The 47,629-nt window shown below is 38.3% G+C and carries 45 protein-coding genes, 2 pseudogenes and 1 riboswitch; of the genes and pseudogenes, 43 read left to right on the top strand and 4 right to left on the bottom strand.

Going from position 1 to position 47,629, the window contains the following annotated elements; translation table 11 throughout:
- Nucleotides 1–323 precede the first annotated feature (323 nt).
- The 19 genes from HMPREF2933_RS08960 (at nucleotide 324) to HMPREF2933_RS08870 (ending at nucleotide 22,139) form a co-directional block, all read left to right on the top strand.
- Nucleotides 324–2,453 carry an ATP-dependent Clp protease ATP-binding subunit gene (locus HMPREF2933_RS08960; RefSeq protein ID WP_024052583.1) on the top strand — a complete coding sequence of 710 codons (2,130 nt, stop codon included), beginning with the start codon at nucleotides 324–326 and terminating at the stop codon, nucleotides 2,451–2,453.
- Between the two features lie 168 nt (nucleotides 2,454–2,621).
- Nucleotides 2,622–4,082 (top strand): PTS ascorbate transporter subunit IIC, encoded by a 1,461-nt coding sequence (locus HMPREF2933_RS08955; protein ID WP_024052584.1) that lies wholly within the window; start codon nucleotides 2,622–2,624, stop codon nucleotides 4,080–4,082.
- 30 nt (nucleotides 4,083–4,112) lie between these two features.
- Entirely contained in the window at nucleotides 4,113–4,394 is a 282-nt protein-coding gene (locus HMPREF2933_RS08950) for a PTS sugar transporter subunit IIB (protein WP_003032305.1), read from the top strand.
- A 202-nt stretch (nucleotides 4,395–4,596) separates the two neighbouring features.
- Nucleotides 4,597–5,082, top strand: a complete 486-nt coding sequence (locus HMPREF2933_RS08945) for a PTS sugar transporter subunit IIA (protein WP_020999451.1) — start codon at nucleotides 4,597–4,599, stop codon at nucleotides 5,080–5,082.
- Nucleotides 5,083–5,132: 50 nt separating this feature from the next.
- On the top strand, nucleotides 5,133–5,798 hold the full coding sequence (locus tag HMPREF2933_RS08940) for a 3-keto-L-gulonate-6-phosphate decarboxylase UlaD (RefSeq protein WP_024052585.1): 666 nt from the start codon (nucleotides 5,133–5,135) through the stop codon (nucleotides 5,796–5,798).
- 3 nt (nucleotides 5,799–5,801) lie between these two features.
- Complete coding sequence (locus HMPREF2933_RS08935) at nucleotides 5,802–6,662, top strand: L-ribulose-5-phosphate 3-epimerase (RefSeq protein WP_024052586.1); 861 nt, start codon at nucleotides 5,802–5,804, stop codon at nucleotides 6,660–6,662.
- A gap of 2 nt (nucleotides 6,663–6,664) precedes the next feature.
- Nucleotides 6,665–7,366 carry an L-ribulose-5-phosphate 4-epimerase gene (locus tag HMPREF2933_RS08930; protein WP_042754115.1) on the top strand — a complete coding sequence of 234 codons (702 nt, stop codon included), beginning with the start codon at nucleotides 6,665–6,667 and terminating at the stop codon, nucleotides 7,364–7,366.
- Nucleotides 7,367–7,573: 207 nt separating this feature from the next.
- Nucleotides 7,574–9,244: a BglG family transcription antiterminator gene (locus HMPREF2933_RS08925; protein WP_070672818.1), complete on the top strand. Its 1,671-nt coding sequence runs from the start codon at nucleotides 7,574–7,576 to the stop codon at nucleotides 9,242–9,244.
- A 161-nt stretch (nucleotides 9,245–9,405) separates the two neighbouring features.
- A complete protein-coding gene (gene ulaG / locus HMPREF2933_RS08920; RefSeq protein ID WP_024052589.1) occupies nucleotides 9,406–10,497 on the top strand; it encodes an L-ascorbate 6-phosphate lactonase in 1,092 nt (363 codons plus the stop codon).
- A gap of 110 nt (nucleotides 10,498–10,607) precedes the next feature.
- Complete coding sequence (gene tkt / locus HMPREF2933_RS08915; RefSeq protein ID WP_024052590.1) at nucleotides 10,608–12,584, top strand: transketolase; 1,977 nt, start codon at nucleotides 10,608–10,610, stop codon at nucleotides 12,582–12,584.
- A 95-nt stretch (nucleotides 12,585–12,679) separates the two neighbouring features.
- The gene (locus tag HMPREF2933_RS08910) at nucleotides 12,680–13,168 is read left to right on the top strand and encodes a prolyl-tRNA synthetase associated domain-containing protein (RefSeq protein WP_024052591.1); all 489 of its coding nucleotides are present in this window, start codon (nucleotides 12,680–12,682) and stop codon (nucleotides 13,166–13,168) included.
- Nucleotides 13,169–13,276: 108 nt separating this feature from the next.
- Entirely contained in the window at nucleotides 13,277–13,615 is a 339-nt protein-coding gene (gene yajC / locus HMPREF2933_RS08905; RefSeq protein WP_003026971.1) for a preprotein translocase subunit YajC, read from the top strand.
- Between the two features lie 342 nt (nucleotides 13,616–13,957).
- Nucleotides 13,958–14,707: an isoprenyl transferase gene (locus tag HMPREF2933_RS08900; RefSeq protein WP_024052593.1), complete on the top strand. Its 750-nt coding sequence runs from the start codon at nucleotides 13,958–13,960 to the stop codon at nucleotides 14,705–14,707.
- Nucleotides 14,708–14,715: 8 nt separating this feature from the next.
- The gene (locus HMPREF2933_RS08895) at nucleotides 14,716–15,519 is read left to right on the top strand and encodes a phosphatidate cytidylyltransferase (protein WP_024052594.1); all 804 of its coding nucleotides are present in this window, start codon (nucleotides 14,716–14,718) and stop codon (nucleotides 15,517–15,519) included.
- Nucleotides 15,520–15,957: 438 nt separating this feature from the next.
- Nucleotides 15,958–17,229 carry a M50 family metallopeptidase gene (locus tag HMPREF2933_RS08890; RefSeq protein ID WP_070241512.1) on the top strand — a complete coding sequence of 424 codons (1,272 nt, stop codon included), beginning with the start codon at nucleotides 15,958–15,960 and terminating at the stop codon, nucleotides 17,227–17,229.
- A gap of 37 nt (nucleotides 17,230–17,266) precedes the next feature.
- A complete protein-coding gene (locus HMPREF2933_RS08885) occupies nucleotides 17,267–19,126 on the top strand; it encodes a proline--tRNA ligase (RefSeq protein ID WP_024052596.1) in 1,860 nt (619 codons plus the stop codon).
- Between the two features lie 265 nt (nucleotides 19,127–19,391).
- Nucleotides 19,392–20,030 carry a hypothetical protein gene (locus HMPREF2933_RS08880; RefSeq protein WP_024052597.1) on the top strand — a complete coding sequence of 213 codons (639 nt, stop codon included), beginning with the start codon at nucleotides 19,392–19,394 and terminating at the stop codon, nucleotides 20,028–20,030.
- Between the two features lie 66 nt (nucleotides 20,031–20,096).
- Nucleotides 20,097–21,401, top strand: coding sequence for a bifunctional folylpolyglutamate synthase/dihydrofolate synthase (locus HMPREF2933_RS08875; RefSeq protein WP_024052598.1), 1,305 nt, complete (start codon nucleotides 20,097–20,099; stop codon nucleotides 21,399–21,401).
- Between the two features lie 54 nt (nucleotides 21,402–21,455).
- Nucleotides 21,456–21,545, top strand: a riboswitch (THF riboswitch).
- 33 nt (nucleotides 21,546–21,578) lie between these two features.
- Entirely contained in the window at nucleotides 21,579–22,139 is a 561-nt protein-coding gene (locus tag HMPREF2933_RS08870) for a folate family ECF transporter S component (protein WP_024052599.1), read from the top strand.
- Nucleotides 22,140–22,201: 62 nt separating this feature from the next.
- Here HMPREF2933_RS08870 and pepA read toward each other — a convergent pair whose 3' ends face one another.
- Nucleotides 22,202–23,266, bottom strand: coding sequence for a glutamyl aminopeptidase (pepA, locus tag HMPREF2933_RS08865; protein ID WP_042754108.1), 1,065 nt, complete (start codon nucleotides 23,264–23,266; stop codon nucleotides 22,202–22,204).
- A gap of 119 nt (nucleotides 23,267–23,385) precedes the next feature.
- Here pepA and HMPREF2933_RS08860 point away from each other — a divergent pair, with 119 nt between their 5' ends.
- The 5 genes from HMPREF2933_RS08860 to HMPREF2933_RS08840 all read left to right on the top strand — a co-directional run bounded on the left by HMPREF2933_RS08860 (nucleotide 23,386) and on the right by HMPREF2933_RS08840 (nucleotide 26,293).
- A complete protein-coding gene (locus HMPREF2933_RS08860) occupies nucleotides 23,386–23,673 on the top strand; it encodes a DUF4651 domain-containing protein (protein ID WP_024052601.1) in 288 nt (95 codons plus the stop codon).
- Complete coding sequence (locus HMPREF2933_RS08855; RefSeq protein WP_070672816.1) at nucleotides 23,670–23,987, top strand: thioredoxin family protein; 318 nt, start codon at nucleotides 23,670–23,672, stop codon at nucleotides 23,985–23,987. The genes HMPREF2933_RS08860 and HMPREF2933_RS08855 overlap by 4 nt, the downstream gene beginning before the upstream one ends.
- Before the next feature lie 16 nt (nucleotides 23,988–24,003).
- On the top strand, nucleotides 24,004–24,630 hold the full coding sequence (ytpR, locus tag HMPREF2933_RS08850) for a YtpR family tRNA-binding protein (protein ID WP_024052603.1): 627 nt from the start codon (nucleotides 24,004–24,006) through the stop codon (nucleotides 24,628–24,630).
- A gap of 71 nt (nucleotides 24,631–24,701) precedes the next feature.
- A complete protein-coding gene (locus HMPREF2933_RS08845; protein ID WP_003070740.1) occupies nucleotides 24,702–25,097 on the top strand; it encodes a single-stranded DNA-binding protein in 396 nt (131 codons plus the stop codon).
- Between the two features lie 416 nt (nucleotides 25,098–25,513).
- Nucleotides 25,514–26,293: an InlB B-repeat-containing protein gene (locus HMPREF2933_RS08840; RefSeq protein WP_024052604.1), complete on the top strand. Its 780-nt coding sequence runs from the start codon at nucleotides 25,514–25,516 to the stop codon at nucleotides 26,291–26,293.
- A gap of 37 nt (nucleotides 26,294–26,330) precedes the next feature.
- Here HMPREF2933_RS08840 and HMPREF2933_RS08835 read toward each other — a convergent pair whose 3' ends face one another.
- On the bottom strand, nucleotides 26,331–27,131 hold the full coding sequence (locus tag HMPREF2933_RS08835; protein WP_024052605.1) for a LacI family DNA-binding transcriptional regulator: 801 nt from the start codon (nucleotides 27,129–27,131) through the stop codon (nucleotides 26,331–26,333).
- Between the two features lie 61 nt (nucleotides 27,132–27,192).
- Here HMPREF2933_RS08835 and HMPREF2933_RS08830 point away from each other — a divergent pair, with 61 nt between their 5' ends.
- From HMPREF2933_RS08830 to groL, 16 genes are all read left to right on the top strand, one after another.
- Entirely contained in the window at nucleotides 27,193–28,896 is a 1,704-nt protein-coding gene (locus HMPREF2933_RS08830) for a glycoside hydrolase family 13 protein (protein ID WP_024052606.1), read from the top strand.
- 9 nt (nucleotides 28,897–28,905) lie between these two features.
- Nucleotides 28,906–30,351, top strand: a complete 1,446-nt coding sequence (locus HMPREF2933_RS08825; protein WP_070672814.1) for a sugar ABC transporter substrate-binding protein — start codon at nucleotides 28,906–28,908, stop codon at nucleotides 30,349–30,351.
- Nucleotides 30,352–30,360: 9 nt separating this feature from the next.
- Entirely contained in the window at nucleotides 30,361–31,671 is a 1,311-nt protein-coding gene (locus tag HMPREF2933_RS08820) for a carbohydrate ABC transporter permease (protein ID WP_070672811.1), read from the top strand.
- The gene (locus HMPREF2933_RS08815; protein ID WP_024052609.1) at nucleotides 31,668–32,495 is read left to right on the top strand and encodes a sugar ABC transporter permease; all 828 of its coding nucleotides are present in this window, start codon (nucleotides 31,668–31,670) and stop codon (nucleotides 32,493–32,495) included. Before HMPREF2933_RS08820 ends, HMPREF2933_RS08815 begins: the two co-directional genes overlap by 4 nt.
- A gap of 68 nt (nucleotides 32,496–32,563) precedes the next feature.
- Nucleotides 32,564–33,790, top strand: coding sequence for a carbohydrate-binding module family 20 domain-containing protein (locus HMPREF2933_RS10620; RefSeq protein ID WP_024052610.1), 1,227 nt, complete (start codon nucleotides 32,564–32,566; stop codon nucleotides 33,788–33,790).
- A 474-nt stretch (nucleotides 33,791–34,264) separates the two neighbouring features.
- Entirely contained in the window at nucleotides 34,265–35,251 is a 987-nt protein-coding gene (locus HMPREF2933_RS08805; protein ID WP_024052611.1) for a sugar ABC transporter substrate-binding protein, read from the top strand.
- On the top strand, nucleotides 35,251–36,564 hold the full coding sequence (locus tag HMPREF2933_RS08800; protein WP_024052612.1) for a sensor histidine kinase: 1,314 nt from the start codon (nucleotides 35,251–35,253) through the stop codon (nucleotides 36,562–36,564). The genes HMPREF2933_RS08805 and HMPREF2933_RS08800 overlap by 1 nt, the downstream gene beginning before the upstream one ends.
- Entirely contained in the window at nucleotides 36,557–37,240 is a 684-nt protein-coding gene (locus HMPREF2933_RS08795) for a response regulator transcription factor (protein ID WP_024052613.1), read from the top strand. The genes HMPREF2933_RS08800 and HMPREF2933_RS08795 overlap by 8 nt, the downstream gene beginning before the upstream one ends.
- Nucleotides 37,237–38,523: an ABC transporter substrate-binding protein gene (locus HMPREF2933_RS08790; protein WP_024052614.1), complete on the top strand. Its 1,287-nt coding sequence runs from the start codon at nucleotides 37,237–37,239 to the stop codon at nucleotides 38,521–38,523. The genes HMPREF2933_RS08795 and HMPREF2933_RS08790 overlap by 4 nt, the downstream gene beginning before the upstream one ends.
- A 200-nt stretch (nucleotides 38,524–38,723) precedes the next feature.
- Nucleotides 38,724–39,158 (top strand): PTS sugar transporter subunit IIA, encoded by a 435-nt coding sequence (locus tag HMPREF2933_RS08785; RefSeq protein WP_042754111.1) that lies wholly within the window; start codon nucleotides 38,724–38,726, stop codon nucleotides 39,156–39,158.
- A gap of 25 nt (nucleotides 39,159–39,183) precedes the next feature.
- The gene (locus HMPREF2933_RS08780; protein WP_070241519.1) at nucleotides 39,184–39,678 is read left to right on the top strand and encodes a PTS sugar transporter subunit IIB; all 495 of its coding nucleotides are present in this window, start codon (nucleotides 39,184–39,186) and stop codon (nucleotides 39,676–39,678) included.
- Between the two features lie 32 nt (nucleotides 39,679–39,710).
- Nucleotides 39,711–40,559: a PTS mannose/fructose/sorbose/N-acetylgalactosamine transporter subunit IIC gene (locus HMPREF2933_RS08775; protein WP_024052617.1), complete on the top strand. Its 849-nt coding sequence runs from the start codon at nucleotides 39,711–39,713 to the stop codon at nucleotides 40,557–40,559.
- Nucleotide 40,560: 1 nt separating this feature from the next.
- Entirely contained in the window at nucleotides 40,561–41,391 is an 831-nt protein-coding gene (locus HMPREF2933_RS08770) for a PTS system mannose/fructose/sorbose family transporter subunit IID (protein WP_022525277.1), read from the top strand.
- 13 nt (nucleotides 41,392–41,404) lie between these two features.
- Entirely contained in the window at nucleotides 41,405–41,695 is a 291-nt protein-coding gene (locus tag HMPREF2933_RS08765) for a hypothetical protein (protein WP_024052618.1), read from the top strand.
- A gap of 144 nt (nucleotides 41,696–41,839) precedes the next feature.
- The gene (gene groES, locus HMPREF2933_RS08760; RefSeq protein WP_024052619.1) at nucleotides 41,840–42,121 is read left to right on the top strand and encodes a co-chaperone GroES; all 282 of its coding nucleotides are present in this window, start codon (nucleotides 41,840–41,842) and stop codon (nucleotides 42,119–42,121) included.
- Between the two features lie 31 nt (nucleotides 42,122–42,152).
- Nucleotides 42,153–43,775, top strand: a complete 1,623-nt coding sequence (gene groL / locus HMPREF2933_RS08755) for a chaperonin GroEL (RefSeq protein WP_024052620.1) — start codon at nucleotides 42,153–42,155, stop codon at nucleotides 43,773–43,775.
- Between the two features lie 89 nt (nucleotides 43,776–43,864).
- Here groL and HMPREF2933_RS10450 read toward each other — a convergent pair.
- Nucleotides 43,865–44,034 (bottom strand): annotated as a pseudogene (locus HMPREF2933_RS10450) (site-specific integrase); the annotation flags it as partial.
- 462 nt (nucleotides 44,035–44,496) lie between these two features.
- Here HMPREF2933_RS10450 and HMPREF2933_RS08745 point away from each other — a divergent pair.
- The 3 genes from HMPREF2933_RS08745 to HMPREF2933_RS08735 all read left to right on the top strand — a co-directional run bounded on the left by HMPREF2933_RS08745 (nucleotide 44,497) and on the right by HMPREF2933_RS08735 (nucleotide 46,811).
- The gene (locus HMPREF2933_RS08745) at nucleotides 44,497–45,264 is read left to right on the top strand and encodes an epoxyqueuosine reductase QueH (protein WP_024052623.1); all 768 of its coding nucleotides are present in this window, start codon (nucleotides 44,497–44,499) and stop codon (nucleotides 45,262–45,264) included.
- Nucleotides 45,265–45,448: 184 nt separating this feature from the next.
- Nucleotides 45,449–46,087 (top strand): deoxynucleoside kinase, encoded by a 639-nt coding sequence (locus HMPREF2933_RS08740; RefSeq protein WP_024052624.1) that lies wholly within the window; start codon nucleotides 45,449–45,451, stop codon nucleotides 46,085–46,087.
- Nucleotides 46,088–46,151: 64 nt separating this feature from the next.
- On the top strand, nucleotides 46,152–46,811 hold the full coding sequence (locus HMPREF2933_RS08735; protein WP_070672806.1) for an HD domain-containing protein: 660 nt from the start codon (nucleotides 46,152–46,154) through the stop codon (nucleotides 46,809–46,811).
- A gap of 71 nt (nucleotides 46,812–46,882) precedes the next feature.
- On the opposite strand, the pseudogene HMPREF2933_RS10445 reads toward HMPREF2933_RS08735, so the two are convergent.
- Nucleotides 46,883–47,391 (bottom strand): annotated as a pseudogene (locus HMPREF2933_RS10445) (DUF308 domain-containing protein).
- Between the last annotated feature and the right edge of the window lie 238 nt (nucleotides 47,392–47,629).

The raw sequence follows: 47,629 nt of genomic DNA, 5'->3' as shown, positions 1-47,629 counted from the left end.
ACGTTGCACTTTTTATTGCAATTTATCATAGATTAAAAAATTATGTAACTTTTTACAAAAATCTATTGACTTTTTGTTTGGAACACTGTATAATTACAATTGTAAACGGAAAGGAATAAAATCCGTTACATTCGCTCAAACAAGATGAAATTCTTAGCTACGCTCAGTTAAAGTGATTTCATCTCTATTTTGGGAGAGGTTTAAAATTATGTAAAATATTGGCTGCCTTTTATAAATATAAATCCAAAAGATAGAGTTGCTCACTTTGTCTTATATTTTAAGCAGTTGCAAAAATTATGTAAAATAACAAATGAGGTACAGATATGAATAACAACTACAACAACTTTGATAATATGGATAATCTTTTCAATCAATTGATGGGAAGAATGGGCGGTTTTAATAGTGAAAATCGGCGTTATCTCATCAATGGACGTGAAGTAACACCAGAAGAATTTGCACAATACCGAGCAACGGGGAAACTGCCGAAACAAGCGGTAGAAAATCAAAATCCGCAAATGCAGGGACAAACAGGTGCTCCAAAACAAGATGGCATTTTAGCAAAATTGGGTCGCAATTTGACAGAAGAAGCGCGGCAAGATATGTTAGATCCCGTTATTGGGCGCAATAAGGAAATTCAAGAAACAGCTGAAATTCTGTCTCGTCGGACGAAGAATAATCCAGTGCTAGTCGGAGATGCTGGGGTTGGTAAGACCGCAGTTGTCGAAGGTTTGGCGCAAGCGATTGTCAACGGCGATGTCCCTGCTGCTATTAAAAATAAGGAAATTATTTCTGTAGATATTTCTGGATTAGAAGCAGGTACGCAATATCGAGGTAGCTTTGAAGAAAATATTCAAAATTTGGTGTCTGAAGTGAAAGAAGCCGGCAATGTCATTCTCTTCTTTGATGAAATTCATCAAATCCTTGGTGCTGGAAGCACAGGTGGAGACAGCGGCTCTAAAGGTTTGGCAGACATTTTGAAACCAGCTCTTTCTCGTGGGGATTTAACTGTGATTGGTGCGACGACGCAAGATGAATACCGCAATACCATTTTGAAAAATGCGGCTTTGGCTCGCCGTTTCAATGAAGTAAAAGTAAATGCTCCGTCTGCAGAGGATACTTATAAGATTTTGCAAGGAATTCTTGATTTGTACGAAAAACACCACAATGTTATCTTGCCAGATGAAGTGTTAAAAGCGGCTGTGGATTATTCGATTCAATATATTCCGCAACGCAGTTTGCCAGATAAAGCAATTGACCTAGTAGATGTGACAGCGGCTCACTTAGCAGCTCAACACCCCGTTACAGATGTGCATGCAGTAGAACGTGAAATCGCAGAGCAAAAGGCCAAACAAGAAGCTGCTGTTGAAAAAGAAGATTTTGAAACGGCTTTGAATGCCAAGATGCGCATTGAAGAGCTGGAAAAGAAAATTGAAAATCATACGGAAGATATGAAAGTGACAGCGACTGTCAATGATGTGGCAGAGTCTGTAGAACGCATGACGGGTATTCCTGTTTCTCAAATGGGCAGCAGCGATATTGAGCGCTTGAAAGAGATGAATGCGCGCTTAAAGACCAAAGTCATTGGACAAAATGAAGCGGTTGAAGCGGTGGCACGTGCTATTCGGAGAAATCGTGCAGGTTTTGATGAAGGCAATCGTCCAATTGGTAGCTTCCTCTTTGTCGGACCAACTGGGGTCGGAAAAACAGAGCTAGCAAAACAATTAGCGCTTGATATGTTCGGTACAAAAGACGCGATTATTCGTTTGGATATGTCTGAATACTCTGACCGCACGGCTGTGTCGAAGTTGATTGGTACAACAGCTGGCTATGTGGGCTACGACGACAATAGCAATACATTGACAGAACGTGTTCGTCGCAATCCATACTCGATCATTTTGCTGGACGAAATCGAAAAAGCTGATCCGCAAGTCATCACGCTGTTATTGCAAGTCTTGGACGATGGACGTTTGACAGACGGTCAAGGAAATACTGTCAACTTTAAGAATACAGTTATTATCGCTACTTCTAACGCAGGATTTGGCTATGAAAGCTTTACGGGCGATGAAGAAAAGGATATGAAAATTATGGATCGGTTGAAACCATACTTCCGTCCAGAATTCTTGAACCGTTTCAATGCAGTCATTGAATTCTCTCATCTTGGTAAAGAAGATTTAGCTGAAATCGTCGACTTGATGTTGGATGAAGTCAACCAAACGCTTGCTAAGAAAGACATCACGTTAACAGTAACAGATGCAGCCAAACATTATCTAGCAGAAGAGGGGTATGATGAAGTCATGGGTGTTCGTCCGCTTCGCCGTGTGATTGAACAACAAATCCGTGACAAAGTAACAGATTATCATCTGGATCATCTGGATGTGAAACATCTTTTGGCAGATCTTAAAGATGATGAATTAGTCATTGAGGAAACAACAGATAGTCAAGTTGAAAAATAAATTTCATTATTCAAACGCTGAGAAATTTCTCGGCGTTTTTGGCTCCCATATTTTTCGCAGTCCAAGAGTGAACAGTTGCTTGTGTAATTCTTGGTCTTTTTGTTACCGCTTACATGGTTTATAATAGGCCTATAAAGAACAAATAAAATAGAAAAAAGGAGAGTTAAAATGAACATCATTTTAAACATTCTGAACTGGTTCTCGCAAAATATTTTGCAGAATCCGGCCTTCTTTGTAGGTCTCTTGGTTCTCATTGGCTATGCGTTATTGAAAAAACCAGCGCATGATGTCTATGCTGGTTTCATCAAAGCGACAGTTGGTTATATGCTGTTGAACGTTGGTGCTGGAGGTTTGGTAACAACTTTCCGTCCGATTTTGGCGGCTTTGAACTTTAAGTTTAAGATTGGTGCGGCGGTTATTGACCCATACTTTGGATTAACAGCGGCAAATACAAAGATTGCAGAAGAATTTCCAAACTTTGTCGGAGCAGCAACAACAGCACTTTTGATTGGTTTTGGTGTCAATATCCTGCTCGTTGCTCTTCGGAAAATTACGAAAGTGCGGACGCTGTTCATTACAGGTCATATCATGGTGCAACAAGCAGCAACCGTTTCATTGATGGTTCTTCTCCTTGTTCCTCAATTGCGTAATAGCTGGGGCGTGCTGGCAATCGGTGTCATCTGTGGACTTTACTGGGCAGTCAGCTCCAATATGACAGTAGAAGCAACACAGCGTTTAACTGGTGGCGGTGGTTTTGCGATTGGTCACCAACAACAATTTGCGATTTGGTTTGTGGATAAAGTTGCAGACAAATTTGGCAAGAAAGAAGAAAATCTTGACAATTTGAAGTTGCCAAAATTATTGTCTATTTTCCATGATACAGTGGTTGCTTCGGCGACGTTGATGTTGGTTTTCTTTGGAGCTATTCTCTTAATCTTGGGTCCAGATATCATGTCAAATGCAAAAGTCATTACATCAGGTACAGTTTACAACCCTGCTAAGCAAGATTTTTACATGTATATCATTCAAACAGCCTTTACTTTCTCAGTTTATCTCTTTGTCTTGATGCAAGGGGTGCGGATGTTTGTAGCAGAATTGACCAATGCCTTCCAAGGTATCTCTAACAAATTGCTTCCTGGTTCATTCCCAGCTGTGGACGTTGCAGCTTCTTACGGTTTTGGTTCACCAAATGCAGTGCTTTCAGGCTTTGCTTTCGGTTTGATTGGACAATTGATTACCATTATGCTCTTGATTGTCTTTAAGAATCCAATTCTGATTATTACCGGTTTCGTTCCAGTATTCTTTGACAATGCAGCGATTGCAGTTTATGCGGATAAGCGTGGTGGCTGGAAAGCTGCGGTTATCTTGTCCTTTATCTCAGGTGTGCTGCAAGTAGCGCTCGGTGCTCTCTGTGTGGCACTGCTCGGTCTTGCTTCTTACGGCGGTTACCATGGAAATATTGACTTTGAATTCCCATGGCTTGGATTTGGCTATCTTTTCAAATACCTTGGTATTGCTGGTTACATTCTTGTCTGTGTGTTCTTGCTGGCTATTCCGCAACTTCAATTTGCCAAAGCAAAAGACAAGGAAGCATACTACCGTGGTGATGTTCAAGCAGAAGAAGAATAAAAATAGATTTAAATATTGGAGGAAAATAATATGGTTAAGGTATTAACAGCGTGCGGAAATGGCATGGGTTCATCTATGGTGATTAAGATGAAAGTAGAAAATGCTCTACGTAAACTTGGGCAAACAGATTTCACGGTCAATTCTTGCAGTGTGGGCGAAGCTAAAAGTTTAGCTTCTGGTTATGATATCGTCATTGCCTCTCTTCATTTGATTCATGAATTGGACGGACGGACAAATGGCAAATTGATTGGTCTAGATAATCTGATGGACGACAAAGAAATTACTGAAAAACTATCACAGGTATTGGAATGATGCGGCTAGAGGTTTGTCTCAGCCTCGTCGCTTAAGAAATTGATATAGAGGCTTTGGACGCTTGTCCAAGCCTCATTCGCTTAAAAGGATAGGTGAAACTGAAAGCATAGGAAAATTGAAGTCTGTTGTACTTTTAAAGTAGCAGAGGATTTCTCTTTGCCAATCCGTTTTGAGTTTCCATTTCCTACGAAAGGAAGAAGCCATGAATTTAAAGCAAGCATTGATTGAAAACAAATCTATTCGTTTAGGGCTTTCTGCTTCAACTTGGCAAGAAGCGGTCAAACTTTCTGTTGACCCTTTGATTGAAAGCGGAGCTGTTAAGCCTGAATATTATGATGCAATCATCGAATCCACAGAAGGATATGGTCCTTATTATATTTTGATGCCGGGTATGGCGATGCCACATGCTCGTCCAGAGGCTGGTGTACAAAAAGATGCCTTCTCTTTGGTGACTTTGAAAGAACCTGTAACTTTCTCAGACGGGAAAGGTGTGAGTGTCTTGTTGGCTCTTGCGGCAACGAGTTCAAAAATTCATACGAGTGTCGCCATTCCGCAGATTATTGCCCTCTTCGAATTGGAAAATTCTATTGATCGTTTGTTAGCTTGTCAAACAGAAGCAGAAGTTCTAGCTTTGATTGATGAGTCAAAAAATAGTCCTTATTTAGAAGGATTGGATTTAGATAGTTAGTAAATGGTTGTGTTTCAATCCATTAGAAAAGAATAGAAGGAGAGAAAATTATGTCAAAACGTCTTCCAAATTTACAAGTTGCACTAGATCATTCAGACTTGCAAGGAGCTATTAAAGCAGCTGTGTCGGTCGGTCATGAAGTGGATGTCATTGAAGCAGGAACGGTTTGTCTCTTGCAAGTCGGTAGTGAGCTGGTAGAAGTGCTGCGCAGTTTATTTCCTGATAAAATCATCGTAGCTGACACTAAATGTGCTGACGCTGGCGGGACAGTTGCTAAAAATAATGCCGTACGCGGTGCGGATTGGATGACTTGCATTTGTTGTGCGACGATTCCAACCATGAAAGCAGCCCTGAAAGCTATACAAGAAGAACGCGGTGAACGCGGTGAAATTCAGATTGAACTCTACGGTGATTGGACTTATGAGCAAGCTCAGATTTGGTTGGATGCTGGTATCTCGCAAGCCATTTATCACCAATCACGCGATGCCCTTCTTGCCGGCGAAACTTGGGGTGAAAAAGATCTCAATAAAGTTAAGAAATTGATTGAAATGGGTTTCCGTGTGTCTGTGACAGGTGGTTTGAATGTGGATACACTCAAACTCTTTGAAGGAGTGGATGTCTTTACCTTTATTGCTGGACGCGGAATAACAGAAGCTGAAAACCCAGCAGCAGCAGCGTGTGCTTTCAAAGACGAAATCAAGCGAATATGGGGGTAAGTCATGGCACGTCCAATTGGAATTTATGAAAAGGCGACACCGAAGCATTTTTCTTGGCAAGAACGGTTAGAATTTGCCAAAGAAATGGACTTTGATTTTGTGGAAATGTCGGTTGATGAAAGCGATGCTCGGTTGGCGCGTCTCACTTGGTCCAAAGAAGAACGCCTAGAGCTTGTCAAAGCCATCTATGATACAGGTGTGCGGATTCCAAGCATTTGTTTTAGCGGACATCGGCGCTATCCATTAGGCTCGAACGATCCTGAGCTAGAAGCAAAATCACTTGAAACGGTGAAACAATGTATTGAGTTAGCGCAAGATTTGGGTGTGCGAGTTATTCAATTAGCCGGCTATGATGTTTATTATGAAGAAAAATCACCTGAAACACGCGTTCGTTTCTTAAAAAATCTGCGACGAGCATGTGATTGGGCTGAGCAGGCGCAGGTCATGCTGGCGATTGAAATTATGGATGACCCATTTATCAACAGCATTGAAAAATATCTGGCTGTGGCAAAAGAAATCAATTCGCCTTATCTCTTTGTCTATCCAGATACAGGTAATGTTTCTGCTTGGCATAATGACCTCTGGAGTGAATTTTACCTTGGTCATCAGGCAATTGCTGCGCTGCACTTAAAAGATACCTATGCCGTGACGGAGCATTCTAAAGGGCAATTTCGAGATGTACCTTTTGGCAAAGGTTGTGTCAATTGGGAAGAAATGTTTGCCGTTTTGAAAAAAACCAACTACCAAGGACCGTTTTTGATTGAAATGTGGTCTGAAAATTGTGAAACGGTGGAAGAAACCAAAGCAGCTATCAAAGAAGCGCAGGATTTCCTTTATCCACTCATTGAGAAAGCGGGGTTATGAGAATGTTAGTACCAGAATTACGAGAACGTGTCTATAAAGCCAATATGGAGCTTCCAGAGCATGGTTTGGTGAAATTTACTTGGGGAAATGTTTCGGCGATTGACCGCGAGAAAGGCTTGATTGCCATTAAACCTTCTGGTGTGGCGTATGAAAAATTATCTCCAGAAAATATGGTTGTGACTGATTTGGACGGTAATATTGTCGAAGGAGACCTGAATCCGTCGTCAGATTTGCCGACGCATGTGGAACTGTACAAAGCATTTCCAGAAGTGGGTGGCATTGTTCATACGCACTCGACAGAAGGAGTGGCTTGGGCGCAAGCAGGACGTGATATTCCTTGTTATGGCACCACGCACGCTGATACTTTCTACGGTTCAATTCCATGCGCTCGTGCCTTGACACCAGAGGAAATCAATGGCGAGTACGAAAAAGAAACTGGGAAAGTCATTATTGAAGAATTTGCCAAGCGTGGCTTAGATCCGCTCGCAGTAGCAGGTGTAACCGTCCGCAACCACGGACCATTTGCTTGGGGCAAGGACGAAAAGTCTGCTGTTTATAATGCAGTTGTTCTGGAAGAATCCGCTCGTATGGCACGCTACACAGAAGCTATCAATCCAGAAGTGGCAGAAGTGCCGCAAGATCTCAAAGACAAGCATTACCTGCGAAAACACGGAAAGAATGCTTACTACGGACAGAAAAAGTAAGAACGACGATAAGAAATCTATCAAGGGGTGGAACGATTACTATGATTCAGAGTGTCATGGTTGGCAGTTCCACACCCTGCTTTTCTCATTCTGCTTCCGCAACAAACTCAAAGATAAGCAAAATAACAGATGGACTCGTTTCAATCTCGTAGGAAGATGTGTGAAAAGATGTTATAATAATTTACAGTCCCTTTCAAGGAGTAAATGATGATACTATTGGACCAGACAAGTTGTGACTTACTAAGATACCTCATTCAGCTGAAAGAGCCAGAAACGATTATGACGATTTCACGGGCAACCAATCAATCGCGGAGGAAGATTTATTATCATTTGGAAAAAATCAATGACGCTTTGGCAGAGGTTGGTGAAATGATTAGCAGTCGTCCGAGGGTAGGGATTGTCTTAACTGCACAGCAAAAAGAATTATGCCAATCCTTGCTGGAAGGAGTCGATTCTTATAGTTATGTCATGAACATGACCGAGCGCATGCAGTTGACTGTTCTGTATATTTGTGTTGCAAACAAGCGTGTGACCATTGAAAAACTGATGGAATTGACAGAAGTATCCCGCAATACGGTTCTCAACGATTTGAATGAAATCCGCAATCAGTTAGCTTCGGAGCAGTATCAAGTCAATCTCACTTCCACGAAAGCGCAAGGATATTTTTTAAAGTGTCATCCGCTCAATAAAATCCAATATGTTCATTCTCTCTTGTATCACATTTTTGTAGAGGGAAATCATAGTTTTGTGATGATTTTGACAGAAAAGATAAAAGCATTTATCGGAGAAGATTTACTTTTGTCCGATGATTTACAGGATTTTCTCAATCAAATAGTGCAAGATGTGGAGCAGAATTTGGGCAAGAAAATCAATCGACATGAAATCAAGTTCATGCTGCAAGTTTTACCATATCTGCTGTTGAGCTGCCGCAATATGGCTTTAAATGAGGAAGAACAGGAAGACTTGAAGCGTGAGTTTACCTTGATTCGCAAGCGGATAGAATACCAAGCAGCCAAGAATTTGAATAGTAATTTACAGGCAACATTTGGCTTGCAATTAAATGACATTGAGATTTCTCTCTTAGCCGTTCTTTTGCTTTCTTATCGGAAGGACAGGGATATTCATGCAACCAGTCAAGATTTTGTCCAATTAAAAGAAGCGATTGATGAGTTTATCTGGCGTTTTGAAGTTAGTTCGCACTTTGAAATTGAAAATAAAGAAGATTTGTTGCGGAATTTATTGACGCACTGCAAGGCTCTGCTGTTCCGTAAAACCTACGGAATTGTATCCCAAAATCCATTAACTGCTCAAATCAAGGAAAAATATGCAGAGTTGTTTGCGGTCACCAAGTCTTGCGCTGTGATTTTGGAGGAAGCGTGGCTTATTTCACTAACCGATGATGAGGTGGCTTATCTTGCTCTTCACATGGGTGGATTTTTAAAGCATAATCATGCTGAAAAACGAGATGCTAAACGAATTTATTTAGTTTGTGACGAGGGAGTCGCTGTGCAGAAATTGCTGCTCAAGCAGTGCTTATATCATTTGCCAAATGAAAATTTAGGCGCTGTTTTTACGACAGAGCAATTCAAAAGTGTTGAAGACATTTTAGATGTGGACTTATTGATTACGACAAATGACGGGTTGGAAACTACTTTGCCAACGATACAGGTTCAGCCTATTTTGGACTACGAGGATGTATTGAATATTACTTCTTTTGTGAAAGATCAAGCTCTTTCTACTAAAGGCGTGCGATTTAGTCAAGATTTAGAACGACTTTTGTCACAATACCTCAAGGATTCAACTCGTACACAAGAGTTGAAAAATAAAATTCAAAAGCTTGTAAACGAAGAATTATTATCAACTTCAACAGAAGACTGAAAGAATGGATGACTAGCTAGGGATAGAATTCCCGGCTTTTTTAGGTACTAAAAATAGTCCAATCTTGAACACAGCCTTGTGCTTTATTTGGTCTTTTTTTCTCTCTTAGAGCAGCTTATACTAAAGATAGAAATATAATATTATCTTGAGGAGGAATGATCATGCTAAACGTAAACGAAATTACTCGGGAATCTTGGATTTTAAGTACTTTCCCAGAATGGGGCACTTGGCTTAACGAAGAAATTGAAGCAGAAGTAGTGCCTGAAGGTAACTTTGCTATGTGGTGGTTAGGGAATTGTGGTGTTTGGATTAAGACGCCAGGCGGAGCTAATGTGGTTATGGATCTTTGGTCTAACCGCGGAAAATCAACTAAAAAGGTCAAAGATATGGTGCGGGGACATCAAATGGCAAATATGGCAGGCGTACGTAAATTACAGCCAAATTTGCGCGTGCAGCCAATGGTGATTGATCCATTTATGATTAATGAGTTGGACTATTATCTGGTATCGCATTTTCACAGTGACCATATTGATATCAATACTGCAGCAGCGATTGTCAACAATCCGAAATTGAATCATGTTAAATTTGTCGGACCTTATGAATGTGGCGAAATCTGGAAAAAATGGGGTGTCCCAGAAGAACGTATCATCGTGATTAAACCCGGCGAAAGTTTTGAGTTTAAAGATATTAAAGTATCAGCTGTGGAATCTTTCGACCGAACTTGCTTGGTAACACTTCCGGTTGATGGTGCTGATGCCCAAGATGGTGAACTGAAAGGTCTGCCTGTAACAGATGAAGAAATGGCGCGTAAAGCAGTCAATTACATCTTTGAAACGCCAGGTGGTACAATTTATCATGGTGCAGATTCGCACTTCTCAAACTATTTTGCCAAACACGGAAAAGATTTCAATATTGATGTAGCGATTAACAACTACGGTGATAATCCAATCGGTATTCAAGACAAGATGACTTCAATTGATTTGCTTCGTATGGCTGAAAACCTTCGTGCCAAAGTTATTATTCCAGTTCATTATGATATTTGGTCTAACTTCATGGCTTCAACGGACGAGATTTTAGCCTTGTGGAAGATGCGTAAAGAGCGCCTCCAATATCAATTCCATCCATTCATCTGGGAAGTCGGTGGTAAATATACCTATCCGCAAGACAAAGACAGGATTGAATATCATCACCCACGTGGCTTTGATGATTGCTTTGAGCATGATTCAAACATTCAATTTAAGGCTTTACTATAAAAAATTAAGTGGGAATTATCCGTATACATTGCGATATGCGGATAATTTTCTTATAATGATAGTGTAGAATAATTGCTACTGAAAAGGTAGTATTATAAAAGGAGAATTCAATGTCAAATTTATCTGTCAATGCCATTCGTTTTTTGGGAATTGATGCTATTGAAAAATCAAAATCTGGGCATCCAGGTGTTGTCATGGGCGCAGCACCGATGGCTTATGACTTATTTACCAAGCAAATGCGTGTGAATCCAGAAGTACCAAATTGGGTCAATCGCGATCGTTTTGTTTTATCAGCAGGCCACGGCTCTATGCTGCTCTATGCACTTCTTCACTTGTCTGGTTTTCAAGATGTCACTATGGACGAAATCAAGCACTTCCGTCAATGGGGTTCTAAAACGCCTGGACATCCAGAATTTGGACATACGGCTGGTGTAGATGCGACAACTGGACCCCTCGGTCAAGGAATTTCGATGGCAACTGGTTTTGCGCAAGCAGAACGTTTCCTAGCTGCTAAGTACAACCGTGAAGGCTATAATATCTTTGACCACTATACCTATGTCATCTGTGGTGACGGGGACTTAATGGAAGGTGTGTCTGCTGAAGCGGCTTCTTATGCTGGACTGCAAAAGCTAGATAAGCTCATCGTTCTCTATGATTCAAACGACATCAATTTGGACGGAGAAACGAAAGATTCCTTTACAGAAAGTGTTCGTGACCGTTACAATGCTTACGGCTGGCACACAGCTTTGGTCAAAGATGGAACAGACTTAGAAGCAATCGATACGGCGATTGAAACCGCAAAAGTTTCTGGCAAACCTTCCTTGATTGAAGTCAAAACGGTGATTGGTTATGGCTCACCAAATAAACAAGGGACAAATGCTGTTCATGGAGCGCCTCTTGGTGCGGAAGAAGCAGCGGCTACTCGCAAAGCCCTTACTTGGGATTACGCACCATTTGAAATTCCAGAAGAAGTCTACGAAGATTATCGAGTTAATGTTGCAGAACGCGGCAAAGCTGCCTATGATGCTTGGGAAAAACTCGTTGAAGAATACAAACAAGCCTATCCTGACTTAGCTGATGAAGTTTCTGCCATTATTGCTGGAAAAGATCCAGTTGAGATCAAACCAGAAGATTTTCCAGTAAAAGAAACAGGTCTTTCACAAGCTACTCGTAATTCTAGCCAAGATGCTTTGAATGCTGCCGCAAAAGTTCTCCCAACTTTCCTTGGTGGCTCTGCTGACCTCGCTCATTCTAATATGACTTACATCAAAGAAGATGGCTTGCAAGATGATGCCCACCGTCTTAACCGCAATATTCAATTTGGTGTGCGTGAATTTGCTATGGGTACTATTTTGAATGGTATGGCGCTTCACGGAGGACTTCGTGTTTATGGCGGTACGTTCTTTGTCTTCTCAGACTATGTTAAAGCGGCTGTTCGCTTATCAGCCCTTCAAGGCTTACCTGTGACTTATGTCTTTACGCATGACTCAATTGCAGTTGGTGAGGATGGTCCAACTCATGAACCAATTGAGCACTTAGCAGGTCTTCGTGCAATTCCAAACCTCAATGTCTTGCGCCCAGCAGATGCACGTGAAACACAGGCTGCTTGGTACTTGGCACTCAAGAGTCAAACAACTCCAACAGCTTTGGTTCTCACACGTCAAAACTTGACAGTTGAAGCTAGAACTGACTTTGACAAGGTGGCGAAAGGAGCTTATGTTGTATATGAAACAGCAAATGGTTTTGATACAATTCTTCTGGCATCTGGTTCTGAAGTTAACTTAGCTGTTGCAACTGCTAAAGAGTTGGAAGTACAAGGAGAAAAGGTTCGTGTTGTCAGCGTACCATCAACAGACATCTTTGATGCACAAGACGCTGCTTACAAAGAAGAAATTTTACCAAATGCAGTTCGTCGCCGTGTTGCTATCGAAATGGCTGCAACCCAGTCTTGGTATAAATATGTCGGACTTGACGGAGCTGTTATCGGTATTGACAAATTCGGTGCTTCTGCCCCAGCTGCTAAGGTAATGGAAGAATATGGCTTCACCGTTGCTCATGTCGTAGAAGTTGTGAAAAATTTGAAATAGTAACTATCAAGAAGAACCGAGGCTTGCTTTGCTTCGGTTTTTCTAACTAGAAATGCTATAATGAAAATAGGAAATTTTATCTCGGAGGTGTGAAGATGACAAAGGAAAGTATGATTTATCAGCTGTTGGATGAATTGAAAATTTCTTATGATCGTCTGGATCATGAACCAATTTCTTCCGTTATTGAGGCAGCTGAAAAAGGAATTGTCTTACCGGGGCAACAGGTCAAAAATCTCTTTTTGAAAAATAAAAAGGGACGTCAATTTTATTTGGTCATTTTGCGGGACGAAAAAACGGCAGATATCAAGCATTTGGCAGAAATCCTTGATGAAAAACGATTATCATTTGCCAATGATAAGGAGCTGGAGGAGCTTTTACAGGTAGAGCCAGGTGCGGTTACACCCTTTGGGCTGCTTTTTGATAAGGAAAAGAAAGTCCAACTGATTGTGGACGAGGAGGTTGATCCGAACTTGACCGTGGGTTTTCATCCTTTTGTCAATACAACAACGCTCAATATCGCTTATGCGGACTTTTTACGCTTTTTGGAAAAAGCAGAGCATACTGTCAAAAGAATTCGCTGCTAGTCAGACTTAAGGAGGAATCCTTTTAGAAATTTCAGCTCTTCCTTGTAAATTATTTAGGAATCTGCTATAGTAGATAATATATGAAATCTAAAGGAGACTAAAATGAAAATGGGTAACGGTTTTTCAATTTTAATCATGTTGGTTGTGATGATGGGCTTGATGTTCTTCATGCAACGTTCTCAAAAGAAACAAGCAGACAAACGGATGGAAAGCTTGAACAAACTACAAAAAGGATATGAAGTCATTACGATTGGTGGCTTGTATGGTACGGTTGATGAAGTTGATACTGAAAAGAAAACGGTTGTTCTCGATGTAGATGGTGTTTACTTGACATTTGAATTAACAGCTATTAAGACCGTATTGCCTCTCACAGAGGGAATCACAGCAGTTGCTGGTGCAGACGGAAGTGTTGATATGTCAGAAGATACAGCTATTGAAGAAGAATAGTAGTGTTTTAAGCTAAAAAAGGGATTGGAGTTTCTCCAGTTCTTTTATTTTTGCTTGAAAGGTTTCTTTTACAATTTATAAGAATAATTCTTTTTCTACTTTGACGTCGCCAATTAGCTATTTTGATGCCAAAGCCCAACCAAGTAACAAATATTCCCTTAGCAGAATAGGAATTTTAAAAAGATAAAGCATTTAATTTTATCGTAAAATAATGTGAAAAAGAAATTGGAGCCAAAAATTTCTATGTTTCGGCTTCTTTTTTATCTGAAATTTATCATAAATCCCATTTTTAGAGGATTTATGATATAATGAAATGTAAAACTTTATTAGGAAAACAAGCAGATGTTTAGTTTTAAGAAAAAAGAAAAAATTGAAGTTCCGTTACAAATACCAAAACATATCGGTATTATTATGGACGGGAATGGTCGTTGGGCTAAAAAGAGAATGCAGCCGCGCGTTTTCGGGCATAAGTCTGGAATGGAAACTTTGCAAAATGTTACCATTGCAGCTAAAGAGTTGGGTGTCCAAGTATTGACAGTCTACGCGTTCTCCACAGAAAATTGGTCGCGTCCTGAAAAAGAAGTCAGCTTTATCATGAACTTGCCGGTTGAATTTTACGACCGTTATGTGCCTGAGTTGCATAGAAATAACGTAAAAATTCAAATGATTGGAGATACAGAGCGGCTGCCTAAGACAACGTATGATGCGCTTTGCAAAGCAGAAGAATTAACGCGACTCAACACAGGCTTGATTCTGAATTTTGCCTTGAATTATGGTGGTCGTGCTGAGATTGTTCAGGCAGTTAAAATGATTGCTCAAGATGTGTTAGATGCCAAGTTCAGTCCGGGCGAGATTGATGAAGAGATGATTGCCAATTATCTACAAACCAGCAGTCTACCTCGATTATTGCGCAATCCGGATTTGGTCATTCGAACGAGCGGAGAATTGCGTTTGAGTAATTTCTTACCTTGGCAAAGTGCATATAGTGAGCTGTATTTTACAGACATTTTATGGCCGGATTTTGATGAGAAAGCTTTGAAAGCAGCTATTGAAGAATATAGTAAACGAAATCGTCGATTTGGCGGCGTGTAGGAGAATTTATGGATAAGGATTTACAAAGACGTGTTATTTTTGGCGGAGTGGCACTTGCTATCTTCATTCCAGTTTTGATGATAGGAGGTGCTCTTCTGCAAATTGGAATGGGGCTTCTAGCCATGTTGGGTGTTCATGAATTGCTACAAATGAAAGGGCTGAGAAGTACCACACTAGAAGGTGTCTTAGCTATGTTAGCAGGTTTTGTGCTGACGATTCCACTCGAAAACTATTTGAAATTTTTGTCGGTAGACGGAAATGTTGTGGCCTATAGTTTAGTTGTTTTTCTTCTATTAGGCTCAACTGTTCTAGGGAAAAATTACAGTTTTGAAGATGCGGCTTATCCAATCGCTGCGAGTTTTTACGTGGGAATTGGCTTCAATGCTTTGCTAGATGCACGGGTGGCTGGTTTTGACAAAGTGCTCTTAGCCTTGTTTATCGTCTGGGCAACGGATAGCGGAGCTTACTTGGTCGGACGGAGATATGGCGTACGTCGCTTAGCTCCTCATGTTTCACCAAATAAAACTGTTGAGGGCAGCCTAGGAGGCATTGCTTCAGCAGTCCTTGTAACATTTATTTTTATGTTGTTTGATAGAAACGTTGCCGCACCTCATCATATGTTTGTCATGCTTCTTTCCACAGTATTCTTTAGTATTGCAGGTCAGTTTGGGGACTTGGTAGAAAGTGCAATTAAGCGCCATTTTGGAGTCAAAGATTCTGGTAAATTTATACCCGGACATGGTGGTGTGTTAGATCGTTTTGACAGCATGCTGTTTGTCTTTCCCTTGATGCATTTCTTTGGATTGTTCTAATGAGAATGGTAAAATGAAGTGGGACAGACTAACGTGATTGTTTTGTAATCACTCACAGAAAAATGAAATCTGAGAAGATGAGATAAAAAATCAATATTTCGCAAGAAGTTTATTTTGTTACTCCCCTCTGCACAGTTGACTAGGATAGTTGTTGTTCTTTCCCTAGTAAGGGATTAGAACTACCACTCGACAGTGATTGATTGGCACTAAAGTACCTAATCAATTGTGCATAGGAACTCTAAATTGACTAAAGTCAACAGAGTTTCTCATTACTGCGTTTTGTTGTAAAAATAATTATTGTAAGAGTCTGGGAAACGTTCCTTCCAGCCTCTTTGTGAATGAACTTTATAAGGAAATCTTAAGCCGAGTGAAGTAATCTTGATTTGCTGGGTGCAATTCAGTAAGATGATCATGTCAGAAAGTAGAAAGGTTGGTGTAATGCAGTCTGGTATTATAGGAATTATCACCTTTATCATTGTTTTTGGAATTATTGTAGTTGTTCATGAGTTTGGACATTTCTATTTTGCGAAAAAATCGGGCATTTTGGTGCGGGAGTTTGCTATTGGAATGGGCCCGAAAATTTTTGCTCATATCGGAAAAGACGGTACGGCGTATACCATTCGGATGTTACCGCTGGGTGGCTATGTTCGTATGGCTGGTTGGGGCGAAGATTCGACCGAGATTAAAACCGGAACACCTGCTAGTTTGACTTTAAATGAAGCAGGTAAGGTCGTCCGAATCAACCTTTCGGGCAAGAAAATTGATCAAACCGCTTTGCCGATGAATGTGACGGGCTTTGATTTGGAAGACAAGCTGGAAATCACTGGTTTGGTACTAGATGAACAAAAGACCTATGCGGTTGACCATGACGCAACAATCGTAGAAGAAGACGGCACAGAGGTTCGGATTGCTCCGCTTGATGTGCAGTATCAAAATGCTAGTTTAGGCGGGCGCCTCATTACCAACTTTGCAGGACCGATGAACAATTTCATTTTGGGGATTGTAGCTTTTCTGTTGTTGATTTTCATGCAGGGTGGCGTTGCCAATCCCAATACAAATCATATTCGTGTCTTACAGGACGGTGCCTTGGCACAAGCTGGTGTAAAAAATAACAACCAGATTTTAAAAGTTGGTCAAGCAGAAATCAAGAATTGGTCGGATTTGACCCAAGCTGTTCAGTCTGAGACGAAAAACAGTAAAGGGCAGTCAGAACTAAATGTGACTGTTAAAAGCGGAAATAAAGTTCAAGAGCTGACAGTTAAGCCTAAAAAAGAGCAAGGAAGATATCTATTAGGAGTGATGCCGGGCTTGAAATCAGATTTTCCGTCTATGATCGCGGGTGGGTTTAGCATGGCTTGGAACGCTAGTTTCCGCATCTTTGACGCTTTAAAAAATTTAATTTTCCACCCAGACATCAATAAACTAGGCGGTCCTGTGGCGATTTACAAAGCCAGTAGTGACGCTGCTAAAGGCGGAATTGAAAGTGTTATCGCTTTATTAGCTATGCTATCTCTAAATATTGGTATTTTTAATCTCATTCCTATCCCAGCGCTTGACGGTGGAAAGATTGTGCTCAATCTTCTTGAAGCCATTCGTCGCAAGCCATTGAAACAGGAAACAGAAACCTATGTCACGTTGGCAGGTGTCGCTGTTATGGTACTCCTAATGATTGTGGTGACCTGGAATGATATTATGAGAACCTTCTTTTAAAAGGTGAATTCTAAATAATAAATAAAAGGAAGAATTTATGAAACAAAGTAAAATGTTAATCCCAACACTACGTGAAATGCCTAGTGATGCACAAGTCATCAGCCATGCACTTATGCTGCGTGCGGGCTATGTCCGCCAAATTTCAGCAGGTGTTTACTCTTACTTACCATTGGCTAATCGCGTGATTGAAAAAGTAAAAAAAATCATGCGAGAAGAATTTGAAAAAATCGGTGCGGTCGAAATGTTAGCTCCAGCCCTCCTTAGTGCCGACCTTTGGCGTGAATCAGGTCGTTATGATACCTACGGTGAAGATCTTTATAAATTAAAAAATCGCGAAGGTTCAGATTTTATCTTAGGGCCCACTCATGAAGAAACATTCACCGCAATTGTACGGGATTCTGTAAAATCTTATAAGCAATTACCGCTTAATCTTTATCAGATTCAGGCTAAATACCGTGATGAAAAGCGTCCTCGAAATGGCTTATTGCGGACACGTGAGTTTATCATGAAAGACGGTTATAGCTTCCATGCCAATTACGATAGCCTAGACGTGACTTATGATGAATACAAGACGGCTTATGAAAATATTTTTATTCGTAGTGAGATTGAATTTAAAGGTATTATCGGTGACGGTGGTGCCATGGGTGGAAAGGATAGTCAAGAATTTATGGCCATTACACCTGAACGGACAGACCTCAGCCGTTGGGTTGTCTTGGACAAGTCAGTCGCTAGCTTTGATGAAATTCCAGCTGATGTGCAAGAAGCCATTAAAGCTGAATTGACAAGTTGGTTGGTGTCTGGTGAAGATACTGTTGTGTATTCAAGCGAGTCAAACTATGCTGCAAATTTGGAAATGGCAACGAATGAATACAAACCAAGCAATCGTGTCGTGGCAAAAGAGGAATTGACTCGTATAGAGACCCCAGATTGCAAGTCAATTGATGAAGTCGCTGCTTTTCTTCATGTTGATGAAAGCCAAACAATTAAAACGTTGGTTTATATTGCTGATGAGAAACCGATTGTAGCGCTTCTTGTTGGGAATGATCAACTGAATGAAGTCAAGCTGAAAAATTATTTAGGTGCTGATTTTTTTGAACCAGCAAGTGAAAAAGAAGTTCGTGAATTATTTGGAGCAAACTTTGGTTCTCTTGGACCTGTTCATCTTCCAGAAGATGTTCAAATTATCGCTGATCGCAAAGTAGAGGACGTTCGAAATGCGGTGGTTGGTGCCAATGAAGACGGTTATCATTTGACCGGTGTCAATCCAGGGCGAGACTTCACAGCAGAATATGTAGATATTCGCGAGGTGCGTGAAGGAGAAATTTCACCAGACGGACAAGGCGTCTTGAAATTTGCACGTGGCATTGAAATTGGACATATTTTTAAATTAGGAACTCGTTATTCAGAAAGTATGAATGCGACTGTTTTAGATGAAAATGGTCGTGCAGTTCCTGTCGTAATGGGCTGCTATGGTATTGGTGTCAGTCGCCTCTTATCAGCTGTTATGGAGCAACATGCACGCCTCTTTGTCAATAAAACGCCAAAGGGAGACTATCGCTATGCTTGGGGAATCAATTTTCCAAAAGAATTGGCACCGTTTGATGTGCATCTAATCCCTGTAAATGTCAAAGACGAGGAAGCTCTTTCATTGACAGAACAACTAGAAGCAAAGCTGCTCAAAGCTGGCTACGAAGTTTTGACAGATGACCGCAATGAACGCGCAGGTGTGAAATTCAGCGATAGTGACTTGATTGGCCTACCAATCCGTGTGACGATCGGGAAAAAAGCAGCTGACCGCATCGTTGAAGTCAAAATCAAAGCGACAGGTGATACCATTGAAGTGCATGTTGACAACCTTCTTGAAACACTTGCAATCCTAACGAAGAAAAATGAATAAATAGGTCTAAAACAAGATCTAAATTATCATTCAAAAAACAGGAAAAATCTTAATTGGAGACAATCCGAAAGAGATTTTGCCTGTTTTTTTGAGTTGATACTTTGCGTCGACTTGTTGGCGTGGGACAAAGAAGGACTGTTGAGGGAAATGTGTTTTACTTTGCTTTCATTTTTTACTATTTGAAGATAAAAAATAAATTTTTAGGGCATCTTCTGAGGAAACCTTTGAAATATTTTATACTAAAAAGGTAGAAAAAGGAGTTGAAATGAGAAAGATAAAAAATATTCTTCAAATGAGTTTGCTAATCGTTCTGACACAGATTGCTTTGGTATTGCTGACGACGCCATTGTCCAAATCATTGACCTTTCAGCAGTCAAGTTTTGTATTTTTGTTCATTCTATTTTCTTGTGGCTTGCTTTATTTTCGCTATTTTTCCAGAGAGTTAACAGATTTTAAATCAGAAATCTTAACGGCTCGTTACTGGCCTCTCCTGCGATTATCCTATCTCATGATGGTATTTATCAATGCTATAGGAGTTTATCTGATGATTTTAGAAGGGACGGCTGCTGTTTCAGAAAGTCAACAATTATTTATGAGCCTGTTCATCCACTCCTCTCTTTTTTTGCTGGGTGTTGATGTGATAGCTCTGGTGCCTGAAGTACGGTCATTTATTATTCATCTTTTTGTTTCAAAAGATCAAGCAAGAATGAGTTTTGTGATAGGGAGTTTGTTTTTTATCCTTTTACGAAATCCAGCTGATATCAGTTGTTTTATCGTTTATACGGGCTTAGGATTTCTGTTTTCGCTCTTTATTCCCAAGCCACTTCCTCGTTTGGAGTTCTCCATTTTCAGTCATTTGTTGCGCAATAGCTTTTCTCTTCTTTTCTTGCTCATTTTTTGGTAAATTCCTTTTGTAGAAATCTCACTTCTATGATAAAATGAGAGCATTATAGATTGGATGAGAAGGACAATGATACAAAAGGAAGAACAGTTAGAATGGTTGCACCAACACCAAACAAAAGAGCCGCATTTAGGCTTAGAACGAGTGAGACGACTATTAGCATTGCGAGGTAATCCGCATTTACAAATCTCGGTCATTCACATTGCAGGTACCAATGGAAAAGGATCAACGATTGCGCATTTACGTCAGCTATTGCAAGTAAAGAAGTTGTGTATTGGAACGTTTACATCGCCTTATCTTCTTAACTATAATGAGCAAATTGCAATCAATGGTTTACCTATTTCAGACGAAGACTTTTATTCTTTGTTGCAATCTTATCAAGAGTTATTAAAAAAGCAGGTAGATGATACGGTATTGCAGGCAATAACAGAGTTTGAGATTATCACGGCGTTGGCTTATGATTATTTCTGCCAGCAAGAGGTAGATGTGGTCATAATGGAAGTAGGTCTGGGTGGTTTATTGGACAGTACTAATGTGTGTCGACCGGATTTGACAGCTATTACGACAATCGGACTAGATCACATGGCTATTTTAGGTACCACACTGGCAGACATTGCAGTGCAAAAGGCAGGTATTATCAAAGAGAGGGTACCAGTAGTGACAGGCAAGATTTCTTCAGAAGCACTGGCAGTTATTCACACTATTGCTCAGCAACGTCAGGCTTCTCATGTCCGCTATGGGAAAGATTATCAGGTAGAGTCTGTGCAACGCTTGGCAGAAGGAGAAAAATTTCGTTTTTCAAATGCATTTCGGCAGAAAGAAGACTATCAAAGTGTTCTTTTGGGCGTTCATCAAGTTGAGAATGCAGGACTTGCACTTGAATTATGCGATCAATATTGCTACTTGAAAGGTTTACCATTGTTGAGTGAAAATGAGGTAAGACGGGCATTAAAAAGAACGTATTGGCCTGCTCGCTTGGAGAAAATTTCAAATGCACCATTGATTTTGCTAGATGGTGCACACAATCCTCATGCAATGAAAGCCCTGATTGCTTCCTTAGAAAGCTATTTTCCAGATTATCAAAAAACGATTTTATTTACATGTATTCAAACTAAGGCGTTGGATGAAATGGTTGCTTTGTTAAAAACTGTTTCCAAATCTCAGTTATTTCTCACTACATTTGAAGATTCGAAGAGTTTTTCAACAGAAGAAATGCAAGGTTTGGCAAAGCGTGAAAAGTTAAAATATGTAGAGTGGTTGCCTTATTTGGAGCAATACAAAAAAGTCAAACATGGAGAGAAAGAGCTACTGCTCATCACAGGCTCTCTCTATTTCCTTGCAGATGTGAGAAAATATCTAATGAGCGATAGGTAAAAGGGGGTTTTCTAAATAGTTCAAATGTGATAGAATAAAAGAGCAATTCGTTTGCACAGAGTAAGTGGTCTGCGTTAAGTGTGTATGGATGGGATGTTGCCATACAACGAAACATTTGTGCGGTAGACCATTGCATCCGCTGTCATTTTGACAGCTCCCGAAAGAAAAGGAGCGAATATGAGAAAAAACTCGCCTAAGTTGTCGGTGCAACTTTTAGTTGCCCTTTCTATGATTGTAGCTCTCTGCTTTGTCTTAGAGAGGTTTTCAATCTTTGTCATCCCTCGTTTGTTGAAGCTGAGCCCAGCTTTCATTGGTTATACCCTTATGGGAAGTGTCGCTGGTCCGATTTTATCTGGTCTGGTTTCTGCCGTATATGATATGCTTTCCTTTTTCTTTTTGAGTCAGGGGCAACCATTCATTATCTGGTTTACATTGATTGAAGCCTTGCAAGGTATTCTCTATGGTTATTTCTTTTATGGCAAAGAATTACGATTTGAACGGAAGAAAGACTGGCTTTGGGTGACACTAGCAACTGTCGCTGTTATGGGAGTGGGGACCTTTACCTTAACGCCCTTAGCTCTCCATTTACAATATGGAGTACCCTTTGTTGCACTATACGCTACTAGGGCATGGTCTGTTTTTGAAATTCCTTTACGAGTATTTGTGACAATGCTCATTGTCCCACAGTTGCAACGAATCCCCGAATTACGTAAGTTAATGGGATTAAACAATAAGTGAAAAAACGAGAGCAGAAAAAGGCTGAGACATCACTGTCTACAGCCTTTTCAAATATGCATTTTTTAATAGTTTTTTATCAAATCAACGGTTGAACGATCCAATTTCTTAACAAGAGCTTGTAAGAAAGCTTGAGCTTGTAGAAAGTCGTCCATTGCGTAGAGTGTTTGATGAGAATGAATGTAACGTGCACAAACACCAATAGTTGTAGAAGGCACACCACCGTTTTTGAGATGAGCAGCGCCTGCATCGGTTCCGCCTTTGCCACAGTAGTATTGATACTTGATGCCTGCTTCTTCTGCCGTTGTTAGAAGGAAATCTTTCATATTTGGCAACATGAGGTGACCTGGATCAAAGAAACGAATCAGAGTCCCTTCTCCGATAGCTCCTTGATCTCCGTAAATGTCGCCAGCAGGCGAACAGTCTACTGCCAAGAAAACTTCTGGGTCAAACTTAGTCGTTGAAACATGGGCTCCACGCAATCCGACTTCTTCTTGGACATTGGCTCCAACATAAAGTTCGTTGTTAAGCTTTTGTCCAGCCAGAGCTTGAACCAGTTCACTCACCATGAGGACACCGTAACGATTGTCCCAAGCTTTTGAGATAACGTTTTTCCCATTAGCTGTGAGAATAGCAGAGCTGTCTGGTACAATCGTATCGCCTGGACGAATGCCGTAGCTTTCAGCTTCTGCTTTATCAGCAAATCCACCGTCAAAAACAATATCTTCAATCCTTGGTAGACTTGGTCCACCTGTTCCACGAGTCAAATGTGGAGGAACAGATCCTGAAATAACAGGAATTTCATCTCCTGTACGATTAGATAATTTAAACCGTTGGCTGCTAACGACGAGTGGATTCCAGCCACCAATTTGTACCACACGAAACGTTCCGTCGGGTTTGATTTCACTCACCATGAAGCCAACTTCATCCATGTGGGCAGCTACCAAGACACGTGGTGCATTAGTAGCTTCTGAATGTTTTACTCCGAAAATACCACCTAAGCCGTCGGTTATGACTTCGTCTACATGAGGAGTGATTTTTTTACGCAAATAATTGCGAACAGGCGCTTCATGCCCTGAAACGGCAGCAATTTCTGTTACTTCTTTGATTTTTGAAAATAATTCTGACATCATTAACCTTCTTTCTGTTCTTATTTTATCATTTTCTATCATAGTTGGGTAGCATTCAAAGATAAAAAACAGTAGTGTTTCGATTTGTCCCAATTTATCTTTTGTGTTAAAATATTGTCATGAAAGCTAAAAAGATTCTATTAACAACGGCTGCACTTGCGGGAGTAGGGATTGCAGCTTATGCGACTAAAAAAACGTTGGACGAACGAAAAGAAGCTGAGTGGCGTGAGCAATTAGTTGCTGAAATTCGGAAAAGTTTGTCTGATCTAGGCGATATTGCCACACTATATGTGCAATTATACAAGTCAGATGAGCATCGATTGGTTGGTGGTGTGGTGTATGAAGATAATCGACACATCACATTTGTGTATGAAAACGGTGAATTGACCTATGAGGAAGAACAATGATTATTCCAGACAATATAGAAGAATTGGCATCATTTGTGAAACGCGAAGGAAAGATTGTGTTCTTTTTCACAGCCGAGTGGTGTGGAGATTGTCGTTTTATTAAACCTTTTTTGCCTGAGATTGAAGCAGAAAATCCTGATTTTACCTTTGTTGAGGTCAATCGTGACGATTATATGGAAGTTGCCCAAAAGTGGGATGTGTATGGGATTCCTAGCCTAGTAGTCCTAGAAAATGGACAAGAAATTGGTCGTTTTGTTAATCGCGAGCGAAAAACGAAGACGCAAATCAATGAATTTTTAGCCCAGTTAAACTGAACATATAGGAGAAATAATGATTTTTACATATAATAAAGAGCACGTTGGAGACGTGCTGATGGTGATTGTTGCAGACGGTCAAGGAGTTAAGTTAGCTGCTGAGCGCAAGGGAAACGTAGCGCGTATTTATCGTTTGGACAATGGAGAAACAGTTGCTTGGAATATTTTTCAGGTTTCTAATCTTTTTAATATTACCGAACGTGGGCAAGTTTTTCTGACAGATGAAGAAATTTCAATTCTGAATCAAGAATTGAGCCAAGCAGGTTTTGAACCAGAATTGGTCAATGACCTTGAGCCGAAATTTGTAGTTGGTGAAATTGTGGAAATGGTAGCTCATCCAGATAGTGACCACCTTAATATTTGTCAAGTAAAAGTAGCAGCAGATAAAGTGGTTCAAATCGTAGCCGGTGCGCCTAATGCTAAAGTAGGTCTCAAGACGATTGTGGTGCTTCCGGGTGCTATGATGCCAAAGGGAAACTTGATTTTTCCTAGTGAGCTGCGTGGAGAAAAGAGTTTTGGTATGATGTGCAGTCCTCGTGAGTTGCAACTGCCAAATGCCCCACAAAAGCGCGGAATTATTGAATTAGCAAGCTCAGAAGTAGTAGGAACAGCTTTTGATCCAATCAAACATTGGCAAGAATAAGTACAAATTAATCGTGGATTTTCACGATTTTTTCTTTTTTCTTACGAATAAATAGTTAGGAGGAAAAGAAAATGTATAATAAAGTAATTTTAATTGGTCGCTTGGTTAATACACCAGAGTTAAATAAAACAGCTAATGATAAATCTGTGGCGCGTGCAACGCTTGCTGTTAATCGCCGATATAAAGGACAAAATGGCGAGCGAGAAGCGGATTTTGTAAACGTCATTGTTTGGGGCAAATTAGCCGAAACTTTAGCAAGTTATGCAACAAAAGGAAGCTTAATTTCTCTTGATGGAGAACTTCGTACCCGTCGTTATGAGAAAGACGGTGTGACACATTATGTAACAGAAGTGCTTTGCAACGGCTTCCAGTTATTAGAAAGTCGTGCCCAACGAGCTCTTCGTGAGAATAATACAGGTGCAGACTTGGCAGATTTGGTTCTAGAAGAAGAGGAATTGCCATTTTAGGAATAGAAATTTCCGATTAAAATATTTAAAAATATTAGGATATTGAAGCTGAAATTTATCTTGATGTGATTAAAAAATGAGAAAAATACAGTTCCTAATCAAAGTTCAGTCATTAATAACAGAAAAGCTTAAAATCAACGTTTTTGATAACTTGCTTTTAAGCTTTTTTACTATTTCTGGGATTTTTATCTATTTGAATATCTTTTGTGACTCAATATGAATCTAAAGGAAACTGTTTAGCTTTAAAAATTATTATGACAGGCAAAATTCAACGACTTGAGTGATTGATAATTTTAAAAGAGAAGTTGATGTGTATGAAAAAAATTAACAATAAATAGTTGACAAATGGGAGCGGTTGCAGTAAAATCGACTTAAACGTTTAAGTTAAAAATTAATTTTCTCAAAGGAGTTTTACAATGAAAAAAGTCTTTTCTTATTTAGTGTTAGCAGGAAGCTGTTTTAGTCTAATGGCTTGTGGACAAACCACAAAGAACTCATCTGTAACGAATACAAGTGAGACAAACCGTAAGGAGATAAAAGTTAATTACTATGATACAGATGGGAAAACTTTATTAAAAAATGAAAAAGTTAATTCTATTAAAGATATTTTGAAGTTTAAGCCTGAAAAGCAGGGAAAGAATTTTGAAGGTTGGTATGTAAAACCAGATTATTCGCGAAAATTTACGGATAAAATGGAGGTGAAATCAGTGTTATCCTTGTATGCAGGTTTTTCAACCTATAAAGCAGATAAGAGAGAGTTTATTATTCTGGGCAAAGGGAAAAGTCCGACATTAAAAACATCTAATTGGGGTGCGGTAGTAAATGATACACACAAGATGAAAAAAGAGGAGCAAGCAAATAGTAATATTTATAAAATTACTGTTGATTTAGAAGCAGGAGATGAATTTCAATTTGCCATTAATAATAAATGGGAAAATCAAAGAGGATTTGGTTATCTTCAAACAACTAAAAAAGATGGTGTTAGTTATTTCGAGAACTCAGGAGGTATAGGTGAAGTTTCAAGTAAACGTGCTAATATAAAAGTTGTCAAACCAGGGACTTATACCTTTACTTTAGTGACACATCCAGCTGAGGATACTTATGATACGAAAAACGAAAAATACACTGAACTAAAAAAGGAGGCTTTCAACATGAATCCTTTTGATACAATTTTTTGGGACTATACAAAAAAATGAGTGAGAAAGTCCACTCATTATACGATCAGATATAGATTTAAACCAGAATATCATGATTTTGAATTTTCTTACGTTGTATAGCCCATTCAATGCTTTGAAATAAATGTTGAAATTTTTCTTCAAATATATTTGGTAGGTAAAGTTTCTTTTTAAGATTAGACGTGAGTTGATGGATACTTTCATCAATCACTAAAATATTTTTAGCTGCAAAATATTCTAAATCAATCGTATTTTCAGTGAAAATAAAAATATCTTTAAAAGTATTCTGAATTTTTGTTAACCGTTCTTCGTTTCGTATAGGGAGAGTAAGTAAGGTAAAAGGCTCATTATTAAAGTAAGTTTGAGCTGTACGATGGATGCGAGAGTAATCTGTATTTATCTGAAAAAATACAGGATTATCAATGAAACTATCTAAGGCAATTAGAGGGGAAAAATTGATATTTCCAATTTTATAGAAAGTTTCGTTATCTATATCTAATGTAATAACAGCATCTACATTATCGTATTTTTCAATACACTGCTCATTTAAATAAAATAAATTGTATTGTTTAGAGTGGAGAAACTTTGAGAACTGATTTATAAAGTAAAATTGCTCAGCATTTTTGATTAATGATGAAGATTGCTGACAGTAGATTGCTACTGTTTGTAATTTCTTTGTGATAAGAGATTTAGCTGCTTGATTAGGAGTATAATCTAAAAGATTGATAATTTGCCATATTTTATTTTTAGTTTTATCGCTAATTTTTTGATCTTCGCGATTGTTGATAACATAGGATACAGTTGCAACAGATACACCTGCTTCTCGAGCAATATCTTTTATAGTTACTTTATTTTTCATATTCTTGTTATATAAAAAAAGAAAGTAAAAGTCAACTGATAAAAAAGAAGGGAGATTGAGGATGAATGAAGCAGGCATATTACACATACCTGATTCAAGATATTGCTTTGCTATTAATGAAAATGAACTTGTCATCCGTTTTCGACTAGCTAAAGAAGATCGAGATGTAAAAGTATTTCTTTTATATGGAATGAAATATGATTACCAGACAAAGCGAAAAGAAAAGGAAATTTTTATTTGCTATGAAGATAAACTATTCGTTTATTTTGAAGTTAAATTACACTTAGATGATACACGATTCGCCTATATTTTTCGACTAGAAAAAGAAAATGAACTATATTACTTTAGTGAAGATGGAGTCACACAAGATTATGATTTTTCAAATGCTTTTTATAATTTCTTTCAAATGCCATATATAAATCAAGCGGATTTATTTCCTTGTGTTCCATGGATGAAAGAAGCAGTATTTTATCAAATTTTTGTGGATCGGTTTTGTAAAGGGAATGAGCAAAAAAATCAATCTTATATAACGATGAATTGGGGAGAGAAGCCTACACCGACAAATTTTGCGGGAGGAGATTTGCAAGGGATTCTTGCAAAATTAGACTATTTATCCGACTTAGGGATTAATGCAATCTATTTGAGTCCTATTTTTACTTCTCCGTCTAATCATAAATACGATATTATTGATTACTATACGATTGATGAGCAATTTGGCTCTAAGAAAGATTTGAAACAATTAATTGAGGTAGCTCACCAAAAAGGCATGAGAGTGATTTTAGATGCAGTCTTTAATCATTGCAGTTATAGGTCTAAAGAATTTATGGATGTAATCCGAAAAGGAAAGGAGTCAAAATATTACAGTTGGTTTCTTATACAAGGTGATTTTCCTGATATAAAGGAACAAAATTACGAAAGCTTTGCTGCTTGTTATTATATGCCAAAATGGAATACTTCAAATCCGGAAGTTCAAAAACATTTAATTCAAATTGGACTTTATTGGGTGCGAGAATTTGACATAGATGGTTGGCGTTTAGATGTATCTGATGAAGTTTCTCACCAATTTTGGCGCCAATTCCGTTTGGCAATCAAACAGCAAAAAGTAGATTGTGTATTGATTGGTGAAAATTGGCATGATGCTTATCCCTATCTTATGGGGGATCAGTATGATAGTATCATGAATTATGCTTTCACAAAGGCTTGTCTGGATTGCTTTGCTTTTAATCGTTATTCTGCTCAGGATATGGCAGAACAATTAAATCATATTTTAATGAGAAATGTAAGCCAAGTAAACCAAATGAATTTGAATTTATTAGATTCGCATGACGTACATAGAATTTTTACACAAGTAGGGTGTTCAAAAGAAAAATTATTAGCCGCTCTAGCTTTAATGTTTATGTTTCCGGGAGTGCCTTGTCTTTATTACGGAACTGAAATTTGCATGGAGGGAGGTTATGATCCTGACTCAAGACGTACCTTTGATTGGAATATGGAGCATTGGGATTTGCAAATAATGGCAAAAATAAAAGAATTAATTGCTTTAAAGAAAGAAAAAATTGTGCAAGAAGGTGAAGTTCGAATTTTCTTTAAAGGGGCGATTCTGGTAATTGAGAGAAAATATAATGACACTTGCTTAATAGTTGAACTGAATCTCAGCAATCAAGAACAAAACCTTGATGAAGATATCTCGCAATCTTTAATTGAAAATGGAGTACGTTATCATAATGTGCTAGTTCCTTATGGTTATAGAATATCAAAAAGATAGGAGGATGATATGAAATTAAAAGTAATTGGAAAGATAAGTATCCTTGCAATTATAGGATTATGTCTTATTGCTTGTGGTCGTTCCACTAAAAACAAGTCTGCTAATGGAAATCGAATTTTTAATGGGAAATTAGAAAAAAATGTGACTATTAAAGTCTTAGAAAATGATACGGCAATTTCCAAAGGTTATTTTAGCGAGTTAATCAAAGCATTTAATGAGGAATATGCAGATAAAGGAATTAAAGCAGTAGATGCCAATACTGATCAGCATGTAGACTTAGCAAATGACGGGCCTTATGGTTATGGACCAGATGTATTATATCAGGCTAACGATGTGATTATGAAATATGCTGAGAAAAAACATGTTTATCCGTTGCCTATCAAAACATTAGATGCCTACAAAACGACATCAGAAAAAGCATGGTCTGCTTTTGAAATACAAAAATATGGAAAGACCTACATTTGCGGTGTTCCTGTAAATGTCCAATCTTCTATGTTGTATTATCGAAAAGATTTATTGCCAGCTGACTGGAAAGAAAGATGGGATAAAAATAAAAACGGTATTCCAGATATGACTGAAACTTGGTCTGATTTGGTTAAGTTTTCAAAAGAACGTCATGTGGCAAATTCTTCACAATATGGTTATATGGAATCTCTTTATGACACTTATTTTTCAAGTGGTTATCTGTTTTCCTATGGTGGATATATATTTGGTAAAAAGAACACAGATACTAAAGATATTGGCTTTGCTAAGGGCGAAGCTGAAAAAGGAGCAAAAATTATTCAACAGTTAGCTGCTGTTATGAATGAAGAAAGTATTGATGATACTATTAAAACAAGTGCTTATAGTAAGTTAGGGAATGGAACTTATTTTGCAACAATGTCAACGCCAGATGTTTATTCAACTTTCTTAGATGAACTGAAAAAGAATTATGAATCACAAGGACAATCTTCGCAAGAAGCCGAGAAAAATGCTAAGGCAAACCTTGTGATGACAACTCTGCCTCAGCTGCCAAAAAGTGGTGATTTGACAGATACTAAGTCAACATTAATCCCTACCAAATCAATGGGTGGAGTGAATGGTTACGCTATTAGCGCTTATACCAAAGCTCCAAATGCAAGCCTAGCCTTTATCAATTTTGCAACACGCTATAAAATGATTGTTAAACGTTATGAAAAACTAGGAATTGTCCCAACTCGCAAAGATGTAGTAGATAAATTAGGAGGTATTTCTAAAGATTTATATTCAAATCTTGAAAAAAATAATATTATCTTAATGCCTTCAATATCTGCTGTATCACAAATTTGGACACCGACTCAGACTTATTTTGCAGACATTACGAAAGATGTCTTTCGTCCGAAAAATGAAAAGAAATATAAAAGCAACAAGGACTTAAAGGACGGACTCTCAAATGTAAGCAAACAAATTAGTGATGCTATTCACACACTAGAATAGGAGTGTAGTATGTGGGAGAAAAATCTCAAAAGTTTCAAGGAATCTACTTTCAAAACTAAACTCTCCTTTATTTGTATGGGAGTAGGACAGTTTCTTTATGGTCAAAAAATAAAGGGATGTCTCTTTTTCCTCATAGAACTGTTGTATTTATTTTATTTCATTAGCCGAGGTTGGAAAGACATAACAGATTTCTTTACTTTAGGAACAGAGGAAACAGATACTTGGCTTGGCATTCAAGGAGACAACTCTATTATTATTCTCTTAATGGGGATTTTGAGTTTTTTGTTTCTGTCTGTATTTATATGCCTCTACATCTTAAATGTAAAAGATTGTTTACAGATAGAAAGAATGGTAAAGAAAGGTAAAAAACTTCCCAACTTTCGAGAAGAATTAGCTATACTGACTGATAAAAACTTTCCGGCATTTGTATTATTTTTACCTGTGTTAGGAGTTTTGTTATTCAGTGTTTTACCTATCTTATTTATGATTTTAATTGCTTTTACGAACTATGGAGGCAAAGTTGTTCCTCCGATGTTAGTTGATTGGGTGGGTCTGGCTAATTTTTTAAAAATTATTTCTCTTTCTCAATTTGCTCCGACGTTTTTTAAAATTTTATCTTGGAATGTTATTTGGGGTGTTCTATCGACTTTCTTAAATTATTTTGGTGGAATTGGTTTAGCGCTTCTTTTTACCAATAAGCGTGTAAAAGGTCAGACTTTATGGCGAGCTTTTCCAATTTTAGCTTATGCTATTCCTGGTTTTATCAGTTTACTGGCTTTTAAGTTCATGTTTTCTTACGGTGGTCCTATAAATCAGCTTATTCAGCAATTCGGTCATAAAGCTATTGGTTTTTTGGATGTAGATGCAAAATGGTCTGCAAGATTCATTGGACTCCTTGTTAATGCTTGGATAGGAATACCTTCCATTATGCTATTAGTGACAGGGATGTTAGCGAACCGAGATGAAAGCTTGTATGAAGCATCTCGAATAGATGGTGCAAATAAATGGATGCAATTTAGGAAGATTACTTTACCTTATATTTTAACAGCAACAACTCCGGTTTTAATTGGACAATTTGTTGGTAATTTTAATAATTTTGGTATTTTTTATTTCTTAAGAGGAAGCTTATATCTTAAAAATTACTTCCTTGCAAGCGATACAGATTTATTAATTAATTGGCTGTATAACTTATCAATAGATAATAATTATTATAGTATTGGTGCTAGCATTAGTTTGATTATCTTTTTGATTACCTCAGCTATTTCATTGACGGTCTATGTGCGTACATCATCTTACAAGGAGGGAGGAAGGTTTTCATGAGAAGAATGAAAAGGTTTATTGAAAGTTCTAGCTTGTATGTTCTAATATTATTAGTCAGTTTAATATTTCTGTTTCCTTGTATTTGGTTGTTATTGGCTTCGTTTTCTCGTTCAGGAACAATTTATTCCTTTAAAGGTTTTTTTCCAAAATCTTATAGTCTGCACAGTTTTATAACTTTATTCAATGATACAAAGCTATATAACTATCCTAGATGGTTTTTGAATACTCTTTTTATTTCAGGAAGTAGTTGTCTTTTGGGGTCTGTGTTAACTATCTTAACAGCTTATTCTATGTCCCGATTTGATTTTAAAAGTAAAAAATCGTTGATGAAGATAACAATGGTATTGGGAATGTTTCCTTCATTTATGGGAATGATTGCAGTTTATCTCTTAATGACACAATTTAACCTCATTAATCAATTGTGGGGCTTAGTTTTGATTTATAGTGCTGCTGCACCACTAGGATATTTAACACAAAAAGGATTTTTTGATACAATTCCTCATAGTATTGATGAAGCTGCTAGAATAGATGGAGCAACTAGTTTCCAAATCTTTTGGCATGTTCATTTACCTTTATCTAGACCAATTATTACTTACACAGCTTTAACAGCTTTTGCTTGGCCTTGGAGTGATTTTATTCTTCCTAAATTGTTATTAAAAGAAAAAAATCTTTATACAGTTGCAGTCGGGTTGATGAATCTTGACGAGACTGAATTTGCAAGATTTGCGGCAGGAAGCGTTTTTATAGCAGTTCCAATTGTATTTTTATATTTCTTATTAATCAAAAATATGGTAAAAGGTTTAACTGCAGGGGCAGTAAAATGAGGGTAAAATAATGAAAAATAGAAAATTAAATAGATGTTTAATCATTATATTTTGCTAATAATAGCGGGATGAGCTTATTAGATTTTAGATTTGCAAATTCAGTTCGTAGTTTATTTACGAATCCTTCCTATACTATGCAAGACTTTTATAATGTCATAAAAGAAACGGAATCCGATTACAAAGAAGTAAATGATCAAGTCACTTTCATAGATAATCATGATATGAGCCGATTTTCAACGATAGTTAATGGCAATCGGACTGCTGTCAATCAAGCTTATGCTCTATTACTGACTTCTCGTGGAGTTCCAACTATTTATTACGGTAGTGAGCAATATGATAAAGGTGAGAGTGCCCCATATAATCGTTCTGATATTACTTCATTTAATCAAACAACAGATGCCTATCAAATTATTAGCAAACTTTCAAAATTGAGAAAATCGAATAAAGCACTAGCATATGGTCAAACAGTTGAGCGATGGATTAATCAGGATGTGTTAATTTTTGAGCGGCACTTTGGGAATAGTGTTGCAATAGTAGCTGTCAATAAAGGAGATAAAAGTTATCATATAGATAATTTAAAGCCCCATTTACCTAAAGGAGATTATGTAGATAAACTAGCTTCTATGATGGCTGCAGGAAACATACAAGTTCGTTCAGATAATTCGGTTACTCCTTTTGAATTAAAAGCAGGCAGTGTTGGGGTATGGACTTATGATAATTCTCAAACAACGAAGTTATCTGTGGGGGATATAGATCCATCAATAGGCAGTGTTGGCAATGAAATAGCAATTACTGGAGAAGGTTTTGGAAACAAGGAAGGTCAAGTTAAATTTGGAGATACTAATGCGAAGGTGTTGAGTTGGTCTGATACTTTGATAAAAGTCTTAATACCTGAAGTAGCAGCTGGTAAATATGCAATTCACGTTTCAAATTTAAGAGGAGAAAAGGGGACCTATTCAGACTTTGAGGTTTTAACAGGAAAGCAAATTCCTGTAAGATTAATTGCAGACAACGCTCAAACGTTGCCGGGTGAAAATTTATACGTTGTCGGAAATGTTAGTGAATTGGGAAATTGGGATGCCAATAAAGCTATAGGTCCTATGTTTAATGCAACGGCATCGATTGCACAGTACCCTTCATGGTTTTATGATATCAATTTACCCAAAAATAAAAACATAGAATATAAGTTTATTAAGAAAAATAAAGATGGACAAATTATTTGGGAAAGTGGAGAAAATCATAAGATAACAAGTAGTGAAGAAGCACAAAACAAAAGAGCAAGTTGGCAAAACTAAATGACTTGATACTAAGAAGAAATAATAGAACTTCTTTACAATGTCAAAAATAGATTTCAAAATTGTAAGCAAGTTTGTAATCTGTCTTTACACCTATATAATACAAATTTTGTAGTAAATTAGGAAAGATTTGAGGCTGGGACAAAAGAGTCCCGGTCTCGTTTTTTTGTAGAAATAGCCTCTTGATGCGGTAGCTAATTGGACTTTTGTTCGTCTTTTCGTGGTTCCATCGCCTTTGTGTTTGTTATATTGGAATATGCTGAAGGAATGAGTTCAGACATTAAATTTCAAGTTTTTGAGTGGTTTTGTTTATTTATTATATAAAATGGAAAGTAGTGATTGTTTGTATCTACAATCAGCCATTTCTGCTCTTTCATATTCATATTAAATTTTGTTTTTTTGTATAAATATAATATAATAAACCTAGCTAAACCAGAGTTTTCTGTTTAAGATTGCTGTTGATAAGGAGAAAAAATGAGAGCAGGTAAAGGAAAAAAGCAATATCGCAATTGTCGTAAATATCTATTATTTTCTCTATTAGTTTTTGTTTTGACGGGCTTAGTTTTTCTCTATGTAAAGGGAATTTCATCAGATAGTAAACAGGTCAAGATAGGAGCAACCTATATGACGATGAATAATGATTTTTATAAAACTTTAAATGCGGAGATTGAGAAAAAAACGAATCAACAGGGCAATCGGCTTTATGTGCGGGACCCAGAATTAGACGAAGACAAGCAAAGTCAGCAGATTGATTATTTTGTTCAAGAAAGAGTAAATGTGATTGTTATAAACCCAGTTAAGAGTGACAGTCCAAAGATTCTGACTTCTTTAAATAAAGCCAGAAAAGCGGGAATCAAGATTATTGTTGTGGATGCACCTGTTAGCAAAGATGCTAAAGTTGATACTACTATTGTGTCAGACAATTATCAAGCCGGTGTGTTGATAGCAAACGATATGATGAAACGATTGTCAAGTGCGAAGGTTTTACTATTGGAACATCATAACGCTGTGTCTGCGATGGATCGGATTCAAGGATTTTTAGATACGATTAAAGGGCATCCTGCTTATCAGGTGGTTTCTAAGCGGGAAACATTGGGGCAGACGGAAGAAAGTATGCCTCAAGTAAAAAAGGCATTGAACGAAGGAATGCAATTTAATGTGGTCATGTCTTTAAATGATCGTGCTGCAATCGGAGCTCTCGCAGCCATAAAAGATCAAGGTGTGACAGACAATATTGCAATTTATGGCGTAGATGGCTCGCCTGATATTAAGAATTTCCTTGCCAACACCAATGATATTCAAGGAACGGTTGCCCAGTCTCCGATTCAAATGGGCGGAAAGGTGACAGAAGTGATTGAGCGCATGATGAAGCATCAATCTTACAAAAAGGAGTACCTGATTCCTGTTCATTTGGTGAATAAAGATAACATCGGGCAATATACAATTACAGGGTGGCAATAATGAGACGAAATAAAAGTATTTTTTATAGCAAAATTGCTTTAATGGTCATCAATTTTATTGCCATTGTTTATAATGCCTCTATTTATCTTTTTGCGACGAATTACGTGGTCGCAAGAGGTTATGCTCATTCACTATTGGGGCGTTTGGATGCTATCCCAGGCTCGCCGAGCTTTAGTTTTTGGTTAGCTATTATCTTTTATGCTTGCTTGCTATTAGTATTTTATTACCGCGAGAAACACCCAAATCAGCTATCCGTTTATGATAAAGTAACTATTATTGAGATTTTGCTGATGTTAGTTATCTTTTCTGTCCTGCATTCTTCTTATAATGGTCTGATTCTCTTGGTTTTTGCGGATATTTTTTACGGTTCTAAGGAGTTCAACACTTCAAAAGATCGGAAATATTGGTTTTCCTTTATCATTTTGAGCTTTACTATGTTGCTCTTATCCAACTATGATTTGATGTCACTTTTTGTTAAATTGCCTTCGTTAGATACCTACATTCGCTTTTGTCCAGAATCCATTCGCATGGCTCTCCTTTTTGGAAAGAATTTTCTCTTTTCACTGAATCTAGTTGTCTTTATGATTTCTCTACTATTTTATATTTTATCTGCGATGACCGAAAAACATCATATTGAAGAAGAGCTACGCATGGCCGCACAAGCCAATCGCGAGTTGAATAGTTATTTAGCCTTATCTGAAAAAATCGCAGAAGACCGTGAAAGAAAGCGAATCGCTAGAGAAATTCATGATACGCTAGGGCATGCTTTGACAGGGATTTCTGCGGGGATTGATGCAGTTAAAGTATTGGTGGATATTGACAAAAATCGTGCTAAGGAACAGTTAGAAAATGTTTCTGTGGTTGTGCGAGACGGTATCCGTGATGTGCGAGGTTCACTCAATAAAATGCGACCTGGTGCTTTAGAAAATAATAGCTTAAAGGAAGCGTTGTTCAAAATTATTCGAGAATATGAAGCCATTTCTAATTTGGAAATTCATTTTCGCTATGAATGGGCCACAATTGATTTAGATATTGCAAAAGAAGATATTGTCTTTCGGGTGATTCAAGAGTCCATTACCAATTCGGTACGGCATGGGCATGCCAAAACGGTTTGGATTGAGTTATTAGAAGAAGAGAATTATATCATGACCATTCAAGACGATGGAGTCGGCTTTGATGAGCTTTACTATGGTTATGGTCTCAAACAAATGCAGGAGCGTTTGGCGATTATTGGTGGGAATGTTCATTTTGAAAATCGCAACGGTTTCTATACTCATATTGAAATTCCGAAAATAGGAGGAAAAAATGATTAAAGTTTTAATAGCAGATGATCAAGCCTTGATTCGTGAGTCTTTACAGATTGTTTTATCGGCACATCCAGATATTGAAGTAGTGGGAATAGTCGGAGATGGCAAAGAAGTGCTTGACAAACTGCATCATGTACACCCTGATGTGATTTTAATGGACATTCGAATGCCTGTTATGGACGGTGTTCTCTGTACAAAGGCAGTCAAAGAACACTATCCAGATATCAAAATTATTATTCTAACAACTTTTGATGACGATGATTTCATTTTTTCTGCTTTAAAATATGGTGCTTCTGGTTATATCTTAAAAGGAGTCTCTACTGAAGAATTGTATCAAGCTATTCAAACGGTTCACAAAGGCGGAGCTATGATTAATCCGAACATTGCTAGCAAAGTGTTTAAAATCTTTTCACAAATGGCGCAGTCGAATTTTGCCATTTCTGTTGCGGAAGAAAATGTAGAAGATATGAGTCAGACTGAGTGGAAGATTATCCAACAAATTGGTTTTGGAGTTTCAAACAAGGAAATTGCAGCGAAGTTGTTCTTGTCTGAAGGGACAGTGCGGAATTACTTGTCAGGTATTCTGACGAAATTAAATTTGCGAGATCGCACGCAATTAGCTATTTGGGCTGTGCAGACAGGTGTTACCCAACGTGATTTTAGTAAGGACAATGACAAATGAAGTGGCGGATGAGGTATTTGACGATGTTCGTCTCGGCTCTCCTTTTAGTGACCCTTAGCTTTGTTTTATGGACTTCCAATCAAAAAAAGATTTTGCGAATTGAAGTGTATGCAGGCAGCAGCTGGGACGTTCCGAATAGTCGTGAGAATAGAGTGTTAGACAATATTATTCGCCAATTTGAAAAGTCACATCCCAATGTCAAGGTCGTTTATGAGAGTGGAATTCCTAAAAAGGACTATGACAATTGGCTAGCAGAAAAGATTCTAAAAGGTGAGCAGGCAGATGTATTTATGGTGCCTGAAAATGATTTTTCAATGTTGGCATCTTCTGGAGCATTCAAATCTTTGGATTCTTTGATTAGTAAGGAAGAAGCCGCGGCTTACTATTCAGTTGCCTACCAAGCTGGACAGTATCAGGGGCGCAGTTATGCTTTGCCGATTGAAAGTAACCCTGTCATGATGTGTGTCAATAAGGATTTGCTGGAAAAAGAAGGCATTTCAATTCCTAACTCTAATTGGACTTTAGAGGATTTATATGCGATTTGTCAAAAAGTAACAAAGGATACAGATGGTGACAGTCTGATTGACCAGTATGGCATTACGGATTATACTTGGAAGCAAGCCTTGGTGGCGTATAACGGGCATTTAAGAAATCAAAATGGTGTTAATGTTGATAGTGTCGAAATGCATCAGGCACTCTCCTTTATCAGTAAATTGGATTCATTAAATCAACGGTACAAGGTAACGTCAAATGATTTTGATGAAGGTAAGGTCGCCTTTTATCCAATGAGTTTGGCTCAATATCGAACCTACAAACCCTATCCCTACCATGTGGCAAAATATTCTAGATTTTCTTGGACTTGTATTCCCATGCCAGCTGCTAAAGCAGGAATTCCTGCAACACAAGTGAAAACGTCCCTTTTTGCCATGTCTTCAAAGACAAAACAGGACAAATTAGCTTGGGAATTTATGAAATTATTGTGTCAAAATCAAAAAACTCAACAGAATTTATTTGAAAAGTCGCAAGGAACATCTGTCTTGCTATCAGTTGTTAAAAGCAGTCAGACGAAAAAGATTTTACAAGCAGATGATTTTGGGCTGAATTCATTGACTTCTCAAAGATTGGATCATATGATGAAACATTCTGTCTTAGATATTAGTCGAGATGTGGATTATCACTCTCTGGAACGCATTTATCACTTACTCGAAAATGCTCTCAAGAACAATGAAATCGACAGTCGCTTGCCAAGTATTCAAAGGGAAATGGAAGAAACAGGCAAATAGAGGTTTAACGAAGAATAAATATCAAAATAGTCAGATGAGAGATTTTTGAACTCAAAGCTGGCTATTTTTCTTTTTGAAAAACTATATGACATTTGTCATATTTTAACTAACAAATGTCATCTTTACAAAGTGACATTCGACAATATGAAATCGGTTCCATGTTTGGTAAAATAAGGCTAGGAAATGAAGGAGGAAAGAACATGAAATATCTAGTACTGGTCAGTCATGGTGGACTAGCAGAAGGTGTGCAAAGCTCTTTGAGGATGTTCGCTGGGGATAAGACCGACCAAGTCGTTGCAGTAGGCCTAAAAGAAGGCAAGTCTGTTGAAGATTTCGCTCTTGACTTTCGTCAAGCGTTAGCAAATCTGGGAACAGAAGATACGGTTTTGGTGTTGGCAGACATTGTCGGAGGAAGTCCTTTGACGACAGCTTGCAATGTTTTATCAGAACTTGGCAAGTTAAACACTGCAGTCGTACTTGGTGGTCTCAATTTGACAATGGCACTCACAGGCTTAGTGATGAAAGATATGTTGGAAGGAAAAGAATTGGCACAAGCCATTCTCTCAGAAGCATCCGTAGCGCTGCAAGAATTTGATGTAGTTGCTAGTGACGAAGAGGATGAAGACGATATTTAAAAAAAGATTAAAAAGGAGATTTATCATGACAATTTCATTTGTACGTATTGATGACCGTATGATTCACGGTCAAACAGTAACTCGCTGGGCAAAGGAATATCCTTGTGACGGCTTAGTTGCTGTCAATAATGCTGCAGCAGGAAATGCAGTTTTGAAACAAGCCTACAAAGCAGCTTCTGATAAAAAAACATTCGTTTGGACAAACGAAGCATGGAAAGAAAAATCACAAAAGGTATTGGATTCCGATAGTCGCTATTTCTTGATTACTAAAAATTCAATTGATATGAAAGAAATACTAGTTGATCAAGGTTTTGTGCCTGGTGATATCAAAGAAATCATCGTTGGTCCAGCCAATGACCGTCCAGGAGCTATTAAATTAGGAAACAACCAATCCATCACACAAGAGGAAGCGGAAGCACTTGAAGCGATTCAAAAAGCTGGCTATAAAGTGAAATTCCAACTCTTGCCAGATGTGTCTATTGGCTACTGGGACGATTTCAAATCTAAATTTGGTTTTTAACAAAATATAATAAGCATTAAGGAGGCTTTATTATGACAATTTCGTGGTTTCAAGCCGCTTTACTAGGGTTATTTGCCTGTCTATCATCTATGCCTGGTCTAGGTGGTACTTCCATTGGTAACTATACTCTTGGGCGCCCACTTGTAGGTGGTCTTGTTTCAGGACTGATCTTAGGAGATGTGAAATTAGGTATCATCTGTGGGGTTGCGATGCAACTTGTTTACATCGCTTTGGTAACACCTGGCGGTACTGTTTCAGCTGACGTTCGTGCGGTTTCTTATATTGGGATTCCTCTGGCAATGGTTGCTATTCAATCACAAGGACTATCACTTGACTCTGCAGACGCTGCTAACTTGGCTAAATCAATGGGAACACTCGTTGGTACAGTCGGTACAGTTCTTTTCTATGGTACAGCTACTATGAATCTACTTTGGCAACATATTGGTTGGAAAGCTGTTGAAAAAGGTGAATTTAAACGCCTGTACATGGTAGACTGGGGCTTTCCTTGGATTTCACACTTAGTATTCTCATTCTTGCCAACGCTTATTATGTGTAAATTAGGTGCTGATGCGGTTACTGCTTTAAAAACAGCTCTTCCATTAGATGGTATTCCAATGAAAACCCTCTTTACGGTCGGCTCTCTCCTTCCATGTGTCGGAATTGCCATCCTCTTAAAACAAATCGTTGAAAAAGCTGTTGATTTCATTCCATTCTTTGTTGGATTTACTTTAGCAGCTTCATTAGGACTTAACCTTGTATCTTGTGCAGTCATTTCATTAATCTTTGCAGTATTATTCTATGAAATTCAAATGGCGAAAAATGTAAGAGCACAAGCGGCTGCCAGTGCAAGTTTTGATGATGACGATGAGGAGGATATTTAAAATGGTTAAATTAACGAAAAAAACATTAGGAAAATCTTTTCATCATTGGTATTATGGGAACTTGACTTGCTTCTCACAAGAACACATGCAAACCTTTGGATATCTGGCTTCAATGTTACCAATTGTGGAAGAATTATATTCTAAAAAAGAAGATCAAGCAAAAGCAATGCACACCTACACCGCATTCTTTAACACGGAGCCGCAATTAGGTGCATTGATTGTAGGGATTACAGCAGGTTTAGAAGAAGCGCGCGCGAATGGGGCTGATGGAGTAGATGATGAAACAATCAACGGTCTTCGTGCTGGTCTCATGGGACCTGTTGCAGGAATTGGTGATTCACTGATTGTTGGTACTTTGATTCCGATTATACTAGGTATTGCTCTCGGTTTGTCAAACGGTGGTTCACCACTTGGTGCGATTTTCTATATCGTGGTTTGGAACTTGCTCGCCTACTTTGGTATGAAATTCGCCTACTTTAAAGGGTACGAACTAGGAGATAAAGCAGTTGAATTTCTTGTAGGCCCTCAAGGACAAGCTATCCGTAAGTCGGTGTCTATCATTGGTGGTATGGTCATCGGTGCGGTTGCAGCGACATGGGTACCTGTTAAGACAGCTTTCAAATTGAAAGATTCTTCAGGGAAAGCCTTCTTGGTTTTACAAAGCCAATTAGACGGTGTTTATCCAGGTTTATTGACAGCTTTGTTTATCGTCTTTTGCTGGTGGTTGATGGCGAAGAAAAATCTCTCACCAATCAAAGTAATGTTGCTTCTCGTTGTAGTGGCCTTTCTTGGTGTATTGGTTGGCTTCTTCAATCCAGGATTGAAATACTAAATAGGAGAAAAATATGACAGAACAAGAATTGATTCAAGGATATGAAACGGAAATTCAATACCAAAAACACATGATTGAAAATCTAGGGCGTTGGTTTAGTCTCTTCTTTACTATTACTAGTATCGGTCTTGTTCTGGTTTATTTCTTCCGTCAGACCAATTTTATTAGCTTCATTGCTGGAACGATCCTAGCGGTCCTAGGGATTCTAGCAATGCTTGTCTTTGGTTATGGTATTTATAAAGGACGATTGAATATTAAAAAAGTTATTGACGATTTTGAAGAAAAATTAAGATTGATCCAATAAAAACTTATTTGCTTTCCCCCTAAAAACTTTGTCGTTTGACAGAGTTTTTTTCTTGACTATTTCTGACCAAGTGATACAATAGAAAATGTAAATATTAGCACTCGTGTATATAGAGTGCTAAAACAAGATATTGGAGGTAAACAAATGCTTAAACCATTAGGCGACCGTGTGGTCCTAAAAGTAGAAGAAAGAGAACAAAAAGTTGGTGGCTTTGTCATTGCAGGCGCAGGACAAGATGCAACGAAGACGGCAAAAGTTATAGCTGTCGGGGAAGGAATTCGTACGCTCAACGGTGAACTCGTTGCTCCAAGCGTGAAGGTCGATGATACTGTTCTCGTTGAAAGCCACGCAGGAATTGAAGTCAAAGACGGCGAAGAAAAGTACCTCGTTGTCAATGAAGCAAATATTCTAGCGATTGTTGAATAAATAAAAATTTATAGAAAGAGGAATTGTAAAAATGGCAAAAGATATTAAATTTTCAGCAGATGCAAGAAGCGCCATGGTGCGTGGTGTTGATATTTTGGCAGATACCGTTAAAGTAACCTTAGGCCCTAAAGGGCGCAATGTCGTTCTTGAAAAATCATTTGGCTCACCACTCATCACAAATGACGGTGTCACCATTGCAAAAGAAATCGAACTCGAAGATCATTTTGAAAATATGGGAGCTAAGTTGGTGTCAGAAGTTGCATCAAAAACCAATGATATCGCTGGTGACGGAACAACTACTGCGACTGTGTTGACGCAAGCAATTGTCCGTGAAGGAATCAAAAATGTAACTGCTGGTGCAAACCCAATCGGCATTCGTCGTGGTATTGAAACAGCTGTTGCAACAGCTGTTGAAGCCTTAAAAGCAAATTCTGTTCCGGTTTCTAATAAAGAAGCCATTGCGCAAGTTGCAGCCGTATCATCACGCAGTGAAAAAGTCGGAGAATACATCTCTGAAGCTATGGAAAAAGTTGGCAACGACGGTGTCATCACTATTGAAGAATCAAAAGGAATGGAAACAGAGCTAGATGTTGTGGAAGGTATGCAGTTTGACCGTGGCTATCTTTCTCAATACATGGTAACAGATAATGAAAAAATGGTTGCTGATTTAGATAATCCATATATCTTGATTACAGATAAGAAGATTTCTAATATCCAAGAAATTCTTCCTTTGTTGGAAAATATCTTGAAGACTAGTCGTCCATTATTGATTATCGCAGATGATGTAGACGGTGAAGCTCTTCCAACTCTTGTGTTAAATAAAATCCGCGGTACTTTCAATGTAGTCGCTGTGAAAGCGCCAGGATTCGGAGACCGTCGTAAGGCTATGTTAGAAGATATTGCGATTTTGACTGGTGGTACAGTAATTACAGAAGATCTTGGTCTGGAATTGAAAGATGCAACGATTGAAGCGCTTGGACAAGCCTCAAAAGTGACTGTGGACAAAGATAGCACTGTTATCGTTGAAGGCTCTGGTGATTCCGAAGCGATTGCTAACCGTGTGGGTGTTATTAAATCCCAAATCGAAAGTTCTACGTCTGACTTTGACCGTGAAAAGCTCCAAGAACGCTTAGCGAAATTGTCAGGCGGTGTGGCTGTCATCAAAGTTGGTGCTGCAACAGAAACAGAACTCAAAGAAATGAAACTCCGCATCGAAGATGCCCTCAATGCAACTCGCGCCGCTGTTGAAGAAGGAATTGTCTCAGGTGGTGGAACAGCCTTTGTCAATGTTTTAAGTGCCGTTGAAGCGCTAGAGTTGTCAGGTGACGAAGCAACTGGTCGCAACATCGTTCTTCGTGCGTTAGAAGAACCTGTTCGCCAAATCGCTTTGAATGCAGGATTTGAAGGTTCTATCGTCATTGACCGCTTGAAAAATTCGAAAGCTGGAACTGGTTTTAATGCTGCTACAGGTGAATGGGTGAACATGATTGATGCTGGGATTATTGACCCAGTCAAGGTTACTCGTTCTGCCCTTCAAAATGCAGCTTCAGTAGCGAGCCTCATCTTAACAACTGAAGCAGTTGTTGCTAACCAACCAGAACCAGCCAGTCCAACTCCAGCAATGGATCCAAGTATGATGGGCGGCATGATGTAATATATAACTAAAACCCTTGTAATATCAAGGGTTTTACTATTGTCTGAAACATGATTAAAGGCAAGGAGGGGCAAAAAAGGGGCAAAAGTTTATAACTTGTTTAGAGCGTCTATAGCATTCTTTCTTGCGTTTTTTGTGACGTGATTATAAATAGCTAGAGTAGTTTCAGGGTCAGAGTGTCCTACTCGCTCCATAATTACCTTAAGTGGGACAATAAAGAGATGTGGGAATGTCTGAATATGTGGCTAGTTAAATACTTTTTGAAATGCAGCTCTTACCCATGTTCAATTTTGAGAGTGGGACAGAAATCAATCATTCGAAGAATTTGATTTTTCAGCAAGTCCCAATTTCTAGTTGCTGACCTAAAATAGTCCACAGGACTGTTTTGACTTTTACCTTTGCACAGTTGGTTAGGATAGCCGCTATCACCGGTATAACAAGGGATAAGGTTATCCAACCAACCACTGTGTATTGCAAGCCAAACTATAAAATGCATGAGGTTGGGAACTTTTGTCTCAACCTCTTTTTTAGCTTGATTTCATATAGAAGACAAAAAGGATACAAAGTAAAAATAGAAGTTCCAAAAATGTTCGATGAATATTAGGAATTTATTGCTGTTACTTAATAAATTAGTACCACTTGACAAAGCCATTCTCTTTTGTCTATTTGTCTCTGCTCCTTTTCTGTGGTAAAATAGTGATACATTTCTAAGGAGAAAACAATGATTGATGTTGAAGAAATTCTGAGTAAAATGAATCCCAATCAAAAGATCAATTACGACCGCGTGATGCAAAAAATGGTCAAAGTTTGGAAAGCAGACCAGAAGCGTCCTACGATTTTGATGCACACCTGCTGTGCACCTTGCTCAACTTATACGCTGGAGTATTTGACCCAGTATGCGGACGTGACGGTTTATTTTGCCAATTCAAATATTCACCCCAAAGCAGAATACCAACGCCGTGCCTATGTTACTCAAAAATTTGTTCACGATTTTAATGAAAATACTGGTAATCATGTTCAATATTTAGAAGCTCCCTATGAGCCTCAGGAATTTTTCCGGACAGTACACGGTTTGGAAGAAGAGCCGGAAGGTGGCGATCGTTGTAAAGTTTGCTATGATTATCGCTTGGATAAAACGGCACAAGTGGCGGTTGATTTGGGATTTGACTATTTTGGAAGTGCCTTGACAATCAGCCCTCATAAAAATTCGCAGACAATCAATAGCGTTGGAATTGAAGTACAGAAAGTTTATGCAACGCAGTATCTTCCTAGTGATTTCAAGAAAAATCAAGGCTATAAGCGCTCAGTCGAAATGTGCGAGGAGTACGACATTTACCGCCAATGTTATTGTGGTTGTGTATTTGCAGCACAGGCGCAAGGAATTGACCTCGTTCAGATTAAAAAAGATGCGACGGCTTTTTTGAAAGGAAAAGATTTAGAAAAAGATTATTCGCATATCAAATTTACTGTCACGAATGGAGAATCCTAAAATAACGCTTGTATGGAGTTGATTGCGCTTCTTTATACAAGGTTATTTTTGTTTGTACATTTAGAAGTTTTATATCTTGACGTCATCAATATATTGTGTTATCATTTTCTTTGGCACAATATATGGTAGTTCAACTGAGACTGATGACCTGATATTGGATAGATTTGGGAGGTGCAGGAAGATAGTGATTATTTTAGCGGGCATGATTGGGGTAGGCAAGACGACCTACACTTATCGACTAGCCGAGGAATTAGGAACGCAGCCTTTTTTTGAACCTGTAGAAGAAAACCCTATTTTGGATAAGTATTATGAAGACCCTGATAAGTATGGTTTTGCTTTGCAGATTTACTTTCTAAACAAACGCTTTAAAATGATTAAAGCGGCCTATCATGATGACAATAACATTCTAGATCGTTCTATTTATGAAGATGCTCTGTTTACTTACATCAATACCCTCAAAGGCAGCATTAGTGAGCAAGAGTACAATATCTACTTGGAACTTTTGGACAATATGATGGAAGAAATCCAAGGTTTACCTAAGAAGGCGCCAGATTTGTTGATTTATTTAGACGGAAGTTTCGATCATATTATGAACAATATCAAAAAACGTGGTCGCGATTATGAGCAACCAAATGAAGAAAATGGGCTCGCTGACTACTATCAGCTGCTTTACAAGCATTATCAAAATTGGTATGAAGATTACAATTATAGTCCTAAAATGAGAATTGCAACGGATGATTTAGATATTGCAAATCCAAATGACTGGAATCACGTGTATCAACAAATTCAACAAAAAATGAAAACGATTGGGCTTCAAAAGTGAGTTCAATCAAAAAATCTCAAAATCGCTTCGAGATTTTTGTGTATATAAATAAAAAGGGTGACAGATGATAACGGATAGACAAGCGAAAATTCTTCAAGAAGCGAGAGATTTTGTTTATGCTGAACTGAAAGACGAGATGAGCGGGCATGACTGGTGGCATATTGTGCGTGTCACGAACAATGCTGTAGAAATTGCTACACAAGAACAAGCAGATGTTTTTATTTGCGAGCTAGCTGCCTTGCTGCATGATATAGCTGACGGGAAATTAAATGAGAATGAAGAGGTGGGCTTGCAAAAGGTTGAGCAATGGCTACAGAATCATCAGGCTTCAGATGCGGAAATAGCTCATGTGCTGGATATTATTTCAACGATGTCATTTAAAGGTGGTCATCAACAGAAGAATGTCAGCACTTTGGAGGGGAAAATTGTTCAAGACGCTGACCGTTTGGATGCGATTGGAGCGATTGGAATAGCGCGAGCTATGGCTTATTCAGGTCATATAGGGAGACCGATTCACGATCCAGATTTGCAGCCGAGAGAAAACATGACATTGGAAGAATATCGCGCTGGGAAGAGTTCAGCTATCATGCATTTCTATGAGAAATTACTCAAATTAAAAGACTTGATGAATACAGACTATGCTAAGCAATTAGCGATAGGTCGCCACCACTTTTTGGAAGAATACCTAGAGCAATTCTATGCAGAATGGGATGCGAAAAAGTGACAATTAAAGATACGAAAAAGCTGAGAATATAACTTCCCAGCTATTTTAATATGCCCAAAATGGTAGCTAGATTATTTACGAAAGGCATCAACGATATAGGTAAAACCAGCAATTAAAAATGCAAAAGCAACGGCATAAATGACAAAGACGCTTGTAGCTGTTGGATTGAACAAAATGACTAATCTAAGCAGAAATACAAGTAGCGCCACCCACATGATGTGATTGCCAATAGCAGGGAAAATCAGTCCTAGACAATTACCTTTAAAGAAAGCAATAATGGCTTCTACAATTAACTAAATTCCTAAAATGGTTGGAATGATGACAGGTAAGGTCACAATCCATAGGCAACGAGGTAGAGAGCTAAGAGAAGATTAACAATCCCTTGGAAAAGATAAACTGGTGAGCGAAGCTCTTTTGGTACAGAGAAATAGCCTAAAATAGCTGCTATAGAAGCAACCAGTAAACCAAATGCAATCCACCAGCTGTAAGCAACAAGATTAGCTACTGGGTTTGTAAATAGAAAAAGTGCTAAAAGGATAAAAACAACTCCTGCAAGGAATAGCAATAAACGATTAGAAATTTCATTTCAATACCCCCTATATAGTATAGTTTGAGAATGAAAGCATTTTAACTCTTTTGATGGGAGATATCAAGAAAGGAAATAGATAGTTTGAGAATTTTAGTATGGCTTTTTGTGGAACAAAAAAGGCTGTTTTATTATTTTTTGTAACTATAACAAGGTTAGAAGATTATAAGTGGGAACAACAAAAAAGAGGATGGGACAAAAATCCGACCTCAAATATAAAAAGCGAACAAAA

Origin of the sequence: Streptococcus sp. HMSC066F10 (assembly GCF_001813805.1) — a bacterium.
Classification (GTDB): Bacteria; Bacillota; Bacilli; order Lactobacillales; family Streptococcaceae; genus Streptococcus; species Streptococcus vaginalis.
Note: the sequence above shows the minus strand (reverse complement) of the source record. Positions and strands in the feature narration are given on the sequence as shown.

Coding starts and splice junctions, on each gene's coding strand:
- HMPREF2933_RS08945 (WP_020999451.1), top strand. CDS start 4,597: ATGAATTTAAAGCAAGCATTGATTGAAAACAAATCTATTCGTTTAGGG.
- groL (WP_024052620.1), top strand. CDS start 42,153: ATGGCAAAAGATATTAAATTTTCAGCAGATGCAAGAAGCGCCATGGTG.
- HMPREF2933_RS08845 (WP_003070740.1), top strand. CDS start 24,702: ATGTATAATAAAGTAATTTTAATTGGTCGCTTGGTTAATACACCAGAG.
- HMPREF2933_RS08925 (WP_070672818.1), top strand. CDS start 7,574: ATGATACTATTGGACCAGACAAGTTGTGACTTACTAAGATACCTCATT.
- HMPREF2933_RS08745 (WP_024052623.1), top strand. CDS start 44,497: ATGATTGATGTTGAAGAAATTCTGAGTAAAATGAATCCCAATCAAAAG.
- HMPREF2933_RS08895 (WP_024052594.1), top strand. CDS start 14,716: ATGGATAAGGATTTACAAAGACGTGTTATTTTTGGCGGAGTGGCACTT.
- HMPREF2933_RS08820 (WP_070672811.1), top strand. CDS start 30,361: ATGTGGGAGAAAAATCTCAAAAGTTTCAAGGAATCTACTTTCAAAACT.
- yajC (WP_003026971.1), top strand. CDS start 13,277: ATGGGTAACGGTTTTTCAATTTTAATCATGTTGGTTGTGATGATGGGC.
- HMPREF2933_RS08835 (WP_024052605.1), bottom strand. CDS start 27,131: ATGAAAAATAAAGTAACTATAAAAGATATTGCTCGAGAAGCAGGTGTA.
- HMPREF2933_RS08825 (WP_070672814.1), top strand. CDS start 28,906: ATGAAATTAAAAGTAATTGGAAAGATAAGTATCCTTGCAATTATAGGA.
- HMPREF2933_RS08860 (WP_024052601.1), top strand. CDS start 23,386: ATGAAAGCTAAAAAGATTCTATTAACAACGGCTGCACTTGCGGGAGTA.
- tkt (WP_024052590.1), top strand. CDS start 10,608: ATGTCAAATTTATCTGTCAATGCCATTCGTTTTTTGGGAATTGATGCT.
- HMPREF2933_RS08935 (WP_024052586.1), top strand. CDS start 5,802: ATGGCACGTCCAATTGGAATTTATGAAAAGGCGACACCGAAGCATTTT.
- groES (WP_024052619.1), top strand. CDS start 41,840: ATGCTTAAACCATTAGGCGACCGTGTGGTCCTAAAAGTAGAAGAAAGA.
- HMPREF2933_RS08960 (WP_024052583.1), top strand. CDS start 324: ATGAATAACAACTACAACAACTTTGATAATATGGATAATCTTTTCAAT.
- HMPREF2933_RS08890 (WP_070241512.1), top strand. CDS start 15,958: ATGCAGTCTGGTATTATAGGAATTATCACCTTTATCATTGTTTTTGGA.
- HMPREF2933_RS08790 (WP_024052614.1), top strand. CDS start 37,237: ATGAAGTGGCGGATGAGGTATTTGACGATGTTCGTCTCGGCTCTCCTT.
- HMPREF2933_RS08910 (WP_024052591.1), top strand. CDS start 12,680: ATGACAAAGGAAAGTATGATTTATCAGCTGTTGGATGAATTGAAAATT.
- pepA (WP_042754108.1), bottom strand. CDS start 23,266: ATGTCAGAATTATTTTCAAAAATCAAAGAAGTAACAGAAATTGCTGCC.
- HMPREF2933_RS08785 (WP_042754111.1), top strand. CDS start 38,724: ATGAAATATCTAGTACTGGTCAGTCATGGTGGACTAGCAGAAGGTGTG.
- HMPREF2933_RS08830 (WP_024052606.1), top strand. CDS start 27,193: ATGAATGAAGCAGGCATATTACACATACCTGATTCAAGATATTGCTTT.
- ulaG (WP_024052589.1), top strand. CDS start 9,406: ATGCTAAACGTAAACGAAATTACTCGGGAATCTTGGATTTTAAGTACT.
- HMPREF2933_RS08955 (WP_024052584.1), top strand. CDS start 2,622: ATGAACATCATTTTAAACATTCTGAACTGGTTCTCGCAAAATATTTTG.
- HMPREF2933_RS08880 (WP_024052597.1), top strand. CDS start 19,392: ATGAGAAAGATAAAAAATATTCTTCAAATGAGTTTGCTAATCGTTCTG.
- ytpR (WP_024052603.1), top strand. CDS start 24,004: ATGATTTTTACATATAATAAAGAGCACGTTGGAGACGTGCTGATGGTG.
- HMPREF2933_RS08875 (WP_024052598.1), top strand. CDS start 20,097: ATGATACAAAAGGAAGAACAGTTAGAATGGTTGCACCAACACCAAACA.
- HMPREF2933_RS08855 (WP_070672816.1), top strand. CDS start 23,670: ATGATTATTCCAGACAATATAGAAGAATTGGCATCATTTGTGAAACGC.
- HMPREF2933_RS10620 (WP_024052610.1), top strand. CDS start 32,564: ATGAGCTTATTAGATTTTAGATTTGCAAATTCAGTTCGTAGTTTATTT.
- HMPREF2933_RS08840 (WP_024052604.1), top strand. CDS start 25,514: ATGAAAAAAGTCTTTTCTTATTTAGTGTTAGCAGGAAGCTGTTTTAGT.
- HMPREF2933_RS08870 (WP_024052599.1), top strand. CDS start 21,579: ATGAGAAAAAACTCGCCTAAGTTGTCGGTGCAACTTTTAGTTGCCCTT.
- HMPREF2933_RS08765 (WP_024052618.1), top strand. CDS start 41,405: ATGACAGAACAAGAATTGATTCAAGGATATGAAACGGAAATTCAATAC.
- HMPREF2933_RS08800 (WP_024052612.1), top strand. CDS start 35,251: ATGAGACGAAATAAAAGTATTTTTTATAGCAAAATTGCTTTAATGGTC.
- HMPREF2933_RS08805 (WP_024052611.1), top strand. CDS start 34,265: ATGAGAGCAGGTAAAGGAAAAAAGCAATATCGCAATTGTCGTAAATAT.
- HMPREF2933_RS08775 (WP_024052617.1), top strand. CDS start 39,711: ATGACAATTTCGTGGTTTCAAGCCGCTTTACTAGGGTTATTTGCCTGT.
- HMPREF2933_RS08815 (WP_024052609.1), top strand. CDS start 31,668: ATGAGAAGAATGAAAAGGTTTATTGAAAGTTCTAGCTTGTATGTTCTA.
- HMPREF2933_RS08930 (WP_042754115.1), top strand. CDS start 6,665: ATGTTAGTACCAGAATTACGAGAACGTGTCTATAAAGCCAATATGGAG.
- HMPREF2933_RS08795 (WP_024052613.1), top strand. CDS start 36,557: ATGATTAAAGTTTTAATAGCAGATGATCAAGCCTTGATTCGTGAGTCT.
- HMPREF2933_RS08735 (WP_070672806.1), top strand. CDS start 46,152: ATGATAACGGATAGACAAGCGAAAATTCTTCAAGAAGCGAGAGATTTT.
- HMPREF2933_RS08950 (WP_003032305.1), top strand. CDS start 4,113: ATGGTTAAGGTATTAACAGCGTGCGGAAATGGCATGGGTTCATCTATG.
- HMPREF2933_RS08770 (WP_022525277.1), top strand. CDS start 40,561: ATGGTTAAATTAACGAAAAAAACATTAGGAAAATCTTTTCATCATTGG.
- HMPREF2933_RS08940 (WP_024052585.1), top strand. CDS start 5,133: ATGTCAAAACGTCTTCCAAATTTACAAGTTGCACTAGATCATTCAGAC.
- HMPREF2933_RS08780 (WP_070241519.1), top strand. CDS start 39,184: ATGACAATTTCATTTGTACGTATTGATGACCGTATGATTCACGGTCAA.
- HMPREF2933_RS08885 (WP_024052596.1), top strand. CDS start 17,267: ATGAAACAAAGTAAAATGTTAATCCCAACACTACGTGAAATGCCTAGT.
- HMPREF2933_RS08900 (WP_024052593.1), top strand. CDS start 13,958: ATGTTTAGTTTTAAGAAAAAAGAAAAAATTGAAGTTCCGTTACAAATA.